The organism is Actinoplanes sp. NPDC089786 (assembly GCF_040684855.1).
GTDB lineage: Bacteria > Actinomycetota > Actinomycetes > Mycobacteriales > Micromonosporaceae > Actinoplanes.
Genome location: NZ_JBFBGU010000002.1, coordinates 167,367 through 225,037, shown reverse-complemented (window position 1 = coordinate 225,037; position 57,671 = coordinate 167,367). Strand labels below are relative to the sequence as shown.

General features: G+C 71.5%; 46 protein-coding genes (2 of these 46 cut by a window edge). 27 read left to right on the top strand and 19 right to left on the bottom strand.

The genetic code is table 11. The features are described 5' to 3' along the window. Nucleotides 1-275: the end of an SDR family NAD(P)-dependent oxidoreductase gene (locus AB0O15_RS11900; protein ID WP_364317518.1), read on the top strand. Its footprint begins 724 nt before the window's first position; the window shows 275 of its 999 coding nt (coding positions 725-999); the start codon falls outside the window, past its left edge; its stop codon occupies nt 273-275. 162 nt (nt 276-437) lie between these two features. Continuing rightward, a complete protein-coding gene (locus AB0O15_RS11895) occupies nt 438-1,028 on the top strand; it encodes a GrpB family protein (protein WP_364317517.1) in 591 nt (196 codons plus the stop codon). Between the two features lie 37 nt (nt 1,029-1,065). On the opposite strand, the gene AB0O15_RS11890 is transcribed toward AB0O15_RS11895, so the two are convergent. Beyond that, nucleotides 1,066-1,473: a MarR family transcriptional regulator gene (locus AB0O15_RS11890; protein WP_364317515.1), complete on the bottom strand. Its 408-nt coding sequence runs from the start codon at nt 1,471-1,473 to the stop codon at nt 1,066-1,068. Nucleotides 1,474-1,565: 92 nt separating this feature from the next. Here AB0O15_RS11890 and AB0O15_RS11885 point away from each other — a divergent pair, with 92 nt between their 5' ends. After that, nucleotides 1,566-2,519: a zinc-binding alcohol dehydrogenase family protein gene (locus AB0O15_RS11885; protein ID WP_364317513.1), complete on the top strand. Its 954-nt coding sequence runs from the start codon at nt 1,566-1,568 to the stop codon at nt 2,517-2,519. 272 nt (nt 2,520-2,791) lie between these two features. Here AB0O15_RS11885 and AB0O15_RS11880 read toward each other — a convergent pair whose 3' ends face one another. From AB0O15_RS11880 to AB0O15_RS11870, 3 genes are all read right to left on the bottom strand, one after another. Next, nucleotides 2,792-4,099: a glycoside hydrolase family 27 protein gene (locus AB0O15_RS11880; protein WP_364317511.1), complete on the bottom strand. Its 1,308-nt coding sequence runs from the start codon at nt 4,097-4,099 to the stop codon at nt 2,792-2,794. Between the two features lie 257 nt (nt 4,100-4,356). Then, nucleotides 4,357-5,040, bottom strand: coding sequence for a response regulator transcription factor (locus tag AB0O15_RS11875; protein WP_364317509.1), 684 nt, complete (start codon nt 5,038-5,040; stop codon nt 4,357-4,359). Between the two features lie 187 nt (nt 5,041-5,227). Then, on the bottom strand, nt 5,228-6,388 hold the full coding sequence (locus AB0O15_RS11870; protein WP_364317508.1) for a histidine kinase: 1,161 nt from the start codon (nt 6,386-6,388) through the stop codon (nt 5,228-5,230). 106 nt (nt 6,389-6,494) lie between these two features. Here AB0O15_RS11870 and AB0O15_RS11865 point away from each other — a divergent pair, with 106 nt between their 5' ends. Then, the gene (locus tag AB0O15_RS11865; protein ID WP_364317507.1) at nt 6,495-7,094 is read left to right on the top strand and encodes an SAM-dependent methyltransferase; all 600 of its coding nucleotides are present in this window, start codon (nt 6,495-6,497) and stop codon (nt 7,092-7,094) included. A 52-nt stretch (nt 7,095-7,146) separates the two neighbouring features. On the opposite strand, the gene AB0O15_RS11860 is transcribed toward AB0O15_RS11865, so the two are convergent. Then, entirely contained in the window at nt 7,147-8,142 is a 996-nt protein-coding gene (locus tag AB0O15_RS11860; RefSeq protein ID WP_364317506.1) for a WYL domain-containing protein, read from the bottom strand. 62 nt (nt 8,143-8,204) lie between these two features. Here AB0O15_RS11860 and AB0O15_RS11855 point away from each other — a divergent pair, with 62 nt between their 5' ends. Continuing rightward, nucleotides 8,205-8,594 (top strand): VOC family protein, encoded by a 390-nt coding sequence (locus tag AB0O15_RS11855; protein ID WP_364317504.1) that lies wholly within the window; start codon nt 8,205-8,207, stop codon nt 8,592-8,594. On the opposite strand, the gene AB0O15_RS11850 is transcribed toward AB0O15_RS11855, so the two are convergent. After that, complete coding sequence (locus AB0O15_RS11850; RefSeq protein WP_364317502.1) at nt 8,591-9,226, bottom strand: DNA mismatch repair protein MutL; 636 nt, start codon at nt 9,224-9,226, stop codon at nt 8,591-8,593. The genes AB0O15_RS11855 and AB0O15_RS11850 overlap by 4 nt on opposite strands. 61 nt (nt 9,227-9,287) lie before the next feature. Here AB0O15_RS11850 and AB0O15_RS11845 point away from each other — a divergent pair, with 61 nt between their 5' ends. The 4 genes from AB0O15_RS11845 (at nt 9,288) to AB0O15_RS11830 (ending at nt 12,761) form a co-directional block, all read left to right on the top strand. Beyond that, complete coding sequence (locus AB0O15_RS11845) at nt 9,288-9,974, top strand: response regulator transcription factor (protein WP_364317500.1); 687 nt, start codon at nt 9,288-9,290, stop codon at nt 9,972-9,974. A gap of 70 nt (nt 9,975-10,044) precedes the next feature. Next, on the top strand, nt 10,045-11,319 hold the full coding sequence (locus AB0O15_RS11840) for a HAMP domain-containing sensor histidine kinase (RefSeq protein ID WP_364317499.1): 1,275 nt from the start codon (nt 10,045-10,047) through the stop codon (nt 11,317-11,319). A gap of 78 nt (nt 11,320-11,397) precedes the next feature. Then, a complete protein-coding gene (locus AB0O15_RS11835) occupies nt 11,398-12,189 on the top strand; it encodes a lytic polysaccharide monooxygenase (protein ID WP_364317497.1) in 792 nt (263 codons plus the stop codon). A gap of 80 nt (nt 12,190-12,269) precedes the next feature. Continuing rightward, complete coding sequence (locus AB0O15_RS11830) at nt 12,270-12,761, top strand: DUF305 domain-containing protein (RefSeq protein ID WP_364318122.1); 492 nt, start codon at nt 12,270-12,272, stop codon at nt 12,759-12,761. Between the two features lie 96 nt (nt 12,762-12,857). On the opposite strand, the gene AB0O15_RS11825 is transcribed toward AB0O15_RS11830, so the two are convergent. The 4 genes from AB0O15_RS11825 to asnB form a co-directional block, all read right to left on the bottom strand. Further along, nucleotides 12,858-14,366: a GGDEF domain-containing protein gene (locus AB0O15_RS11825; RefSeq protein WP_364317495.1), complete on the bottom strand. Its 1,509-nt coding sequence runs from the start codon at nt 14,364-14,366 to the stop codon at nt 12,858-12,860. A gap of 123 nt (nt 14,367-14,489) precedes the next feature. After that, nucleotides 14,490-14,720 carry a hypothetical protein gene (locus AB0O15_RS11820; RefSeq protein WP_364317494.1) on the bottom strand — a complete coding sequence of 77 codons (231 nt, stop codon included), beginning with the start codon at nt 14,718-14,720 and terminating at the stop codon, nt 14,490-14,492. A 27-nt stretch (nt 14,721-14,747) separates the two neighbouring features. Beyond that, a complete protein-coding gene (locus AB0O15_RS11815) occupies nt 14,748-24,167 on the bottom strand; it encodes a LamG-like jellyroll fold domain-containing protein (RefSeq protein WP_364317492.1) in 9,420 nt (3,139 codons plus the stop codon). Nucleotides 24,168-24,290: 123 nt separating this feature from the next. Further along, on the bottom strand, nt 24,291-26,186 hold the full coding sequence (gene asnB / locus AB0O15_RS11810) for an asparagine synthase (glutamine-hydrolyzing) (protein WP_364317490.1): 1,896 nt from the start codon (nt 26,184-26,186) through the stop codon (nt 24,291-24,293). A gap of 186 nt (nt 26,187-26,372) precedes the next feature. Here asnB and AB0O15_RS11805 point away from each other — a divergent pair, with 186 nt between their 5' ends. The 4 genes from AB0O15_RS11805 to AB0O15_RS11790 are packed head-to-tail and all read left to right on the top strand — an operon-like array spanning nt 26,373 to nt 30,642. Next, nucleotides 26,373-27,065, top strand: a complete 693-nt coding sequence (locus AB0O15_RS11805) for a response regulator transcription factor (protein ID WP_364318120.1) — start codon at nt 26,373-26,375, stop codon at nt 27,063-27,065. Beyond that, nucleotides 27,062-28,786 (top strand): ATP-binding protein, encoded by a 1,725-nt coding sequence (locus tag AB0O15_RS11800; RefSeq protein WP_364317489.1) that lies wholly within the window; start codon nt 27,062-27,064, stop codon nt 28,784-28,786. Before AB0O15_RS11805 ends, AB0O15_RS11800 begins: the two co-directional genes overlap by 4 nt. A gap of 46 nt (nt 28,787-28,832) precedes the next feature. Next, nucleotides 28,833-29,666, top strand: a complete 834-nt coding sequence (locus AB0O15_RS11795) for a patatin-like phospholipase family protein (protein ID WP_364317487.1) — start codon at nt 28,833-28,835, stop codon at nt 29,664-29,666. Continuing rightward, the gene (locus tag AB0O15_RS11790; RefSeq protein ID WP_364317485.1) at nt 29,659-30,642 is read left to right on the top strand and encodes an alcohol dehydrogenase catalytic domain-containing protein; all 984 of its coding nucleotides are present in this window, start codon (nt 29,659-29,661) and stop codon (nt 30,640-30,642) included. Before AB0O15_RS11795 ends, AB0O15_RS11790 begins: the two co-directional genes overlap by 8 nt. On the opposite strand, the gene AB0O15_RS11785 is transcribed toward AB0O15_RS11790, so the two are convergent. Next, entirely contained in the window at nt 30,623-31,774 is a 1,152-nt protein-coding gene (locus AB0O15_RS11785) for a ring-hydroxylating oxygenase subunit alpha (protein WP_364317483.1), read from the bottom strand. The two genes, AB0O15_RS11790 and AB0O15_RS11785, sit on opposite strands and share 20 nt — an antisense overlap. A 114-nt stretch (nt 31,775-31,888) precedes the next feature. Here AB0O15_RS11785 and AB0O15_RS11780 point away from each other — a divergent pair, with 114 nt between their 5' ends. Beyond that, the gene (locus tag AB0O15_RS11780) at nt 31,889-35,062 is read left to right on the top strand and encodes a penicillin acylase family protein (protein ID WP_364317482.1); all 3,174 of its coding nucleotides are present in this window, start codon (nt 31,889-31,891) and stop codon (nt 35,060-35,062) included. Between the two features lie 122 nt (nt 35,063-35,184). On the opposite strand, the gene AB0O15_RS11775 is transcribed toward AB0O15_RS11780, so the two are convergent. Next, a complete protein-coding gene (locus tag AB0O15_RS11775) occupies nt 35,185-36,966 on the bottom strand; it encodes a phospholipid carrier-dependent glycosyltransferase (protein ID WP_364317480.1) in 1,782 nt (593 codons plus the stop codon). A 376-nt stretch (nt 36,967-37,342) separates the two neighbouring features. Then, a complete protein-coding gene (locus AB0O15_RS11770) occupies nt 37,343-38,662 on the bottom strand; it encodes a GH1 family beta-glucosidase (protein ID WP_364317479.1) in 1,320 nt (439 codons plus the stop codon). 104 nt (nt 38,663-38,766) lie between these two features. Between AB0O15_RS11770 and trpB the strand changes: the two genes are divergently transcribed. The 4 genes from trpB to AB0O15_RS11750 are packed head-to-tail and all read left to right on the top strand — an operon-like array spanning nt 38,767 to nt 42,353. Beyond that, nucleotides 38,767-39,918, top strand: coding sequence for a tryptophan synthase subunit beta (gene trpB / locus AB0O15_RS11765; protein WP_364317477.1), 1,152 nt, complete (start codon nt 38,767-38,769; stop codon nt 39,916-39,918). Continuing rightward, nucleotides 39,915-40,691, top strand: coding sequence for a tryptophan synthase subunit alpha (gene trpA / locus AB0O15_RS11760; protein WP_364317475.1), 777 nt, complete (start codon nt 39,915-39,917; stop codon nt 40,689-40,691). Before trpB ends, trpA begins: the two co-directional genes overlap by 4 nt. Before the next feature lie 11 nt (nt 40,692-40,702). After that, entirely contained in the window at nt 40,703-41,623 is a 921-nt protein-coding gene (locus AB0O15_RS11755; protein WP_364317473.1) for a GntR family transcriptional regulator, read from the top strand. A 34-nt stretch (nt 41,624-41,657) separates the two neighbouring features. Next, a complete protein-coding gene (locus tag AB0O15_RS11750) occupies nt 41,658-42,353 on the top strand; it encodes a GNAT family N-acetyltransferase (protein WP_364317471.1) in 696 nt (231 codons plus the stop codon). Between the two features lie 138 nt (nt 42,354-42,491). Here the strand turns inward: AB0O15_RS11750 and AB0O15_RS11745 are convergent, their stop codons facing one another. Further along, the gene (locus AB0O15_RS11745) at nt 42,492-43,541 is read right to left on the bottom strand and encodes a S66 peptidase family protein (RefSeq protein ID WP_364317469.1); all 1,050 of its coding nucleotides are present in this window, start codon (nt 43,539-43,541) and stop codon (nt 42,492-42,494) included. Nucleotides 43,542-43,562: 21 nt separating this feature from the next. Continuing rightward, entirely contained in the window at nt 43,563-44,480 is a 918-nt protein-coding gene (locus AB0O15_RS11740; RefSeq protein WP_364317468.1) for a LysR family transcriptional regulator, read from the bottom strand. A 70-nt stretch (nt 44,481-44,550) separates the two neighbouring features. Between AB0O15_RS11740 and AB0O15_RS11735 the strand changes: the two genes are divergently transcribed. After that, nucleotides 44,551-45,450, top strand: a complete 900-nt coding sequence (locus tag AB0O15_RS11735; RefSeq protein ID WP_364317466.1) for a DMT family transporter — start codon at nt 44,551-44,553, stop codon at nt 45,448-45,450. Here AB0O15_RS11735 and AB0O15_RS11730 read toward each other — a convergent pair. Continuing rightward, nucleotides 45,447-46,979, bottom strand: coding sequence for a heparinase II/III family protein (locus AB0O15_RS11730; RefSeq protein WP_364317464.1), 1,533 nt, complete (start codon nt 46,977-46,979; stop codon nt 45,447-45,449). The two genes, AB0O15_RS11735 and AB0O15_RS11730, sit on opposite strands and share 4 nt — an antisense overlap. Before the next feature lie 215 nt (nt 46,980-47,194). Between AB0O15_RS11730 and AB0O15_RS11725 the strand changes: the two genes are divergently transcribed. After that, the gene (locus AB0O15_RS11725; protein WP_364317463.1) at nt 47,195-48,034 is read left to right on the top strand and encodes a class I SAM-dependent methyltransferase; all 840 of its coding nucleotides are present in this window, start codon (nt 47,195-47,197) and stop codon (nt 48,032-48,034) included. On the opposite strand, the gene AB0O15_RS11720 is transcribed toward AB0O15_RS11725, so the two are convergent. Together AB0O15_RS11720 and AB0O15_RS11715 are read right to left on the bottom strand one after the other, a co-directional pair. Continuing rightward, nucleotides 48,006-49,118, bottom strand: a complete 1,113-nt coding sequence (locus AB0O15_RS11720) for a hypothetical protein (RefSeq protein ID WP_364317461.1) — start codon at nt 49,116-49,118, stop codon at nt 48,006-48,008. The two genes, AB0O15_RS11725 and AB0O15_RS11720, sit on opposite strands and share 29 nt — an antisense overlap. A 136-nt stretch (nt 49,119-49,254) precedes the next feature. After that, complete coding sequence (locus AB0O15_RS11715) at nt 49,255-49,905, bottom strand: helix-turn-helix domain-containing protein (RefSeq protein ID WP_364317459.1); 651 nt, start codon at nt 49,903-49,905, stop codon at nt 49,255-49,257. Nucleotides 49,906-50,014: 109 nt separating this feature from the next. On the opposite strand from AB0O15_RS11715, the gene AB0O15_RS11710 reads away from it, so the two are divergent. The 5 genes from AB0O15_RS11710 to AB0O15_RS11690 all read left to right on the top strand — a co-directional run bounded on the left by AB0O15_RS11710 (nt 50,015) and on the right by AB0O15_RS11690 (nt 54,838). Further along, nucleotides 50,015-51,217: a cytochrome P450 gene (locus AB0O15_RS11710; protein WP_364317457.1), complete on the top strand. Its 1,203-nt coding sequence runs from the start codon at nt 50,015-50,017 to the stop codon at nt 51,215-51,217. 5 nt (nt 51,218-51,222) lie between these two features. After that, a complete protein-coding gene (locus AB0O15_RS11705) occupies nt 51,223-51,420 on the top strand; it encodes a ferredoxin (RefSeq protein ID WP_364317455.1) in 198 nt (65 codons plus the stop codon). Between the two features lie 12 nt (nt 51,421-51,432). Then, nucleotides 51,433-52,305 (top strand): class I SAM-dependent methyltransferase, encoded by an 873-nt coding sequence (locus AB0O15_RS11700; RefSeq protein WP_364317454.1) that lies wholly within the window; start codon nt 51,433-51,435, stop codon nt 52,303-52,305. A gap of 25 nt (nt 52,306-52,330) precedes the next feature. Further along, a complete protein-coding gene (gene dacB / locus AB0O15_RS11695) occupies nt 52,331-53,866 on the top strand; it encodes a D-alanyl-D-alanine carboxypeptidase/D-alanyl-D-alanine-endopeptidase (RefSeq protein WP_364317452.1) in 1,536 nt (511 codons plus the stop codon). Nucleotides 53,867-53,956: 90 nt separating this feature from the next. Then, the gene (locus AB0O15_RS11690; protein WP_364317450.1) at nt 53,957-54,838 is read left to right on the top strand and encodes a hypothetical protein; all 882 of its coding nucleotides are present in this window, start codon (nt 53,957-53,959) and stop codon (nt 54,836-54,838) included. Nucleotides 54,839-54,890: 52 nt separating this feature from the next. Here the strand turns inward: AB0O15_RS11690 and AB0O15_RS11685 are convergent, their stop codons facing one another. Continuing rightward, on the bottom strand, nt 54,891-55,241 hold the full coding sequence (locus AB0O15_RS11685; protein ID WP_364317449.1) for an STAS domain-containing protein: 351 nt from the start codon (nt 55,239-55,241) through the stop codon (nt 54,891-54,893). A gap of 106 nt (nt 55,242-55,347) precedes the next feature. Here AB0O15_RS11685 and AB0O15_RS11680 point away from each other — a divergent pair, with 106 nt between their 5' ends. Beyond that, complete coding sequence (locus tag AB0O15_RS11680; RefSeq protein WP_364317448.1) at nt 55,348-56,412, top strand: chemotaxis protein CheB; 1,065 nt, start codon at nt 55,348-55,350, stop codon at nt 56,410-56,412. Between the two features lie 33 nt (nt 56,413-56,445). Next, nucleotides 56,446-57,671 carry the 5' portion of a CheR family methyltransferase gene (locus tag AB0O15_RS11675; RefSeq protein WP_364317446.1) on the top strand. 619 nt of this gene lie beyond the right edge of the window, so only the first 1,226 of its 1,845 coding nucleotides appear in the window; its start codon is at nt 56,446-56,448; its stop codon lies beyond the right edge, outside the window.

Below are 57,671 nucleotides of genomic sequence, written 5' to 3'. Positions count from 1 at the left end.
ACCTGGCCGCGCCCCCGGCGTCGTTCGACCCGTCCGGCACGACCGGCGTGTCGGTCAAGGACATCGAGCAGGGCGCTGCCACATCCGTCCTGCTGGCGGCGTCCCCGCTGGTCGAGGGGGTGACCGGGCGCTACTTCGAGGACTGCCAGGAGGCTGTGCCCTACGTGCCCGGCGTCCGTCGCGGAGTGGCCGCATACGCCCTCGACCCGGAGCGGGCAGCCCGCCTCTGGCAGGTCTCCACCGACCTGGTGACCGCGGCGTCCCGGCTGGGCTGAGCTGCTCACCCCGACGTCCCGCGCCGCCGCCGTGGCCTCGGTTGCCGCCCGCCCGGCCGGAGCTGCCTCTCCTTCGGCCCGGCGGGCGTCCGGAAAAATCGGATGTCGGTCGATGGCTGCTCTCGTACGCTGGAAGACTTTGCTTCTTCTAGGAGGTTGACCTTGGCCGAGTATCCGCGTGAGGTGCTGGAACGTTCGCACGCCACGCCCGAACAGATGGCCGCCGGGCTGGTGGGGGAGTGGCCCCGCGGCGACCGGCCGATCGTCGTCCAGGAGTACGACCCGGCGTGGCCCGGCCGATACGAGGACTTCCGCGCCCGGATCGCGGGGGCGCTGGGGTCGCGGATCGTCGGGATCGAGCACGTCGGCTCCACCTCGGTGCCCGGCCTGCCGGCCAAGCCGATCATCGACATCGACGTGCTCCTCGACGACACCGAGGACGAGTCGCGTTACCTGCCGCCGCTCGAGGCGCTGGGCTATCGCCTGATCCTGCGCGAGCCCTGGTGGCATGGACACCGCATGCTCATCGACGACGTCGAGGAGCTGCACCTGCACGTCTGGTCCCGCAACGCCCCGGAGCCGATCCGGCACCGCCTGTTCCGCGACTGGCTGCGCACCCATCCGGACGACCGGGCGCTCTACGCCCGTACCAAACTCGACCTGGCCCGATCGACCCGCGACAACCCCGGCGACTACAACCTCGCCAAGAACACCGTCATCGACCAGATCTTCGAGCGCGTCTTCGCGGCATAGGCCGCGCCCCGCACCTGGCTCATCCACGAGGGGCCACCTAATCCTCCCCGACGATCGTGCCGGCGAGCATGGTGAGCTCGGCCCGCTGCCGGCTTGTCAGGTGTTCGGTCAGGGCCAGGACGCGGTCGCGGATCGCCACCTCGCCGGCCGCGGTCAGCTCGCGGCCGGCGGGCGTGAGCGACACCAGCACCACGCGGCCGTCGTGTGGCGAGGCCGAGCGCCGCACCAGCCCGCGCCTCTCGGCCCGGCTCACCAGCCCCGTGATCGACGACTTGTCGAGGCCCAGGTAGGCCCCGAGCTCCAGCATGCCCGGCTCGCGGTCGCGCAGGATGCCGAGCATGCGGATCTGGACGACCGACAGATCATGCTCGGCGCCCACGGTGGCCAGCGCACGCTGCACGACGAACGACAGCTGAACCAAGGCATCCACGGTGTTCAGGGGCATGCGGCCAGTTTAGTACGTGACGCAAACCATCTTGCAGTGGTACGTGCCACAAACTAAATTAGTACGTGTCACCAACCAACCGAGGAGGATCCATGCGAGTCGACGCGGCCGTGGTTCATTCGTTCAGCGAGGCGCCCCGCTACGAGGCGTTCGACATCCCCGATCCGGCCGGCGACGACCAGGTCGCGGCCGAGGTGCTGGTGGCCGGCCTCCATCCGCGAGTGCGCAGCGCCGCCGCCGGAAACCACTACACGAGCACGGGTGTCCTGCCCATGATCCCCGGCATCGACGGCGTCGCGCGCCTGGCCGACGGTCACATTGTCTACTTCGTGGCCGACGACCACCTGCCCGGCTCGCTGGCCAGCCACACGGTCCTCGACCCCCGCCGCACGGTCCCGATCCCGCCCGACGTCGATCTCGCCAAGATCGCCGCCGGCCTGAACCCCGCCATGTCCTCCTGGGTCGCGCTGCGCCGCCGCGTGCCCCTCGAGCCCGGCCAGTCCGTGCTGGTCCTGGGTGCGACGGGCAACGCCGGCCAGTTGGCCATCCAGGTCGCCAAGCGGCTGGGTGCGGCCCGGGTGGTCGCCGCCGGCCGCAACAGCGCCCGCCTGGCCACCTTGCCCGCCCTGGGCGCCGACACCACCGTGCCGCTGGACGGGTCTCCCTACGCCTTGGCCGAGGCCGCCGCCGAGGTCGACATCGTCCTCGACTACCTCTGGGGCCAGCCGGCGACCGACGCGATCATGGCCGTCCTGCGAGCCCGCCCCGACCGCAGCCGAGCCATGAACTGGATCCAGATCGGCTCCGTGGCCGGTCCCACCATCACCCTGCCCTCCGTGGCCCTGCGCTCAGCCAACTTCCGCCTCCAGGGCAACGGCCAGGGCGCCGTCTCAACCCGCGCCTACCTTGAGGAACTCCCCGCCCTGATCCAAGAGATCAACACCGGCGCCATCGAGGTCACCGCAGCCGAGAGCCGGCTGGCCGACATCGAGAAGCTCTGGTCAACTCCCGAAAAGCCCGGCACCCGAACCGTCCTCGTCCCATAGCCCCAGATCGACCCGGTTTGAAGCCGCCCCCACGCTCGCTAGGCCATGGAGCGCGGATATCGGGAACCGCAGCGCCGCTTCGCGATTCATGCTGACGCGCGACGGCGAGCTGCGGCGTGCGAGGTGCGGCGTGCGAGGTGCGGCGTGCGACCTGCGACGCCCGGCGTGCGACGTGCGACGTGCGACGTGCGACGTGCGCGAACACTGCGACGGGCCTCGGCGGTGGTGATGGTGGCGGCGGTCTCCGAGCGGCGGTGTTTGGCTGCTGGAGGCTAGGTCGCCGGTTGGTTGATGCGGAGGAGGCGGCAGCCGTGGGCGGGGATGTCGGTGGTGAGGTCGGGTGGGGTGAGGGGCAGTGACTCGTTGGTCCAGAGGTCGGTGATCGACTCGGCCTGGCGGAAGCCGAGGTCGGCGGTTCGTACCCGGACGGTCGTGGGGTGGGAGGCGAGGTTGAAGAGGCCGGCGTAGCGGGCGTCGCGGTCGGTGGCCTCGGCGGTCCAGGCGATCAGGGCGCCGTCGCGGATCACCTGGCGGTTGTGGTGGCTGTTGCTGAGAAGGGTCAGGACGGAGTCGTTGGTGAGAAGGGAGATCGTGTCGGCGGGTGAGGTCGGCAGGTCGCCGCCCATCATCAGCGGGGAGCGCGCCAGGCACCACAGGGACATCAGGGTGCGTTGCTCATCCGGGGTGAGGAGGGACATGCGGTCGGTGCCACGTTCGGCCCGGATGCCGATGTGGCCCAGGGGCAGCATGTCGGCGTCCGGCCACCCGCCGGGGCGGGCGTGCGGCGCCCAGGTGGCGAGCCGGGCGAATTGCGCCTCGACGTCCTCCCAGCGATCCCAGAGATCGTCGGAGATGCGCCACATGGAGGCGTTGGCACGCAAGTGATCCAGACGTTCCAGCGACATGGCCTTGCCGGGCGAGAGGCTGAGCGCGATGTCCCGGCCTGAGCGGCGCAACGCCGTCGCGAACGACTCGATCTCACGCTCGTGGTACGGCCACAGCATGTCGTCCGCCTTGACGAAGTCGACACCCCAGCCGGCGAACAGCGTGCCCAGCGAGTCGTAGTACTCCTGCGCCCCGGCACGGTCATGGTCCAGGCCGTAGTTGTCCGTGTTCCACGGGCACACCGCGTCCCGATCCGCAATGTCACCAAGCCCGGCCAAGCCGCCGCCCGATCGCCGCCCCCCGGTGGTCGTGGTCGTGGTCGTGGTCGTGGTGGGAGCGTCTGCTGCCAGCCGAGGAACGCCGCGCATGATGTGCAGGCCGAATTTCAGGTCCAGGGCGTGGATGCGGTCGGCCAAGGGGCGGAAACCCTCCCCGTTGGCGGCGGACGGGAAGCGGTTCACCGCGGGGTAGGGGCGGCCGCAGTCGTCGAGGTGTAGAGGGGCGGCGGGGTTGTAGCCGCCGGCGCGGGCCGTGGGGTCGTGCCACTGGATGTCGACGACGATGGTGTTCCAGCCGTGCGGCAGCAGGTGGCGGGCCATGAAGTCGGCGTTGGCCAGCACCTCGGCCTCGGTGACCGAGGTGCCGTAGCTGTCCCAGCTGTTCCAGCCCATCGGCGGTGTCGGTGCCAGGTTCATCGGTCCATCCTGATGCGTGCGGCCACGGGCAGCGCGGGGAACGGGAAGATCTCCTCACGGCAGGCCGACAATGCGGGCGATCAGGAGAAGCGACCTCGTGCGCCCTACACCGGGGTGAACTGAGCACGGGCCCGAAGAGCGACCACCCACGCAAAATGAAGGGCGCGCGGCTCCATCCTGGCCGCCCCCGGCCTTGGAGCCTTGATTGCGTTCACGGTCTGCCTCGTCACGCCTGAGTGGTCGGCCAGGTCGCCTGGTCAAGGATTCCCTGCACCGGGCGTCGGCCGGAAGTCGTCGTCGACCAGTCCGAGCCGATGGGCGACCACCGCCGCCTGAACCCGGTTGCGGAGATTCAGCTTGTCCATGACCGCCGAGACGTGGGTCTTCACGGTGGTGATGCCGAGATGCAGGCGTTCCGCGATCTCGGCGTTGGGGAGGCCCGCGCCCAGCAGGCTCAGCACCTCGCGCTCGCGGGCGGTCAGCTCGGGCGCCGGCGGATCCGCCGGCTCGACGGCCGAGGTGCGTGCCTCGACCGCGTCCGCGACCACCCGGCTCAGGATCCGCGGGTCGAGCATCGGCTCGCCCCGGGCGGCCCGCCGCACGGCGTCGATCAGCGCCGCCGGCTCGCTGTCCTTCACCAGGTATCCCACCGCGCCGGCCTGCAGAGCGCCGTAGACCTCGGCGTCGTCCGCGAACGTGGTCAGCATGACGATCCGGGTCGCCGGCACGTCACGCAGGATCCGCCGCGTCGCCTCGATGCCGTCCATCCGGGGCATCCGGATGTCCATCAGCACCACATCCGGTCGCACCTCCAGGGCCAGCCGCGTCGCGTCCCGGCCGTCCGCGGCCTCACCCACGACCTCGTGACCGGCGGTCCGCAACAACTGCGCGACCCCGGCCCGGACCAGAACCTGGTCATCAACCACCAGCACCCTGATCACGCCACGCTCCCGACCGAACCAGCGCCAGCCACGCCGGGACACCCATCGGAACGGTTGTCGGCGAACCCAAGGCTCGGAGGGGGAGAGGGGTGGTTCGCGCGGGCACCGGTACGGGGATGGGCCGGGCCGGGATCCGCGCGGGGAGAGGGGCGGGTGACGAGGGAGTTCGCCGGTAGAGGGAAGCGGGTCACGTGGGAACTCCCAAAGGGAGGGAGACGGCCAGGCGCCAGCCGCCGTACGGGGTCGGGCCCGCGGCCAGGGTGCCGCCCAATTCGTCCACGCGCTCGCGCATGCCGGCCAGGCCGTGCCCGGAGGACGGCAACGACGGCCGGTTGCCGACCGCGCCCGAGTCGGTGACGTCCACCCGAACGCAGGCGTCGTCGACCCGGACCACCGCGAGCACGTCGGCGCCGGGACCCGCGTGTTTCAGGGCGTTCGTCAGCGCCTCCTGCACCGCCCGCGCGGCGGCCATGCGGACCACCGGCGTCGTTCCGGCCGTACCCTCGTCGATCTTGGCCTCGACATGGAGGCCCGCCGAGCGGGTGCGGCGGACGGCCTCGACGATCATGGTCTCGGGGTCGGCGGCATCATTGTCGAGCGGGTCGCGAAGGACCCGCAGCAGCGCACGAAGCTCGCTCAGTGTCTGTATCGCATCGTCGCGGATCGTGCTCAGCGCCAGCACCGCCTCGTCGAGCCGCTGATCGCGATCGGCCGCCTGGGTGGCCGCGTAATGTCCGCTGCCCGCCTGCAACGCGATGGCCGAGACGTGGTGGGCGACGATGTCGTGCAGGTCGCCGGCGATGCGGGCGCGTTCGGCCAGGCGGGCGTGGCCCGCCTCGGCGCGGCGGCGGTGTTCGGCGTCGTCGGCGCGTTCGGTGGCCAGGCGCGCCGCCTCCCGGAGCCCGCGCAGGTAGCAGCCGAGGATCACCGGCGTGGCCGCGGTCATCGCCAGGACGATCGTGCGCAGCCCGCCGCCGGGGCCGTCGAGCAGCGCGTTGCTGGAGTGGGACAACACGACCAGCTGCAGCGCGAGGACCGCCGCCGCCGCCCCGGCCGCCACCTGCCATCGGTGCCGATACGCGACCAGGGTCAGCGCGACCAGGCCGAACAGCGCCGGCGACGCGGTCGCGGTCGGCACCCAGACGTAGCTGATCGTGAACATCGTGGCCTCGACGACCAGCGCCGGCAACGGAACGTGGCGGACGACGCCCACCGTCAGGACGGCGGCGACGAGGAGGATCCAGGACCAGGCCGGTCGGGGCAGGTCGATGCCGAGGACGGTGTCGGCGAACGCGAACAGGCCGGCCGCCACCACCGCGGCCGCGTCCCAGAGATGTCTGCGCGGCATTTCCACACCGTAGTGCGAGGTCGCGCGGGGCGGCTCCTTCTTGTGGCCGCCCGACGCGGCCCATGGCAGGATCCCGGCGCTGTTCCGCGTCCCTAGCGTCGACGGCATGATCAACGACAGCACCCGGTTCCTCGTCGAGTTCGCCCGTCACCCGCAGACGGTCGGGGCGGTCGCGCCCAGCGGGAACGCGCTCAGCCGCAGCATCATCGCGCCGGTTCCGCGTACCGGTGAACCCACGATCCTCGAACTCGGTCCGGGCACCGGCGCGTTCACCGCGCACATCCAGCACCGGCTGAACGGCCGCGGCCGACATCTTGCGGTCGAACTCAACGACCGGTTCGCACGGCAGATCGCGCAGCGCCACCACGCCGTCGACGTGGTCATCGGCGATGCCTCGGGCATTCGTGAGATCCTCCGCGAACGTGACCTGACCGCGGCCGACGTGATCATCAGCGGGCTGCCGTGGGCACTGTTCACACCGGATCGTCAGGGTCGCATCCTCGACGCGGTCGCCGCCGGGCTCACCACGAACGGCGTGTTCACGACGTTCGCCTACCTGCACGCGCTGTGGAGCCCGCCGGCCCGCCGCCTCCGTGCCGCGCTGCACGCCCGCTTCGACGAGGTGGTGCGCGAGCGCGCGATCTGGGCGAACCTGCCGCCGGCCACGGTCTATCACTGCCGACGGCCGCATCCCCTTGGATCATGACGGCAGCCGACCCATCGCCGGATCAGCATCGTCGATAACCGCCGGGTCGCGGTCAGCCGAGGCGAAGAGCGGGGTCGGCGGCCGAGGTGGAGAACGGGTCGGCGGCCGAGGTGGTGAGGCGGTCGGCCGAGGTGGTGAGGCGGTCGGCCAGGGCGCGAACCAGGTCGCGGAGCTCTGCGGGACGCTCGATGGTGAACGGCAGGTCGAGCGAGGCGAGCACCCGCGGGATCCAGTCGAGGCTCTCGGCCCGGATGTCGACGCGGTGCCACGGGTCTCCCTCCGCGATGATGGCCACGCTGGCCGGGAGGCGGGTTCGGATCTCCGGGACGCTGCCCCGGATGTGCAGGGTCACCTCGTGGCGGTACGGCGCCGACGCCAGGGAGTCGAGCACGCGCTGGGCCGGATCCAGGTCGGGCGGGGGCTCGAAGGTGCCGGGCAGCGTGCGGGCGTCGGCCATGCGGTCGAGGCGGAACGCACGCTCCTCGCCGATGCCGGTGTCGAGGGCGGTCACGTACCACTTGCCGGCGTGTGCGACCAGGCCGTACGGGTGCACGGTGCGGTGGCGGCCCTGGTAGCGGATCGTCACCGGACGGTGGTGGCGGACGGCGTCGGAGATGGTGAGCAGAACCCCGGACGACGGCGCCGGGGTCTCGGCGGGGGCGGCGGTGAAGGCGAGGGATTCGAGCAGGGCGTCGAGCCGCGAGGCGAGCCGCTGCGGCAGGACGCGCCGGATCTTCGCGGTGGCCGTCTCGGCGGCGGCGCCCGCGGCGAACAGACCGCGCCCGGCGATCAGGCCGAGCAGCACGGCGACCGCCTCGTCGTCGCCGAGCATGAGCGGCGGCAGCCGGTAACCGCCGGCCAGCCGGTAGCCCCCGTGCCGGCCGCGCACCGACTCGACCGGCACGTCGAGGTCGATCAGGTGGTCGATGTAGCGCCGCACGGTACGCGGGTCGACGCCGAGGCGGTCGGCCAGCTCGGTCATCGTCCGGAGGCCACCGGACTGGAGGAGTTCCAGCAGCGTGAGCACCTGTGCGGTCGGTCGCGACATGCTTCCGAACCTACCCGGAATACTGGACCGTAACTGTCCGGTATTGCTTCTAGCCTGCGGGTATGAATCTTGTTTCGATCCGCGTCATCACCGACGACATCGCCCGGCTGGTCGGCTTCTACGAGAAGGTCACCGGGGTGGCAGCCGTTTGGTTCACCGACGACTTCGCCGAGCTGGGTACGCCGAACGGCACCCTGGCCATCGGCAGCACCCGGACGCTCGGGCTGTTCCAGGATTCCGGCATCGAGCCGGCGTCGAACCGCAGCGTGATCATCGAGTTCCTGGTCGACGACGTCGACGCCGTCCACCGCGACCTGGGGCTGGCCGAGGAGCCCGTCACGATGCCGTGGGGCAACCGCTCGCTGCTGTTCCGCGACCCGGACGGCAACCTGGTCAACTTCTTCACCCCCGTCACCGAGGCGGCGAGGGCGAAGTTCGGGCTGAAGTCTTAGCCGCCGATCTCGTCGATCTGCACGTTCGGCCGGTCGACGTTCCAGACCGCGTGAATGATGAAGCTGTGGTTGGTCTCGTTGAAGTAGACCGCCAGATCCTCCGGCCGGTTCTGGACGACCGCCACCTCGAAGCCGTTGTTCGGGGTGGCGCTGACCAGCTGGACCCTGCCGCCGCGGATGCGGACCACGGCCTGCCCGCCGTCGACCCGGAACGCCTGCACGTAGGTGTCGACGCCACCGCTGTCGGTGGTCACCGTCCAGCCGTCCACTACCCGCGAGGGAGTGGTGGGCTTGGTGGCCGGCGGCTTCGAGGACGGTTTCGAGGCCGGCGGGGTGGTCGTCGGCGGCGACTCCGGCTCCTCCTCGTCGTCGGCCGGGTCGTCCGGCGTCGCGCGCGGCGAGGGCGTGGTCGCGGCGGGTGCGGGAGAAGACGGCGAGGCTGAGGGTACGGAGGGGAGCGGCAGCGGGGCGCGGTCGCCCGAGCGGCGCAACTGGTCGGCCGAGATCAGGCCGCCGTCGTCGCCGGTCGCGGTCCGCAGCACCGGCAGCATGGCCACCGACGCCAGCACGATGCTGCTCAGCGTCGCGGCCAGCCAGCCGAGCAGCGGGAACCAGCTCCGGGGACTACGCACCGCGCAATGATCGCACGACGGCCGGCGACTCCCGCCGGGCGTCGATCTAGGGTGTGTAGCCATGGCGCTGATCCTGTTGGTCGAGGACGACCGGTACATCACGGCCGCGCTCGTCCGGGCGCTGCGCGACGCCGGCCATGTCGTGCGCCCGGTCGCCCAGGCCGGCGCGGCGTTGAAGATCCTCACCGAGGACCAGCCCGATCTGGTCATCCTCGACCTGGGGCTGCCGGACATCGACGGCGCCGACGCGCTGCGGATGATGCGGCAGGTGTCCTCCGTACCCGTCATCATCGCCACCGCGCGGCGCTCCGAGCAGAACATCATCACCCTGCTGGAGGCCGGCGCCGACGACTACGTGACCAAGCCGTTCTCGGCCGGCCACATCCTGGCCCGCATCTCCGCGGTCCTCCGCCGAGCACGCACCGCGCCCGAGTCGACACCGAACGTGATCTCGGTCGGCGGTCTGGAGATCAGCCCGCGGCAGCGTCAGGTCGTCCTCGACGGCAACCCGCTCCAGCTCACCCGGCGCGAGTTCGACGTGCTCACCTATCTGGCCGAGCGGGTCGGCGTGGTGGTCAGCCGCCGGGAACTGCTGGCCGAGGTGTGGGACCAGGCCCGGGTCGGCGAGGAGCAGACGATCGACGTCCACATCTCCTGGCTGAGGCGCAAGCTGGGCGAGACGGCGGCGGCGCCGCGCTACCTGCACACGGTGCGCGGGGTCGGCGTGATGATGCAGGCCCCGAAGTGAGGCGTACGGGCCACGAGGCCGGCCAGGACGGCCAGGCGGAGGACAACCAAGCGGTGAGGGCGGCACCGAGGTGAGGCGCACGCTGAACTGGCTGGCCCTGGCCATCACGGCGATGGTGGCGCTGGCCTTCCTGGTGCCGCTGACCGTGGTGACCCGGCAGATCGCCCACGACCGGGCCATCGGCGAGGCCCGCCAGCAGGCCTCGGCCATGGTCGCCGCGCTGGCCGTGCAGTCCGACCCGGGTCTGCTCACGGTGGCCGTCGCCAGCACCCCCGCGGGCAGCGCCGGCCGGCTGGCCGTACACCTGCCTGGTCTGTCACCCATCGGGACCACCCACGTGGCCGCGGCCGACGTCTCGCTGGCCGACCGCGCGCGCCGGCCGATCACCGCCACGGCCGTGGGCGGCGTCGCCTACCTGCAGCCCAGCGTGCTCAGCGACGGCAGCGCGGTGGTGATCGAGGTGTACGTGCCGGACGGCGAGATGACCCGCGGCGTGTGGCCGGCCTGGCTGGCGCTGACCGGGCTCGCCCTCGTGCTGGTGGCCGGGTCGCTGCTGCTGTTCGACCGGATGGGCGGGCGGCTGGTGCGCGCCACCCGTGAGCTGTCCGAGTCGAGCCGCAAGCTGGGCGCCGGTGACCTGTCGGTGCGCGTGGAGCCGTCCGGGCCGCCGGAGTTCCAGGACGCGGCGCTGGCCTTCAACTCGATGGCCGGCGACCTGAAGCGCCTGCTCGACAACGAGCGCGAGCTGGCCGCCGACCTGTCACACCGGTTGCGTACGCCGCTGACCGCACTGCGCCTGGACGCCGACTCGATGCCGCCGGGGCCGGTGGCCGACCGGATGCGTCAGGCCTGCGACATGCTCGACGACGAGCTGGAGCAGATCATCTCGACGGCCCGGGCGGGCACCGCGGCACGGACCACCAGGGCCGAGCACACCGACCTGGTCGAGGTGCTGGCCGACCGGCTGGCGTTCTGGTCGGCGCTGGCCGAGGACCAGGGCCGGCGGTACGACGTGCGCGGCGGCGAGCGTCCGGTGTGGGTGCCGGTGGCCCGCAGCGAGCTCATCCTGGCCGTGGACGCCATGCTGGGCAACGTGTTCGCGCACACGCCGGAGGGCACCGCGTTCCGGCTCAGCGTGTCACCGGGCGGCGTCTACCTCGACGACGCCGGGCCGGGCATCGCCGACCCGGGCCGGTCCGCGCAACGTGGGGTCAGCGGCGCCGGGTCGAGCGGCCTGGGCCTGGACATCGTGCGGCGGGTGGCCGAGCAGACCGGCGGCCGGCTGGCGATCGGCCGCAGCCCCCTGGGCGGCGCCCGCGTCGCGATGCTGTTGGGTAGTTCATGAGCCTTTAAGGCTGCGTTATGGGAAGGCCCCCTACGTTCTGTTCCGTCAGCACGGGACGAACGTCAGGAGAACCCAGCAATGCGCAGAGCGATCACCTATCCGTTGGTGGCACTCGGGGCCGCCGCCGCCTCGACCATCGTGGTCGCGTCGCCCGCTCTCGCGCACGGCTACGTGTCGTCCCCGCCCAGCCGGCAGTCCCTGTGCGCCACCGGCCAGGTCAAGGACTGTGGACCGATCCAGTTCGAACCGCAGAGCGTCGAGGGCGCCAAGGGCCAGAAGAGCTGCAACGGCGGGCTCGGCCAGTTCTCGGTGCTGAACGACGACAGCCGCACCTGGCCCGCCAAGTCGGTGGCCGGCCAGGTCACCTTCACCTGGGTGATGACCGCGCGGCACCGCACCAGCAACTGGGAATACTTCATCGGGGGCAAGAAGATCGCCACTGTGGACGGCGGGAATGCGCAGCCGGACGCGGTGGTCAACCACACGGTCGACGTCAGCGCCTTCCCCGGGCGCCAGAAGTTGCTGGCCGTGTGGAACATCGGCGACACACCTATGGCGTTCTACAGCTGTGTCGACCTGAACGTCGGAGGCGGCGGGGGGACGGTTCCTTCCACCCCGTCCTCCCCGCCGCCTGCGACGGACACCCCGACCAAGCCGCCCGCGACGCCGCCCGCCCAGGAGCCGACGAAGCCGGCCGAGCCCGCCGAGCCGCCGAAGCCGGCCAAGGGTGACTGGGCCGCCGACGTCACCTACAAGACCGGTGACAAGGTCAAGTTCAAGGGGAAGACGTACGAGTGCCGGCAGGGCCACACCTCGCTGAGCAGCTGGGAGCCGTCGATCTTCACCCTCGCGCTGTGGCTGCCGCTGTGAAGTTCCGGGTTCTGATCGTGGTGGCGGCGCTCGCCCTCGGCGGCTGCGGCACCGACGCCGGTGCGGACGACGACACCAAGGTGACCGCCGCCGTCCAGGCCGGGGCGACGTTCAACGACACGGATGTCATGTACCTGCAGATGATGGTCGCCCATCACGAGCAGGGCCTGGAGATGGTCCGCATCGCCGAGGGCCAGGCCACCAAGCCCGAGCTGGTCACCCTGGTCAAGGCGGTCGACGTCACCCAGGCCGACGAGGTCACCCTGATGAAGGGCTGGCTCGACGGCTGGGCCAAGCCGGTCACCGTCGACCACGCGCCCAGCGCGCACGCCGACCACGGCGGCCTGCCGGCGACCGGTCCCGAGGAGATGAAGGCGCTGCGCGAGGCCAAGGGCAGCGCGTTCGAAAGCACGTTCATCAACCTGTTCGTCGCCCACCAGCACAACGCGGTCGAGATGGCGAACATGGAACGCGCCGGCGGCGCCAACGACGAGACCAAGGCGTTCGCCGAACGGGTCCGGGAGTCGCGCACCGATCAGGTCAAGCAGCTCCTGACGATGCTGAACGGCTGAACGGCTTCAGCTCAGCCTTCAGTCGGATATGGGCGGGGGCGGGGGCTGAGTACGGCGGGTTCGTCCTTTCCATCCCCAAGGACGAACCTGCTCTTTCTACGCGCAGACCCGGTTGCGGCCGCCGTGCTTGGCGCAGTAGAGGTTGCGGTCGGCCAGGGTGAGCAGCGCGGGTACGTCGGGCACGTCGCCGGCGTGAGCGACCCCGACGCTGATCGTGATCGCGAGCCCGTCGGCGACCGTACCCCAGTCGTAGGTCTCCACCGCCGAGCGCAACCGCTCGGCCGTGTCCCGGGCCGCCTCCCGGTCCATCTGCTCCAGCACCACCGCAAACTCTTCGCCGCCGAACCGCGCCGGGGTGTCCGACGCCCGGCAGGCGATGCCCAGCAGCATCCCGAGGCGGCGCAGCACCTCGTCGCCCACCATGTGCGAGAACGTGTCGTTGACCTGCTTGAACCGGTCGACGTCGACCAGCAGCACGGCCCGCTCGGTGGTCCACGCGGCGAGGACCTCGTCCAGCGAGCGGCGGTTGGCCAGCCCGGTCAGCGAGTCGTGCCGGCTCTCCCGGCGCAGCTGGGCGGTCTCGAAGCGGACGGCGGCCACGTTCGCGTTGCGCTGGGCGGCGTCCGAGGCGATCCGCTCGAACAGCGCCCGCCACTCCCTGAAGTGGTCCAGGGCCTTACGCAGGTCACCCGCCTTCTCGTACGCCTGGGCGAGGTGGTCGTGCGAGATCATGGCGGCCGTGTCGCCTTCGGCCAGGGCAACCGCCTCGGCGAACAGGGCGATGGCCTCGTCGTAGCGGCCCAGCGTCAGGTAGATCCAGCCCCGGCTGTCCAGGTGGTGGGTCACCACGGCGCGGGCGTCCTGCCCGGGGTCGAGGAAGAACCCCTCCAGCAGCTCCAGCGCTTCCTCCGGCCGCCCGGCCAGGGCCACGCCTTCGGCCAGGTTGGCGACCGCGACGGCCTCGTGGCGCCGATGCCCGTTCTTCCGGGCCATCCGCATCGCCTCGGACGACAGCTCACCGGCCCGCCGCAGCTCGGCCTGGGCCGTCCCCTCGTCCTTGGCCGCCCGAGCGTGCTCGGCCAGCCCGATGTGCCCGCAGGCCATGGTGTCCAGCAGCGCCCCGACGGCGATGTCGTCGGAGAAGCCGCGGGCCAGGTCGAGCCCGCGCAGGCAGTGTTCGACGCTCAGCTCGAACTGCTGGATCCCGACACACACCGCGCCCAGGGTGGTCCGCGCCCGGATCCGGGCGGCCCGGTCGCCGGCCTGGTCGGCGGTCACCAGGGCCCGGTCGGCCTCCGCGATCGCCTCATCACCCTGGCCCACCGCCACCAGCACCCGCGCCGCGACACACCGCACGAACGCCTCGCCGGCCAGGTCACCGATCCGCTGCCAGATCTCCAGCGCCTCCAGGGCGGCCTTCATACTCTCCGGGTATTCGTCCTGCCCCCGGCGCGCGCCGGCCACCACGGTGAGCGCGCGAGCCAGCACCGCCTCGGGATGCCGTCCCGTCCGCGCCTCGGCCACGATCCGCTCGGCCACAGCCAGGGCGGCCGTGGTGTCGAACCAGTCCAGCCGCTCCTGGGCGTAGTCCAGCGCATCACTCACGCCAACCTCGACCACAGCCACCACGGTCCAGGTAATCGGCCGCCGAGGCCCCGACCTTAGCCAGGCTCGACCAGGGAAGACCCTTTACCGGTCCAGCACGTTCAGGTACTCGCCTCGAGGAACCTAGGCTTCGAATTCGCTGTTGGATATCAGTCGGGCCGCCTCCTCGGCGACTTCCCGCCACACCTCGATACCTTCGGCCGCCGCTTCCGCCTCAAGAGCGCTCAGCACTTCACTCTGGGGCCTGCCGCGATGAGTTGTCCGGACGCGGCCAAGGACAGTCTTGAATTTCGCCACGTGGTCTCGGACCTGTGGCATGGCGTCGCCGTAGCCATCACCTTCAGCAGTACCCATGCTTTGCCAACTCACTTCGAGCGAGACTTATGGGAAGTCCATGCGGTGAGCCAGGGTCAATTCTTTCATCGCCTCCGGGCCGAAGATGTGCTCGACTCTTCCGCTGTCCTCGTCGGTGACCCGAGTGGTGATGTGGCCGGCCGCTTTCAGCTCATCATATTTGCAACGGCACATCTGGAAGATCAGCAGGGACGAGCCCTCGCCGGGACGACTCCGGGTAGTGCCCCATGATGCTGCGGCATTCTGCGTTTCGATGTCATCCGATGTCACCTTGTAGGTGAAGAGCTTGCCTGGTTGCCCCAGCGTGCCCTTGTGGTGATTCGCTGCGGCCGCATCACTGCTCAACCCGTTCGTTTCGATGTTGTCGGCATGCGTCGACGTGGTGCCGTGGGCGAAGTCGATGACATCGTCGCAGTTGTGGACGAGGACCGCGGCGTGGCCGGCGCGCACGTAGTAGGTGTGGAACTCGTCGATCGTGAGGTCGTGCATGTCCCGGATGCCGGTGGAGTTCGTGGCCGCCACGATCGTGGCGGCGGACTCGCCGGTGTGCAGTCGGCCGCGCGGCCCGAGTTTTCCGGCTTCGGTCCAGGAGCCGGTGGCGGTATTCCAGAACTGATGGTTCTGGGTGGTGCGGATGACCGCCTTGCCGGTCTTCGTCGCCACCGTCAGGTCGGTGAAAAGCTGGTCGCGGTTCAGGTGGAGCGCGGTGACCTTCCGGGAGCCGGTGAGCCCGGTCGCCGGGTCGGTGGCGCGGACGCGGTCGCCGACCCTGACGTCCTTGATCGGTTTGCTGGTGCCGTCGGCCATCACCACCCGCGTGTCCGGGGTGAAGCTGTGGCACTTCTTGTCCGGTCCGTCTGACGCAGGTGCCAGCTTCCGGCCGGCCGGGGCGCGGGGTGCGGGGTCGCCCTTGCCGACCGATGGCTTGCTCACCTTGGCGGGGGCCGTCCGGGGCGCCGAGGCGTCGGCGGCCCTGGGTGGGGCCGGTGTGCTGGGGCCCGTGGCCGAGGTCTTGTCGGGGGTCGGGCCCTTGCTCGACTTGCCGCCCTTGCCGATGCGGGTGGGCATCGGGATCAGGCTGTCGGTGGCCGCGGAGACCAAGGTCTGGGTCCAGTTGACCTCGCCGGTGGTCAGGTACTGGTTGACCGCGTCCTCGACGCCGGAGGAGACGGCGTCGCCGGCCTTGTCGAATACGGTGCGGGTGAAGGCCGAGCTGGTCCGGCTGACCAGGGGCGCGGTCAGCTTGCCGACGATCTTGCCGGCCACCGGACCGCCGAGCAGGCCGGTCAGCGCGCCCGAGCCGAGGGATTGGGCCGCGTCGCCGAAGTTCTTGATGTCGCCCTGGGCCGCGTCCTTGGCCAGGTTGATGATCGCCGCCGTGCCGACCAGGCAGGCCACCGCGGCCGCCCCGAGGGTCGCCGCCGTGCAGGCCAGGCCGGCCAGGATCGCGCCGCCGAAGGCCGCGATCTCGATCAGGGTGTCCTTGTGTTTCTTGATGAACGCCTTGGCGTCGCGGATCGCCCCGGCCGGATTGGTCACCGCCTTCGTGGCGGCCTTGGCGACGGCCTTGCCCTTCTGTTTGACGTAGTTGACGCCCTGGTCGTACGCCTTCTTGGACTGGGCCGCCTTCTCGCCGACCCATTTCTTGCCGTCCTCGTAGCTCTTCTTGAGGTTGTTCTTCGCGTCCTGGTAGGTCTTGGCCAGGTCGATCTTCTTGGTGCGCTCGACGAGCGGCTTGCTCGCCTGGATGGTGAGCTTCACGACCGGGATCTGCTTGACCGCGTTGACCGTGCTCCGGAAGGCGCCCGAGGCCTTCTTCCGGATGCCGTCCAGGAAGTGCCCGGTGGTGTCGGTGCCGCTCAGCGGCGAGTTGTCGGCGTAGGCGAAGCGGTTGGCGCTGACCGGGTCGGGGACCGGGTTGTTGGACACCGAGTCGCGCGAGTCGAACTGGCCGGTGTCCGGGTTGTACCAGCGGGCGTGCATGTTGACCCGGCCGGTGGCGGTGTCCGTCCACTCCTGCTGGAAGCCCAGCGAACCGGCCATCCCGGCGGAGCGCAGCGGCTTGCCCAGCGGGTCGAAGGTGTTCGAGCCGGTCAGTGTGGTCCCGGCGCCGGTGAACTGCCCGACGTGGTCGCTGTGCTCGTCGGCCCACGAGTAGAGGCCGGTGCTGCCGTTCAGGGTGCCGAACAGGTCGTCGGCGATGTCGCGGACGTACCCGGTGGTGCCGTCCGAGGCCAGGTTGTTGCCGAGCCCGGTGTAGCTGAAGCCGGCGCGCAGGACACGGCCGAGACCGTCGTACGCGTACGTCTGCGTCGCCCCGCCGTTGGGCGCCTGCTGGCTGATCGTCTGCCCGAACGCGTCGCTGCGGGTCAGCGTGGTGGTGCCGTTGACCACCGCCTGGGCCAGGGTGCCACGGGCGGTGTACGCGTACTGGGTCCCGTCGCTCGCCGACATCAGCTGGTCACGGGCGTCGTAGGTGAGGGTCTTGGCGCCGATCTTCGTCCGGTTGCCGGCCGGGTCGTACTCGTAGCCGACCGTGGTGACCCCGTTGTTCCAGGAGGTGAGCTGGTCGGCGAGGTCGTACGTGTAGGTGTTCTCGGTCGTGCCGCCGAAGCCGGTGGTGGTCTTGTCGGTCAGGTTGCCCTTGACGTCGTACTGGTAGTCGATCGCGGCCACCTCGGCGCCGGTGCGCGTGTGCAGCTGGTCGCGTGACGGCCGCCGGAACTCGTCGTACTCGAAGGTCCGGGTGTTGCCGCCGGCGTAGGCGATCGACGTCGGCTGGGACAGCTCGTTGTAGCCGTAGGTGGCGGACAGGCCGGCCGCCTGGTTGTTCAGCGTGCGCAGGCGCCCGGCGTTGTCGTAGGTGTAGGCGGTCGTGCCCGCGGCGTCGGACCGGGAGGCGACCCGGCTGTCCGCGGTGTAGGTGAAGGTGGACGCGCCGGACGGGCCGGTGGTGCCGCGGAGCATGTCCCGGTCGTCGTAGCTGAACGTGTCGGTGCCGCCGGGCGCGGACACCGAGGTCATCCGACCGGCGGCGTCGTAGCCGAAGACCCGGTCGGTGGTGGCCACCTCGGCCCCGGCGCCGGTCTGGCGGGCCAGGTTGCCGCGGGCGTCGTACTCGTAGCCGACCACGACCCCGCCGGGGGAGCGGTCCGCGACGATCTGCCCCGCGGCGTCGTACACCCGGGTGAAGGTGCGGTCGGCGGGCGCGGGGTGGCGCGCCGTCGCCGGCTCGATCACCGACTCGGGCAGATTCTGGCTGTTGTACGTGGTGAGAAACGCGTTGCCCCGGCCGTTGGTGTAGCGCGTCCGGTTGCCCAGCGCGTCGTACCCGAAACTGGTCTGGATCGAGCGGGTCGCCGAGACCGGCTGGTTCTCCGAGGTCAGCAGCCCGGTGGCGTCGTAGGTGAACGTCGTCCGGCTGCCCCGCTCGTCGATCGAGGCGGTGGTCTTGCCCTCCAGGTCGTACTCGCTGAACGTGCCGGCCAGGTAGTCGCCGCCGGGCGCGAGCTCCCAGGTCTCGACCGGCCGACCGGCCTTGTCGAAGGCGACGCCCTTCTCGGTGTCGTTGGGCAGGATCGTGACGTTCTGCCGGCCCAGCCCGTCGTAGAAGAGCTTGGTGGTGCTGCCGGCCTCGTCGGTGCTGGTGACCAGCTGGCCGGTCGCGTTGTGGGTCTGCGACCGGGTGACCCCGCCCGGCGAGGTGGTCGACCCGAGCCAGCCGCCGCTGTTGTAGCCGTACCGGGTGGTGTGGCCGGTGTTGTCCTGGCGGACCACGGCGGTGCTGGTGAGGACGCGGCCGAGGTAGTCGTAGGTCGCCGTGTCGACCGCGCCGGTCGGGTCGGTGGTGGAGAGCCGGTCGCCGATCAGGTCGTAGGTGTGCTTGGTGACCGTGCCGCCCGGGCCGGTCGTCGCCGCCACCCGGCCGAGTTGGTCGTAGGTGTAGGTGGTGGCCCGGCCCAGCGCGTCGGTGACGGTGGTCAGCTGGCCCAGCGCGTCGTAGGCGCGGGTGGACCGCGGCGTCACCGGGCTGCCGCCGGGCGGGGTGTACGGCGGCAGGATGGTCTCGACCGGCCGGTCGCCGGCGTCGTAGCGGGTCTCGGTGACGTGGCCGGCCGCGTTCCGGACCTCGACCGCGTTGCCGAAGGTGTTGAAGCCGGTCGTGGTCACCGCGCGGGTGAGCAGTGGCGCGCCGCCGGTGGACTCGATCGGCACGGCCGGCGCGGTCACCACGGACATCCGGGCGGCCTCGTCGTAGCCGTAGTCGGTGGTGTCGCCGTTCGGGTCGGTCGAGGCGAGCACCAGGCCGTCCTCGTCGACCCGGTACGACGTACGGATCACCCGCGCGTCGCCACCCGGACCACCACCGTCGCGGACCGCGGTGACCTCGGACGTGCTCAGCGCCTTCTGGTAGAGCTGGACGTCGTCGATCTGCCCCGACCAGAAGTCGGTCACCCCACCGTTCCACCGGCCGGCGCCGACCGTGATCCCGCCGGAGGACGGGAACGGGCGGGCGCCGGTGTCGGTGTCCTGCAGCGAGCCGTTCACGTAGAGCCGCATGGTCTGTGCGTCGGCGTCGTACACCCCGGCCAGGTGGGTCCAGGCGCCGGCCGAGGGCACCGACGTGGAGGTCGAGCCGACCGCGCCGGGCGTGCCGGAGTCGGACTGGTTGGTGATGAACTGCCACCGGTTGCTGGGCCCGTCGTAGCGGAGCTGGAACGGGCTCTGCTTGATGCCGTCGGCGCTCACCGCCTGGCGGGTCGCCCCGGTCGCGCCGAGCTTCACCCAGGTCGCCACGGTGAAGCTGCGGGTGGTGTCGACCGGGGTGGCCGAGCTGGTCAGGCGGCCGTCGGTGCCGTTGAGGACGGCCGCGCCGCCGCGTTCGGCCGAGAACGTGACGCCGGCCGAGGCCGGGGTCAGCTTGCCGTTGCCGACCTCGTCGGCCGCCGAGCCGCCGGTCAGGCCGTCCAGCTTCCACCGGGCGGTGCGGTCGGCGCCGGTCAGCCAGAGCCACTCGGAGGTCTGTTTGCCGCCCGCGTCGTACGCGTAGTTCATCCGCTCCAGGACCGAGCCGGACCCGGCCCGCCGGTTGGTCGCCACCAGCGCGTCGTCGGTGTTGTACTCGTACTCGGTCACCCGGTTGACCCCGTCCGGGTCCAGGGCGGACGAGCTGTTCCGGCCGGCCGCGTCCACCGCGTACGTGGTGGTGGTGATGCCGTTGTTGGTCTTGCGGCTGGTCAGGTTGCCGTCGCCGTCGTAGCCGTTCTGCTCGGTGACGAACGAGGCGCCGGTGGCCGGGTCGCGGCGGGTGATCGTCGCGGTCAGATCGTTGTCGGTGTACGTGTACGCGGTCACCCAGTTCATCGCGTCGGCCTCGGTGGCCACCCGCCCGGCCGGGTCGTACGTCTTGGCCGAGACGGTGAGGTCGCGGGCGGGCGACGGGTTGTTCGGGTCGCCCGTCCAGTCCTCCAGCACCGTGGCGGTCAGCTGCCCGTTGAGGTCGTAGGTGTTGTGGACGACGTCGCCGTCCGGCTCGGTCTCGGTGACCACGTTGCCGAGCACGTCGTAGGTGTAGGAGGTCTCGTGCCCGGTCGAGTCGGTGGCGACGGCCTGCTGCCCGTGGTCGTTGTAGTGGTAGAAGACGGTGCGGGCCGCGTCGCCGCCGGTGGTGTCCTGGACGTGCTGCTCGACCAGGAAACCGTCGTTGTCGTAGGCCATCGACGTGCTCGCCGTGTGCGTGGCGCCGGTGACCCGGTCGGTGACCCGCGGCTCGACCTTCCAGATCATCCGGCTGAGCTCGTCGTACCCGTAGGAGGTGGTGCGGCCGCCCGGGAAGGTCGAGGTCGTGATGGTCTCGTCGGTGACCCGGCCGGCCAGGTCGTACACGTAGGACGTGGTCCGGCCGGACAGCTCGGTCTTGGTGGCGACGTCGCCGTTGCGGTAGTAGCCGACGGTCTGCCGGGCGCCGGCCGGCGTGGTCATCTGGACGGGCAGCCCGGCCGGGACGAGCCCGCCGCCGGTCGCCGCGCCGGCGCCGTCGGAGTACACGGTGCGGGTGACCCGGCCGAGCGGGTCGGTGGCCGCGGTCCGGTTGCCCTTGGCGTCGTAGCTGAAGGTGGTCAGGTACCGGTTGTCGCCGGCCGACGACGAGCGCCCGTCGCGCATGGTGAGCAGGACGTCGTTGCGCGGGTCGGGGGTGAGCTGGGCCGAGGTCGCGTCCGGGTAGTAGGTGTAGTAGACCGTCGAGCAGCGTCCGGCGGACTGGTCCTGGCAGGTCGTGGACGACACCACGTTGCCGCGGACGTCGTGCTCCTCGGTGGTTGTGCTGCCGTTCGGGTCGGTGGTGGTGCGCAGGAAGCCGGCCGTGTCGTACCCGTACCTGGTGGTCTTGCCCAGCGCGTCGGTGGACGAGACCTTGCGGTCGCTGGGCAGCTCGTAGGTGTCGGTCAGCCACTTGCCGTTCGGGTCGACGGTGATGACCTGCTTGACCGGCTTTCCGGAGGTGCGGGCCCGCGCGTCGAACTGCGCCTTGACCTGGGCCGCGGACAGTTGCGAGCGGTAGTAGGCGAACTCGGCGAGGTGCCCGGGGAAGAAGCCGTTGGTGGTGTCGGTGGCCGCCGACGGCCAGTTCAGGGTGGTGCCCGCACCCACGTACGGGTTCCAGGCGCCGGACGGCTCGATCGCCCGGTTGACCGTGCCGGCCGAGGCGCCGTCCAGGTAGAGCGTCTGGCTTCCGGTGCCGGCGGCCAGCGCGACGTGGTGCCACTGGCCGTCGTTGACGGTGCCGGACGTGGTGGTCGGCGTGGCGCCGTCGCAGTAGCAGAACTGGCCGCGCAGCTTGCCGTCGCGCCCGACGTAGAGGGCCGGGATCCAGCTGTCGGCCGCCTCGTCCGGGTCGTTCCAGATCTCGTGGGACTGGAACGAGTAGAGCACGCCGCCGGTGGCCGACCCGGCGTCCATCTTGAACCAGAGGCTGACCGAGGCCGGCCCGGCCTGTGGCACGTTGGCGTCGCTGAGCCCGACGTGTGACGCCTCGCCGTCGAAGGAGGCGACCTTGTCGTCCTCGAACGGGCCGCCGGTGCGGCCCAGGCCGACGTCGCTGTACCAGGCGTCGTTGCCGATCACCTGGTTGACCGCGTGCCAGGTGCCGGACTCGCTGAACCGCCAGTAGTCCTGCGGCCGGGCGGCGAGCACCGCGGCCTGGTAGACCTTGCTCGAGCCGGAGACGGTCGGCTTGTTCAGCCGCCAGACCCCGCCGTTGATGTCGGTGACCGCGCTGACCGTGCCGTCGCCGCGGTCGTAGTCGATGGCCGCCGTGGTGCTGCCGGAGGGCCGGAGGATCTTGATCACCGGGTGCGAGTCGGTGGTGCCCGACCGGTGCAGGGTGGCGATCTCGTCGGCGGCGAGCGGCCGGTCGAAGTGGGCCGCCTCGGCCAGCGCGCCCTTGAAGAAGCTCGGCGCGACCGTGCCCGACGACTGGTCCGGCCAGCCGCCGCCGTTGAAGCCGGCCCCGAGGTAGCGGCGGTTCTTGGCGCTCAGGGCGGAGATGGCCACCGCGCCGGTCTTGCTCCCCGCCTCGGCCCCGTCCAGGTAGAGCCACTGCCGGCTGGCCCCGGCGACGAGCACCACGTGGTGCCACCGGTCGTCGTTGACCGCCGCGGCGGTGGCGATCGTGGTCCGCGAGCCGTCCCAGAGGCCGCCGTGCAGCTTCCCGCTGGCCCCGATGTAGAGCGCCGGGGTGAAGTGGGCGCTGGTCGTGCTCCTGGTGACCGGATCGGCGGAGTAGCCGTAGAGCACGCCGCGGTCGCCGGGGGCCGCCTTGAACCACAGGGAGAGGGACTGCACGCCGGCCGCGTCGGCCAGCTGCGCCGGCAGCTCGACCCGCGACGAGGTCCCGTTGAAGCCGGCCGCCGTGGCGCTGGCGCCGGTCAGCGGTCCCGGCTGCCCCAGCGCCACGTCGACGTAGCCGGCGGCGTCGACGCCCTGGTTGGTGACGACCGCGCTGGCCGCGGCGGCGCCGGTGGTCTCGGTGAGCCGCCAGTACCCGTCCGGCCCGGCGTTGCCGACGATCGACGGGTGCTGCGAGGCCGAGGTGTGCTGGTATCCGGTGCAGGTGCCGTCGTTGCCGGGCGGGCAGACCCGGGTCAGCTCGTCGTCCGGGCCGTAGCGGTACTCGTGGGTGTAGCTGGTCTCCGGGTCGTCCGGGTCGAGGCGCTCGGTGCTGACGTACCGCACGTGCCAGCGGCCGGAGCCGGTGGCCATCCAGTCGATCCACAGCCGCCGGCCGGACGCGGCGGTCACCGACTCGGTGCGCCCGTCGGCGTACGCGAAGGTCAGGGCCCGGTTCTGGACGTCGGTGATGGAGGTGACCCGGTAGCGGCCGGTGCCGGCGGCGACCGTGAACACGTACGCGGTGCCGTCCTTGTCGACCAGCCGGTACCCGCCGCTGACCGCGGTGAAGGTGGCGAACCGGCCGCTCGGCGGCACGTAGGACCCGTCGGCGTTGCGGCCGAAGCCGATCTCCTGCCCGTTCGGGTAGGTGACCACGACGCCCTGCAGCGTTCCGGCCCGATCGCGGGTCTCGGTGGCCCTGGCGTCCAGGATGCTCGACCAGCCGGCCCCGAACGCGGTGTCGCGCCGCACGTCGAGGGTGTTGTAGAAGCGTTCCATGGCCAGGGCCGGGCCGACCGTCGGCACGGTGACGTCGGTGACCGTGGTGGTGTAGTTGCGGGTGTTCGGGTCGAAGCCGCGGTCGCCGTTCTGCGACAGGCCGCTGCCGACCAGCGGCTGCGGGAACCGGGGGAGCAGGGCGTTGCTCTCCTGGGAGGTGCTGACGGCCGAACCGTCGCTCGCGGTCACCGTCCAGGCGTAGGTCTGACCCCAGCGGAGCACCCCGGACGGGACGGTCCAGCTGCGCGCGGACCGGGCGCCGGACTGGGCCACCGCGGTTCCGGCCGCGTTGGTGACGACGAACGAGTAGGTGAGCGAGCCGCCGTCCGGGTCGTGCCCCGCGGCCAGCAGTTCCGGGGTCAGCGTCGGCACCGGGGCGCCGGTGGCCGGATATTGCGCGTCGATCTGCGGCGGAACATTGGCGACCAGGGCGCGGCCGGCCACCGTGCGTGGGGTGGTCGATTCCTCGACCACCCGCCGCGGCGAGCTCTCCGGGGGCAACGCGCCCAGGCCCTTGCCCGGTTTGCGGCCGGCGCCGCCGTTGGCCCGGGTGTCCTGGGTGACCTTGGCCTTGCCGCCGTCGGCCTGTTTCGGCAGCTTGCGGAACGCGTCGTCTGATGGATCGCGCATCGCGAACCCGTACGCCGCCCGGACCGACGCGAGCACCTCGCCGATCGGGGCCGGATGTTCGAGCGTTCCGGCGAGTTGCAGCGGCACTGCCCCGCTGATCGCGAGGGACACCGCCGCCGCACTCGACACCGCGCGCATCAACGCCATGGCCCGTCCCCCCGTAACCGAGTCACCGTCCCCGGTTTATACACGGAAGCCATAGACGTACGACGATCAATAAAGACCTTTATGCACTACGCGTAATTCACCCTCCACTGTGGGTGATCGATTTCACCAGGCCGGGGCTGGCGCCGGGGCGTAGTTGGCCTGTAAGGGCTGCGGGTTGATGGTCTTCTCGATGAAGATGGCGTGCCACAGGCAGAACATCGCCACCGTCCACACCTTGCGGGAGTTGTCGGCCTCGCCGGCCCGGTGCGCGGTGAGCAGCTGCTGGGCATAGTTGAGGTCGAGCAGGTAGCCGGCCTGGGAGGTGGAGAACAGCCAGCTCACCCAGTCGCCGATCTTGCCCTTGAGCCACACCCGGGTCGGGGTCGGGAAGCCCAGCTTGCGGCGGTCCCGCACCGACTCGGGCACGATGCCGCGCATCGCCTCGCGCAGGGCGTGCTTGGTCTCCCGGCTGTGCGCGGGCAGCTTGAGCTCGGTCGGCAGGCCGGCCGCGGCGGCGTAGACGGCCTGGTCCAGGAACGGCACCCGCAGCTCCAGCGAGTGGGCCATCGACATCCGGTCGGCCTTGGCCAGGATGTTGCCGGGCAGCCAGGTGTGCAGGTCGACGTACTGCATCGAGGCCACGTCGTCGACGTCGGCGGTCTCCGCGTACAGGTGCTGGGTGACCGTGGTGTGCGGCGGCGCGGTGAAGCGCATCAGCGCCGGCTTCTCGGCCGGCGAGAAGATGCGCGCGTTGCCGTAGTAGCGCTCCTCGATCGGGGTGGTCCCGCGGTCCAGGAAGCTGCGGCCCCGCATGCCCTCGGGCATCGCGTGCGAAAGCGTACGCAGACCCTTCTTCATCCTGTCCGGCAGCTGATCGATGCGCGACAGCGAGGCCGGCTCGCGATAGATGGTGTAGCCGCCGAACAGCTCGTCCGCGCCCTCGCCGGAGAGCACCACGGTCACGTTCCGCGAGGCGGTCTGCGCGAGGAAATACAGGGGTACGAGCGACGGGTCGGCCACCGGGTCGTCGAGCAGGTGCACGATCCGGGGCAGCTCCCGCAGCACGTCGTCCTCGGTGACCACGGTCGGGGTCAGGCGCACGCCGAGCTGGGCCGCCGTGTCCGTGGCGATCTCGATCTCCGAGTAGGCCGCGTCGTCGAAGCCGGCGGTGAACACCTGCAGGTCGGGCTTGACCTCGCGGGCCAGCGCGACCACGGCCGACGAGTCGACCCCGCTGGACAGGAAGGCGCCGACCGGAACGTCGGCGTTCAGGTGCTTTCGCACGCTGTCGCGCAGCGCGTCCTGAATCGCGTGGTATGCCGCTTCCGGCTGCACGTTCAGCGGCCGCAGGGACGGCTGGAAGTAGCGCTCGATGCGCTGGCCACCGGCGGCGGTCCAGGTCACCCGGTGGCCGGGCGCGAGCCGCTTGATGTGCCGGTGCAGCGTCCCCGGCTCGGGCACGAACTGGAAGGTCAGGTAGTGGGCCAGCGACTCGGTGTCCAGCGCCGCCCCGGGGTCACCGGCGAACGGCTCGAGGGCCTTGCGCTCGCTGGCCAGGTACAGGCCGTTGGTGGTCTCCAGCACGTACAGCGGCTTGATGCCGAACTGGTCCCGGGCCGCGTGCACCGTCCCGGTATGGGTGTCGTAGGCGACGAACGCGAACATGCCGCGCAGCCGGGGGAGGGCGGCCACGCCCCAGTGGTGGAACGCCGCCGCCAGCACCTCGCTGTCACCCTCGGTGGCGAACTGGGCGCCGTGCGCCTGGGTCAGCTCGGCGCGCAGCTCCTTGTAGTTGTAGATCTCGCCGTTGAACACCACGGTCCAGCGGTCGCCGTAGTGCACCGGCTGGACGCTCTCGTCGCGGTCGACGATGGCCAGCCGCTTGAAGCCGAAGGCGAGCCCGTCCGCGAACTCGACGCGGGTGTCGTCCGGCCCCCGGTGGTGCATGGTCTCCAGCGCGCCGGCGAACGCCGCGGCGGTCGCCGGGTCGGGCGGGCCGGCGCCGGGGCGACTGCTCACAAAGACGCTGAGGCCACACATGGGGGTCACTCCTGTCGGGTAGCGGAGAGGTGCGAGCGGAACACTAAGGCCGTCGATGTGAAGAACCTGTGTGGAAACGTGGGAGATCTCGACCTTCATCGGAATCGGTCTGTTTCTTCACAGGAATCCAGCATTTCTTGGCCGGGTTTGCGTCCGTGAGCGAGAATCGCGGTCGTGACCGCACGTGTTCTGGTAGCTGACGACGATCCGAAGCATGCCCAGCTCATCCGCTTGTATCTGGAGCGGGAGGGACATCAGGTGATGACTGTCGGTGATGGCCGGGCGGCTCTGGAGGTGGCCCGGTCCCGGCGCCCCGACCTGATCGTGCTCGATGTCATGATGCCGCTGGTCGACGGGCTGGACGTGTGCCGGATCCTGCGCGCCGAGTCCAACGTCGCGATCCTGCTGGTCACCGCCCGGTCCTCGGAGAACGACATGCTGCTCGGGCTGGACATCGGCGCCGACGACTACCTGGCCAAGCCGGTGAGCCCGCGGGAGCTGACGGCCCGGGTCCGCGCCCTGCTCCGCCGGGTCCGGGCCGGTGAGGAGCCGTCGTCGATCGTCCTGGTCGGCGACCTGGAGGTGGACACCGGCCGCTTCGAGGTGCGGGTGGGCGGCGACCCGATCAACCTGACCGCCAAGGAGTTCGGCATCCTCGAACTGCTGGCCCGCGAGCCGGGCCGGGTCTTCACCCGCGGTCAGATCATCGACAAGACGTTCGGCTTCGAGCACGACGTCTCCGAGCGCACGGTCGACGCCCACGTGGTCAACCTGCGTCGCAAGATCGAGGCCAACCCGGCCGCGCCCAAGTACGTACAGACCGTGTACGGCCGGGGCTACCGCATGGCCGAGCAGTGAGCTTCCGCCTGCGCATCTTCGCGCTGGTGGTGCTCGTGGCGGTGAGCGCGATCGTGGCCACCGCCTGGCTCACGCTCAGCCTGACCACCCGCGAGGTGACCCGCTCGCAGGCGGCCGAAGCTCAGCACCAGGACCGGATCGTACAGGAGATCCGCGAGTACGGCCTGCGCCACGGCCGCTGGCCCGGCGTCGACCAGGTGGTCCGGGGCCTGGCCGAGTCGACCGGCCTGCACATCCAGCTGCGCACCCCGGACGGCACGGTGCTGACCGACTCGGACACGCTCGAGGGCAACACGTCCGGCCCGGTCCGCGGCGCTGCCCTCACCATCGACCCGCTGCCGGCGCTCGATCCGACCGTCCGGCCGGGCGAGCCGATCCCGGTCCGGGTCGGCCGGCCGTTCGCGCTTCCGGCCGACCTCTTCGGCTCCGGGCCCAGTCCCGGCGCCGGTCCCGCCGAGAGGGCGTTGCGGCAGGCCGCGCAGTATCGGGCCGCCCTGCTCGCGGTGCGGTGCATGTCCGACAACGGCACGGCCGAGCCGGTGCTGCAGACGAGCCGGGCGCCCTACCTGACCCGGCAGCAGATCCAGGACTCCCCGAAGTGTGTGACATTCGGGACGGACAAGGTCAACCGCGACAAGGTGTGGCTGACCGAGATGGTCGAGATGCTCTCGCCGTGCGTGCCCGGCCGCAACGACCGCGAGCGCATCGAGAGCTGCCTCCAGCAGTCCTTCAACCGGGGCCTCAGCGGGTTCGCGGCCACGCCCCTGCGGCTCTTCCTGGGCTTCCGCAACACCACCTCGATCATCGACCTCAGCCGGCCGGCCCTGATCGGGGTGGCCGGCCTGATCGTGGTGGCGCTGATCGGCACCGCGGTGATCGCGCGCCGGGTGAGCCGGCCGGTGTGGCTGCTCACCGAGGCGTCCCTGCGGCTGGCCGACGGCAAGCTCGACGTGCGGGTGCCGATCAGGGGCCGCGGGGAGCTGGCGTTGCTGTCCGCGTCGTTCAACGCCATGGCCGAGGCGGTGCAGAGCAGCGAGGAGCGCCAGCGCCGGCTGATCGCCGACATCGCCCATGAGATGCGTACGCCGCTGTCGAACCTCCGCGGCTATCTCGAAGGCCTCTCCGACGGGGTGGTCGACCCCAGCCGCGAGCTGTTCGTGTCGCTGCACGAGGAGACCCTGCTCCAGCGCCGCATCCTCGACGACCTCCAGGAGCTGGCGCTGGCCGAGGCGGGCGACCTGACCTACACCCGGACCTCGTTCGACCTGGCCGAGCTGGCCTCGACCAGCGGCACCGCGCACCGGGCGGTGGCCGCCGAGGCGGGCGTGGAGCTGGAGGTGGACGCCCCCGGCGGGACCTGGGTGCGCGCCGACCCCGACCGGATGCGCCAGGTCATCGGCAACCTGCTGACCAACGCGATCCGCTACACCGACGACGGCGGCCATGTGACGCTGACCGTGCGCCGGGACAAGTTCGAGGCGGTGCTGATCGTGCGCGACACCGGGGTGGGCATCGCGCTCGAGGATCAGCCGCGGGTCTTCGACCGGTTCTGGCGCGCCGACCCGGCCCGGCAGCGGGCGACCGGCGGCAGCGGCCTCGGCCTGACCATCGCCCACCGCATCGTCACCGACCACGGCGGCCGCATCGAGGTGACCAGCACGCCGGGCTCGGGCTCGACCTTCACCGTCCGCCTGCCGCTGGACCCGTGGGGCGGGTCGTGACCGCCTTCGCCTGGATCCCCGGGGCGGATCGTGACACCGTGGCCTGGTGACCACGTCGGAGGAGGAACCGATCCGCATCGGGCTCGCGCTGGGTGGCGGCGCGGTGCGTGGAACCGCACACATCGGCGTGCTCGAGGTGCTCGAGAAGGCCGGCCTGGAACCGGCGATCCTCACCGGCACCAGCGCCGGGGCCCTGGTCGGGGCGCTGTACGCGGCCGGGATGAGCGCCGCCGAGATCAGCGCCCAGGCGCATTCGCTGCGCTGGGCCCGGCTGGTCCGCCCGGCCCGCACCCGCAAGGCCCTGTTCGACACCCGGCACCTCGGGGCCTACCTCGACGAGCTGCTCGGCGGGCGTGCGTTCACCGAGCTCAGCCGCCCGTTCGCCGCGGTCGCCTGCGACCTGACCACGGGTGACCGGGTGGTCATGCGGGACGGCCCGGTGTCCACCGCGGTCCTGGCCAGCGCGGCCATCCCCGGGGTCTTCCCGCCGGTCGACCGGGACGGCCGGATGCTGGTCGACGGCGGCCTGGTCGACATGGTCCCGGCCCGGCTGGCCCGCGAGCTGGGCGCCGACATCGTGGTCGCGGTCGACGTCTCCGGCCCGCTGCCCCGCCGCCCGCCGACCACCCTGGTGCACGTCATGGTCGCGGTCGCCGCCCTGCAGCCGGGCGGCACCCACCGGCTGTCCGAGGACGCCGACCTGGTCCTCGCGCCCGAGGTCGACGGGTACGCCTTCTGGGAGCTGTCCCGGGTCACCGAGTTCGAGCAGGCCGGCCGCTCCGCCGCCGAGCAGGCGCTGCCCCTGCTGTCCGCCCTGACCACCACCGCCGCGGCCCGCCGGGAGTGGGAACGAGCCCAACCTGGAGGTCCGCATGTCTGACCAGCTCGCCGCGAGGCTGCACGGCGCCGGTGACGTCCGGGTCGGGCGCGAGGCGGCGCCGGCCCCGGGCCAGGGGGAGTCGCTGGTCGAGGTGACCTCGGTCGGGCTGTGCGGATCCGACCTGCACTGGTTCACCGAGGGTGGCATCGGCGACGCCACGGTGTCCCGGCCGCTGGTGCTGGGTCACGAGATGGCCGGGATCATCCGGGGCGGGCCCGACGACGGCCGGCGGGTGGCGATCGATCCGGCCGTACCCTGCGAAGCCTGCCCCGAATGCGCGAGGGGCGACGTCAACCTCTGCCGGAACATCGTCTTCGCCGGGCACGGCGCGACCGACGGCGGCCTCCGGCAGCTGATGGCCTGGCCCAGCCACCGGCTCGTGCCGCTGCCCGACGCGCTCTCCGACGACGACGGCGCGCTGCTCGAACCGCTCGGCGTGGCTGTGCACGCGCTCGACTTCGGTCACCTGCGCGTGGCCGGCACGGTCGGCGTGGTCGGCTGCGGGCCGATCGGGCTGTTCCTGGTGCAGCTGGCCCGGCTGGCCGGCGCGACCCGGGTGCTGGCCGTCGACCCGCTGCCACACCGTCTGGCGGCGGCCGTGACGTTCGGCGCGTCGCCGGCTTCACCTGACGATGACGGCACGGCCGACGTGGTGTTCGAGGTCGGTGGGAACGACAAATCGGTGGACGCCTCGTTGCGGCTGGCCCGGGCCGGCGCGCGGGTGGTGCTGGTCGGCATCCCCGACGGCGACCGCACCTCGTTCTCCGCCTCGATCGCCCGCCGCAAGGGCCTGACCCTGGTCATGTCCCGCCGGATGGGCGAGGTCTACCCGCGCGCCATCGCCCTGGCCACCAGCGGCCGCCTCGACCTGCCGTCGCTGGTCACCGGCGCGTACCCGCTCACCGAGATGGACGCCGCGCTCAAGACCGCGGTCGCCCGCACCGGCCTCAAGACGGTCATCCACCCCCAGGGCTGAGGGCGATCCACCGGTACGCCTCCAGCACCAGGCCGTGGAAGTGGTGCACGCCGTGCTCGGACAGGCCGGAGCCCGCCGGGTCGTAGACGATGCGGCCCTGGGTGAAGGCGGGCGTACGCATGCCGCGCTGCACGCTCTCGACGATGGTGATGTCCTGCGGCTGGAGGACCTCGTCGATGTACCGCACCGACTGCGCCTCGGCCTCCTGCAACTCGGGCGTCTCGAAGTAGAAGTCCCAGGTCTCCAGGGTGCGGTCGACGCCGGCGGGCAGGATCTGCAGCACCATGAAGTTGCCGCGGCCGGGGTAGCGCAACAGGCAGGTGTTGGGCCACAGCCACCAGACCGCGTGCTCCTTGACGGTCGCGTCCGACACGTCGTAGGCCGCATTGGGCTGGGTGCCCGCCGACGCGAAGTGGCTCGACCAGATGCCGTGCGTCCGCACCTCGTACGTGCTCATGTCCACGAGGTCGACGAACTCCGGGTGGGCGACGTGGCAGTGGTAGCACTCGAGGAAGTTGTCGACGACGTTCTTCCAGTTGCTCCGGATGTCGTAGGTCAGCCGCTTGGCATGGGTCAGCCTCTCGACGTCCGGCGCCCAGTGCCGGATCTCGCCGAGCAGGTCGCCCGCCTGATCGGCCATGGATGCCGCGCCCGGGTCGAGGTTGACGTAGACGAACCCGCCGAACTCCTCCACCTTGATCCGGTCGAGGCAGACCTGCGACTTGTCGAAGGTCTCCATCCGGTCGGCGCGGCGGGCGCCGGTGAGCCGGCCGGTCAGGTCGTACACCCAGGCGTGGTAGGGGCAGACGATGTTCGTGGCCGTCCCGGACCCGGAGAGCAGCTCGTGCGCCCGGTGCTTGCAGACGTTGTAGAAGGCGCGCAGCCCACCGGCCCGGTCGCGGACGACCACGATCGGCATCCCGGCCATCGTCGCCGAGACGTAGCTGCCGGGCGCGGCGAGCTTTTCGACATGACAGACCCATTGCCAGGTACGGGCGAAGATGCCGGTCAGGTCGGCCTGGTGCCAGCGGTCATCGGTGTAGGCGTCGGCGTTCAGGGACAGGGACCGGGCGGGGTCGGCGTGGTACCCCGCGGCAACGGCGCGGACCTCTGCGGCGGTGACGGGAGCCATGCCGGCACCGTAACCGGAGAGTTGGACGAGCGTTCAATATCACGGTCGTCTATGGCGTAACCGCCGTCATAGTCTTAACCTTCGTGAAACACCTTCGTGTTCTGCGAGGTCCCCATGGTCAGACGCGCGCTCCTCGTCCTCCTCCTCGTACCCTCCCTCCTCGTCCCGTTGCCCGCGGAACCGGCCGCCGCCGCGTTCTCCCCCGGCGACTACTGCCTCGGCGAGTGCTCGGACATCCTGCCGCCGGGCCAGAACGGTGACGCCGATCTCGCCCAGATCCTCGCCAACCAGGCGTTCGGCACCATGCCGCCGCACTCCGACGACCAGCTCACGCCGTACGCCGACCTGGGCTACCGATACACCGGCCTGACCGGCGACCAGATCAACTCGTTCTTCAACGACGGGTCCTTCGGTGTCGCGGCCGGGGACGTCGAACGGACCATCGCGCCACGCTCCGACGTCACGATCGTCCGCGACCGGAAGGCCGGCATCCCGCACATCACCGGCACCACCCGGGCCGGGACCATGTTCGGCGCCGGCTATGCGGGCGCCCAGGACCGGCTGTTCCTGATGGACCTGATGCGGCACGTCGGGCGGGGCACGCTCACCCCGTTCGCCGGTGGCGCCGACGGCAACCGCGAGCTCGAGCAGAGCGTCTGGCGTACCTCGCCCTACCTGGAGAGCGACCTGACCACCCAGATCAACACCCTTCGCAACACGGGTACGCGCGGCGCGCAGCTCTACGACGACGTGCAGAGCTACCTGGCCGGCATCAACGAGTACATCGCCGACTGCATGGCCGCCCGGGACTGCCCGGGGGAGTACGTGCTGACCGGGCACCTCGACGCGATCACCAACGAGGGCGGGCCGGAACCGTTCGTGCCCGAGGACCTGATCGCGATCGGCGGCGTCATCGGCGGGCTCTTCGGTGGCGGCGGCGGGCACGAGATGCAGTCGGCGCTGGTGCGGATCGCCGCGCGGGCCAAGTACGGCCCCACCGCCGGCGATCAGGTGTGGCAGCAGTTCCGGTCGCAGAACGACCCCGAGACCGTGCTCACCCTGCACAACGGGCAGTCCTTCCCGTACGGCGGGGGCGACCCGGACGCGGCCGGGGTGGCGATGCCGGACGCCGGGACCGCGACGCCCGCCCCGATCGTGTTCGACCGGACCGGGTCGGCGGCCACCGGCGCCTCCGGAGCCTCGGCGATCGCGGACTCCCTGCGTACCCTCAGCCTTGATTCTCATAAAGGCATGTCCAACGCGGCGATCGTCTCCGCCGCACACAGCGCGACCGGGCACCCGGTCGCGGTCTTCGGACCACAGACCGGCTACTTCGCGCCGCAACTGCTCATGCTCCAGGAGCTGAACGGGCCGGGCATCCGCACCCGGGGCATCGCGTTCAGCGGCCTCAACCTCTACACGCTGATCGGCCGCGGAACCGATTACGCGTGGAGCGCCACCTCGTCCATCCAGGACATCACGGACACGTTCGCGGTGACCCTGTGCGAGGCCAACGGCTCGGCGCCCACGGTCAACTCGACGAGCTACCTCTACCACGGCCAGTGCCTGCCGATGGAGAACCTGACCCGCACCAACTCCTGGAAGCCGACCACCGCCGACGGCACCGCGGCCGGCTCCTACCGGCTGACCGTGCAACGCACCCGGTACGGCCTCGTCTCGTGGCGCGGGCTGGTCGGCGGGGCGCCCACCGCGTTCACCCAGCTCCGGTCGACCTACCGGCACGAGGCCGACTCCGCGATCGGGTTCCAGATGTTCAACGAGACCGACCAGATGGGTACGCCCGCCGCGTTCCGGAACAGCGCCTCGGCCATCTCGTTCGCCTTCAACTGGTTCTACGTGAACTCGACCGACGCGGCGATGTTCACCTCCGGCGCCCAGCCGGTGCGGGCCGCCGGGGCCGATCCGAACCTGCCGACCCGGGCTGTTCCCTTGTTTGAATGGCAGGGCTGGGATCCGGCCCTCAACACCGCTTCCTATGTGCCGAACGCCGCGCATCCGCAGGCGGTGAACCAGGACTACTTCGTCAGCTGGAACAACAAGCAGGCTCTGGGGTACTCGGCGGCGGACGGCAACTTCAGCTTCGGCTCCGTGCACCGGGGCGACCTGCTGGACGCGCCGCTGGCGGCCGGGATCGCCGCCGGGCAGCGCTACGACCGGGCGGCGCTTCTTCGCCTCGTGCAATCCGCCGCGACCGTCGACCTGCGGGGGTCCTCCGTGCTGCCGGTGCTGCTGCGGGTGATCGACACGGCGCCGGTCACCGACCCGGCCCAGGCCGCCGCCCTCACCACACTGCGGGCCTGGCTGGCCGCCGGGGCCCATCGGCAGGAGACCGCGACCGGCTCTCGCGTCTATCGCGACGCGGAGGCGATCCGGCTCTTCGACGCCTGGTGGCCGCGGCTGGTGGTGGCCGCGTTCCAGGCGCCGCTCGGCTCCCCGCTGTTCACCTCGCTGGTGGACACGTTGCAGATCAACGAGTCGCCGTCGGGCGGGCAGACCGGGCCGGTGTCGACGCTGCCCACCTCGGCCAACGAGTCGCAGGGGCACAAGGGATCCTCGTTCCAGTACGGCTGGTGGAGCTGGGTCGACAAGGACCTGCGGTCGGTGCTGGGCGACGCGGTGCCCGGCTGGCCGACGTCCTTCTGCGGCGGCGGGGCCGTGCCGGCCTGCCGGGCGGCGCTGCTGTCGAGCCTGTCCGGGGCGCTCGCCGAGCCGGCCGCCACCACCTACCCGGCCGACTCGTTCTGCGCGGCCGGCGACCAGTGGTGCGCCGACGCGATCGTGCAGTCGCCGCTCGGCGGCATCAAGCACCGGATGATCGCCTGGCAGAACCGTCCCACCTACCAGCAGGTCATCTCGTTCCCGGCCGGACGCGGCGACGACATCACGAACCTGGCCGTCGGCCGCCCGGCGACCGCGTCGAGCACGCAGCTCGGCAATCCCGCGGCCAACGCGGTCGACGGCAACCCCGGCTCGCGGTGGGCCAGCTCGTGGTCGGACAACCAGTGGCTGCGCGTCGACCTGGGCGCGTCCCGCACGGTGGCCAGGACGTTGATCCGGTGGGAGTCGGCGTACGCGTCCACGTACCGCATCGAAACCTCAACCGACGGCACCACCTGGACCACCGCGGCCACGGTGACCGCCGGCGACGGCGGCCTGGACACCGTCACGTTCCCCGCCCGAACGGCCCGCTACCTGCGGGTGTTCGGCCAGACCCGCGCGACGTCCTACGGCTTCTCCATCTACGAACTGGAGGCCTACGGCCGGTAGGCCTGACCCCTGCCGCCTTCGCCCTTCCCCCTTCGCCTACCGCTTTCGCCCTCCCGCCTCCGCCTGCTGTCCTCGCCCTTTGCCCCCACCGCCGGCTCTACCCGTGGCCCTGCCGCCGGCCTCTATCGGCGGTAGATCAGGATCGAGTGGCCGACATCGCCGACCGGGGTGCTGGTGTCGATCAGGGCGCGGAGCTCAGGCTTCGCGTCCGGCAGGAATCGAGCCGGCACCACCAGCAGACCGCGGACCTCACCGGGCGGGACCTTCATCGGGTCCCGCGCGGTGATCCCGTAGTAGCCGGGATCCCCGCTACCCCGATAGACCAGCCACACCGGCTCCCCGGGATAGTCACGCCGCAGCCTCTCGCCGAGCCGCCCCAGATCCTGCCCCCAATCGACGTTGGAGTCGGTCAGCCGCAGATAGGTCTTCGCCGGCCCGCCGAACGCCTCATTCGAGTACGGCAGGTAATACGGAAACGCCCGGACCGTGCTGACCACGACCGACAACACGATCACCGAAATCAGCACCGCCCTCACCTTGACCAGGGCTCCTCTCCTGGCCTGGACCAGCGCCTCCTTCCCGGCCGGGGTGTCCAGCTCCGCCGGTTCCGCGTTGGTCGGTGCTTCGTTTCTGGCCGGCCTCGCCGTGGTCGGCTTTTCCTTCCTGGTCGGCGCTTCGGGGGGCTTGCGCCGGAAGAGGCCGGCCGCGGCGACGGCGAACAGGATGGGCACGACGATCGCGTAGCGGACGCCCCAGTCCCGCGTGCCCGTCATCGCCGCGCCGAGCAGGACCACCGCCGGAACCAGCACGACCCATCCCCGCCGGCTGAACACCGCCGCCAGACCCAGGCCCAGCAACCCCAGCGGTTCCTTGATCAGCAGCGCGGCCGGAAGGTAGTACCACCGATGACCGCTGTACCACTCGCCCAGCAGGAATCCGCTGAAGTCCCGGCTCTCCAGGCTCAGCTGATAGTTCATGCCGTCCAGGAACGGCCGCGGGAACGGCAACATCGCCACCAGCGGATCGCTCAGCCCCTTGACGAAGATCGGGTTCCACCGCAGCGCCGGATCGACGGCGTAGTAACACAGCCAGACGACCCCGACCGCGACGGCCACCACGCCGATCGCTCCGGCCATGCCGCCGAGAATCGCGGTCCACCATCGTCCCCGGCGCCGTTCCACCAGCCACCCGGCCCACCAGATCACCACCAGCGGCACCGCCGCCAACGCGTTCATCTTGGTGGCGATGGCCGCGCCCAGCGCCACCCCGGCCAGCGGCAGATAGACGTACGGCCGGAGCCGCGCCCGCCACAGCAACCAGACCGTGGTCAGCAGAAACCCGGCCACCGGCAGGTCGAGTCCGACCAGCGACCCGTGGGCCAGCACGTCCGGCGTGAAGGCGTAGAGCGTCAGCGCCACCACCCCACCCCAGAACCCGCCGAGGTCGCGCCCGAAGTGGAACACCACCAGCCCGAACAGCATGGCCAGCACGATGATCGGCAGCCGCGCCAGGAACAGCACCCGCTCGGCGCCGTATCCCTGGCCATAGATGACCGAGCGCCCGAGCACCCATTGGTTCCCGTCCGGGTTCGCCGGCGCGTGGATGTCGTTGTCGGCCAGGACGAGCCCGACGATCAGCTTGGCCAGCGGTGGATGCTCGAAGTTGTAGGCCAGGCTGTGCCGCTCGACCTGGACGACCGCCGCCCCGACATAGACCGGCTCGTCCGAGGACGGCGACTGCTCCCGCGCGGCCGTGACCATCGCGAAGGCCATCCAGCCGAACACGGCGACCAGGAAGGCGACGACGGCGAAGAGCGACACGATCCGCCGGTCCCAGCCCGGCCGCTGCTCGGCCCACGACTCGGTCGCCGAGGGCATCGTCCCCGCCGGGATCGTGCTGACCATGAAGGACCGTCCTGAGGCGACAGAGGAGGTGCGCCCGCGCGCATCTCGGTTACATCGCCACGGAACAGTACACAGTGCACACTCGTTTGATCGGCATCGCCCGAACGGCGCTCATAGTCGGCCGGGCCGCTCGTTCCCGGCCTCGTCCGTCCAGACCTCCGGCCGCCGCGCAACGCGCGGTCGGCCCACCGCGTTGCGCCGGCTCGACGCCCGGCCGACAAGGCGGGCGGCTCAGGCCATGATGCCGGCGTGGCTCCGGCCGGCGCGCGGGGCGGCTCAGGCCCGCTACGCCGGCGTGACTCCGAACCACGCGCCGGGCGGCTGAGGCCGTTACGCCGGTCCTGACTCCGGCGTAACGCGCAGCCGACTCCGCGCGTTACGCCGGCTTTCGCGCGGCCAGGGCGGTGCGCAGCCAGCGGAAGGAGTCCTTCGGAGTGCGCTCCTGGGTCTCGAAGTCGACGCGGACCAGGCCGAACCGCTGGCTGTAGCCCTCGGACCACTCGAAGTTGTCCATCAGCGACCAGATGAAGTACCCGCGCACGTCCACGCCGGCGTCGATGGCGCTCTTCAGGGCGTCGAGGTGGCCGCGCAGGTAGTCGATGCGGAAGGCGTCGTCGGTGCCGTCGGCGGTCGAGCAGCCGTTCTCGGTGATGTAGATCGGCGGTAGCGCCTCGCCGTAGGTGTCTTTCAGGCCGACGAGCAGGTCGCGCAGGCCGCCCGGCACCACGGGCCAGCCGAAGGCGGTGATCGGCACGCCCTCGATCGGCCGCGGGTCGAACGGCAGGTCGGCGTCGGGCGCCGCGGCCGCGATGCGGGTCGGGTTGTAGTAGTTGATCCCGAGCGCGTCCAGCGGTGCGTGGATGATCTCCAGGTCACCGTCCTGCACCAGGTCGCCGAGGAAGGAGGCGAGCATCTCGGGGTAGGCGCCGAGCAGGATCGGGTCGTTGAAGAGCCGGTTGTGGAAGCTGTCGTACATGGCCGCCGCCATCACGTCGGCCTCGTCGTCGCTGGCCGGCAGCACCGGAGTGCAGTTGTTCGTGATCATCACCTGGGTCGCGCCGCGCTCGCGCAGCACCCGGGCCGCCAGGCCGTGCCCGAGCAACTGGTGGTGGGCCACCGGCAACGCGCCGAACATCAGGCTGTGCCCCGGGGCGCCGCCACCCCACGCGTGTCCCTCGGCCATGTGCACGACCGGCTCGTTCAGCGTGATCCACCGGCGCACCCGGTCGCCGAGGCGGTCGGCGACGTGCCCGGCGTACTCGGCGAACCGCTCGGCCGTCGCCCGGCTCAGCCACCCGCCCTCGTCCTCGAGCGCCTGCGGCAGGTCCCAGTGGAACAGCGTCGGCAGCGGGGCGATCCCACGCTGGAGCAACGCGTCGACCAGCCGGTCGTAGAAGTCGAGGCCGGGGATGTTGAGCGCGCCGCTGCCGGTGGGCTGCACGCGCGGCCAGGAGATCGAGAAGCGGTAGGCGTCCACGCCCAGGTCGGCCATCAGGGCGACGTCTTCGGGCCAGCGGTGGTAGTGGTCGCAGGCAACGTCGCCGGTGTCGCCGTTCTTCACCCGCCCCGGCGTGTGCGCGAACGTGTCCCACACCGAAGGCCCGCGCCCGTCCTCGGTGACCGCACCCTCGATCTGATAGGCCGCCGTCGACACTCCGACCTCGAACCTGTCCGGAAACCCTGCCAGTGCATCCACGCCGGTCACGTTACCGACCCGCGGACGGACCGGCATCTGAACGCTCAGCCTCACGATTTCCCCCGTTCTAGAACTCCGGCCTTCCATGTGCTACACATACTGCCATGAGTTCTAGAACAGTGGAAGCCCGGCCCGGCCGGTTCGGTGGGTACGGTGGGCGCTTCGTCCCGGAGTCGCTGGTGGGGGCCTGCGAAGAGCTGGAGCGGGCGTTCCACGAGGCGTGGGGCGACACCGAGTTCCGCGACCGGCTGTCCGGTTTCCTTGGCGACTATGCGGGCCGGCCCACGCCGTTGACGCCGGCTCTGCGGCTGTCGGCCGAGTTGGGCGTCACCGTCCTGCTGAAGCGCGAAGACCTGGCCCACACCGGGTCCCACAAGATCAACAATGTGCTCGGTCAGGCGCTGCTCGCCGAGCGGATGGGCAAGCGAAGGCTCATCGCCGAGACCGGCGCCGGCTCACACGGCGTCGCCACCGCCACCGCCGGTGCGTTGCTCGGCCTGCCGACGACCGTCTTCATGGGTGAGCGTGACATCGAGCGGCAAGCGCTCAACGTCTTTCGCATGCGGACGCTCGGGGCCGAGGTCGTCCCGGTGACCACGGGCAGCCGCACGCTCAAGGACGCCTGCACCGAGGCGCTACGACATTGGGTGGGTGCGGTGGACGACAGCCACTACTGCCTCGGCTCGGTGATGGGCCCACACCCCTACCCGGTGATGGTGCGTGAGTTCCAGCGGGTCATCGGCGACGAGGCCCGCCGCCAGGTCCCGGCCGTGCCCGACTTCGTGGTGGCCTGTGTCGGTGGCGGGTCCAACGCGGCGGGCACGTTCGCCGGCTTCCTCGACACCGACGCCGCCCTGATCGGCGTCGAGGCCGAGGGCGGCGCGGCCGTGACCAGAGGTTCGGACGGCATCCTGCACGGGTTCCGCACCCGCCTCCTGCAGGACGCGGAGGGCCAGATCGCCGAGGCCCACTCGATCGCGCCAGGACTCGACTACCCCGGCGTCGGCCCGGAACACGCCTGGTTCGCGAGCACCGGGCAGGCGCGTTACGTCACGGTCGGCGACACCGACGTGGTCGCGGCCGTCCACCGGCTCGCCCGCGCCGAGGGAATCATCTGCGCCCTCGAGTCCGCCCACGCCGTCGCCTGGCTGATCAACGCGGTGGCCGCCGGCGAGATCCCGGCCGGGGCGAGCGTGCTGGTGACGGTGTCCGGCCGAGGCGACAAAGACATGGCGACCCTGATGGAGCTGGCATGAACACGTTGGAGAAGCACACTCGCGGGGTCCGCGACTCGGGGCGGAAGCTGCTCGTCCCCTATGTGACCGGTGGGCTGACCGCGAACTGGACCGACTATCTGCACGCCGCGGCCGATGCCGGGGCCGATGTGGTGGAGATCGGGCTGCCGTTCTCCGACGCGATGCTCGACGGCCCGGCCATCCAGCGCGCCTCGGACACCGCGCTCGCCCGAGGGACCACGGTCGACGGCATCCTCCGCGACGTGGCGCGGCTCGACCTGCGGGTGCCGCTGGTCGCGATGACCTACGCGAACCTGGTCTTCCGCCGGGGCGCCGAGTGGTTCTGCTCGGCCCTGCGGGACGCCGGCGTCGCCGGGCTCATCGTGCCGGACGTGCCGATCGACGAGGTGGACGAGTTGTCGGCGGCGGCCACCGGGCTCGACCTGGTGCTGCTCGTGTCGCCGGCCACCCCGCCCGGGCGCCGGCGCGAGATCGCCGGGCGGAGCCGGGGCTTCGTGTACGCCGTCAGCGTGATGGGAACCACCGGCGCGCGGGAGGCGCTGCCGGCCACGGCGGGGAAGCTGGCGCAGGACGTCAAGGCGGTGACCGATCTGCCGGTGCTGCTCGGGTTCGGCGTGTCCTCGCCGGCCGGCGCGCGTGCCGCGGCTGCCCGGGCCGACGGTGTTATCGTGGCGTCGACCTTGATGCAGCAGGTGCTCGAGGGCGCCTCGCCGGCCGATGTCGGGGTCCGTGTCGCCGAGATGCGCGCGGCGCTGGACGGGCCCGATGATTGACGGAGCAGCCCGTGGCGGTGCGAGACGGCGAGCGGCGAGAGCCGAAGTACGCCACGATCGCCGCCGATCTTCAGAGCCGCATCGCGATCGGCGAGTTCCGCCCCGGCCAGGCCCTGCCGCCCCAGCGCGAGCTGAGCGCCTCCTACGGCGTCACGCTGATGACCCTGCGGCAGGCGTTGGGGCTGCTCACCGACCAGGGGCTGGTGAGCCAGGAGCCGGGCCGCGGAACGTTCGTGTCGGGCCCGAAGGCGGCGCACACGATGGGCCCGCTGCGGAGCCTCTCCGACGACCTGCGGGCCCAGGGCCACACGGTCGACACCATCGTGCTGGCCCGGCAGGAGGGTCCCCTGCCTGAGTGGGTGGCCGAGCAACTCGGCCTGCCCACCGAGCGTGGCGAGATCGCCGGTCCGTCCGCCGGCCGTGGCGACATAGCCGGTCCGCCCACCGGCCGCGGCGACATCGCCGGCGTGCCCGCCGGGCGTGGCGATGGCGACCCGGTGCACGCTAGACGTGGCGACATTGCCGGGAGCGAGCCGGCCCAGGGCGGGGCGTCCGGGTTGCGCATCGAGCGCCTCCGCCGGCTCGGGGCCACCCCGGCGATCCACCAGACGTCGTGGCTTCCCGAGCGGGTCGCACGGCTGCTGGCCGGGGCCGACCTGACCGTGACGTCGCTCTACGACGCGCTGACCTCGGCCGGGATGGCGCCCGTCCGCGCCGAGGAGCGACTGGCGCCGGCTCTGCTGGAGGAGAGCCTCTCCGCGTTGCTGAACCGCCCGGCGGGCACTCCGGTGCTCCACAGCGACCGCATCACCTACGCCGGCGGCGACACGCCGATCGTCTTCGACCGGGCGACCATCCTCGGCGACCTGATCGAGGTCCGCGCGGTGCACACCGCCGGCGCGAGCAGTTCGTCCTACCCCAGCCTGCGATAGTGCGGGCCGGCCGGACGATCGACGGGAAGTGACGATGAGCATCGCCGAGACGGTCGGCCGGGACGTGCTGGACAACCCGGCGTGGGCCTCGCTGAACGGCCCACATGCCAAGTTGGCCGAGGTACGCGGGAGAGCCGCGCGCTATCAGCCCGATGTCGCGCCCTGGCACGGCCTCGCCGACTCGCGCGATCCCGTGGCGTGGGCCGACCTGGCCGCACTGATCGGGCCGGGCGCCGAGATCACCCTGGCCGGGGTGGGCGAGGCCGAGCATCCCGGTTGGGAACGCGGCCTCGCCTTCGAGGGCGTCCAACTGGTCGACGTGGCGCTGCGCACCGAACCCGACCCGGAGGCGCTGCTGCTCGGCCCGGCCGACGTGCCCGAGATGCTGGATCTGGTCCGGCGCACCGAGCCCGGCCCGTTCCTGCCCCGGACCATCGAGATGGGCACCTACCTGGGCCTGCGCCACGGCGGCCGGCTCGTGGCGATGGCCGGCGAGCGGCTGCACCCGCCGGGCTGGACCGAGATCAGCGCGGTGTGCACCGATCCCGCCTTCCGTGGGCGCGGCTACGCCACCCGGCTGGTCCGGGCCGTGGCCGACGGCATCCACGCCCGCGGCGAGACCCCGTTCCTGCACGCCTCGGCCCGGAACCTGTCGGCGATCCGCCTCTACGAGTCGATCGGCTTCGCCCTGCGCATGCGGGTGACCTTCACCGCCTACCGCACCACCTGAACCGAGCACGTCGGTCCTGTCAGGATTGCGTCGGTCCTGGCAGTGGGGGAGTCGGTCCTGGCGGTCGGTGGGTCGGTCCTGGGAGTGGGTGAGAAATGACGTGGCCGTGGGCGCAGAATCGCCGGATCGGGGCGATTCCTAGCGATAGTCGGCGAAGATCCTGCGCTCCGCGCCGTCAACGGTGACCTGACCACCGTGCGGCAGGATCCATTGCGGCCGGGTGTGGCCGAACGGCACCCCGACGCAGACGACCGCCTCGGGGTTGTAGCGAGTCACCACCTCGACAACCGCATCCCGCTGTTGTTCACGCAACCGCGCCCGATGCGCAGCGGCCGGTCGCCGGGTGGGATCCGAGACCGGCGGACGTGCGACCACGACCGCGTCGACCATGCCGAGGAGGCCACGCTCGCCGAGGGAACGGACGATCCAGCCGACCTCGCGGGCGGGCATCAGCTCCTCCGACGTCTCGATGATCAGCACCCCGCCTCGCAGAACCTCCGGGGGGAACGGGAACCGCCCGGCCGTCAGAATCCACTGGATGACTTCGAGGCAGCCTCCCCAGGTGGCGCCGGTGACGGACCGCCGCGGCCCGAACCAGCCCCACGGCTCGGTCGGCTCACGTTCCCCGAAGGACTCGAGGGCCCGCGGATCGGCCCAGTCGATTCCGTAGTCCTCGGATTCGCCCGGATCGGTGATCTCCAACCGCTCTCCGGTGAGCAGCGCCGCCCGCAGCGACCGCGCGTGGATGTCGTCCACGGCCGGGCCCGGACCGAGGTGAACCTGCGACGATCCGCCGTAGAAACTGGCGAGACCCAGGGCCCAGAGCCAGTGGTGCAGGTTGGTGTTGTCGCTCGTGCCGAGGAACGGTTTCGGATCGGCTCGGGCGAGGCCGGCGTCCAGGTGCGGGATGACCGTGATCTGATCCTCGCCTCCGATGACGGCGAGAACGCCGCGGACCTGCGGGTCGGCGAAGGCGGCGTTGATGTCCGCCGCTCGCGCCTCCGGTGCCGCGCCGACGACCCGGGTGGTCGGGTATTCGACCGGAACGAGGCCGGTCACGTCGGCGAGCCGTCGCATGGCCTGCTCGTGAAGCTGGGGAAAGGCGCCTGCCGCGGCGAAGGACGGCGAGATGACGGCGATCTGGTCCCCGGGACGGGCCTTCCGCGGACGTGCGAGCTCATGCCTCATGCCGACATTCAACAGCTACGGCTACACCGCGGCGGGAAGGGCGGCGACCGTGTCGCGCAGCGACTGCAGCAGCGCCTCGGTCAGCGGGTCGGGGCGGCGGCGCCGGGCCGTCACCACGCCGACGTAGCGGGTCGGGCCGGGCGGCGTGAGCGGCACCGGCACCAGCCCGCCCTGGTCGGCGACCAGCGCCACCTGCGGGATCATGCTGATGCCGACCTCGGCCCGCACCAGCGACTGGGCGAAGACGTAGTCGGTGCCACGGCAGGCCACGCGCGGCTCGTAGCCGGCCATCGCCGCGTAGCGGTCGAGCATGTCGCCCATCTCCAGGCAGCCGTGCACCCAGCGCTCGCCGGCCAGCTCGGCGATGGTCAGGGTGTCGCGACCGGCCAGCGGGTGGGCGGCGGGCAGCACCACGAACATCGGGTCGTCCATCAGCGGGGTCCAGATCAGGCCGGTGCGGTCGTCGGGGCCGACCGGTGGCGGGCCGTCGAAGTGGTAGACCAGGGCCAGGTCGGCGGCGCCCGAGCGGACCTGCGGAAGGCTGTCTTCCGGCTCCTGCTCGAGCACGGTGAACTCGACGCCGGGGCGCTCGGCGGCCAGGCGCCGGAGCGCGGCGGGCAGGAGTCGCTGGCCGCCGCTGGTGAACGTGGCGACGGTCATCCGGTCGGTGCGGGCGTGGGCGAGGCGGTCGAGCTCTTTCCGCGTACGCGAAAGCTCCGCGGTCACGGCCTCGGCCGACGCGACGAGCAGCCGCCCGGCCTCGGTCAGCTCGACACCGCGGGTGCTGCGCTCGACCACCGCCGAGCCGACCGCCCGCTCGAGCGCGCTGATCCGCTGGGACACGGCCGACGGGGTGAGCCGGAGTTCGGCCGCCGCCCGGTTGAAGCTGCCGTGCCGGGCGACCTCGGCCAGGATCTGGAGGCGGCGTACGTCGATCATTAGCGCTCCTTAACACGGCACAAGCAAGTCGCCACTACCGCTTAATACCGTACGCCGAGAGGCTGGACCTGTGAATCGCCGAGCTTGGTCCCTCTTCGTCCTGGTCTCCGTCCTGTGGGGCATCCCGTACCTGCTCATCAAGGTCGCCATCGAAGACCTGTCGCCGGGCCTCGTGGTCGCCGGCCGGGTCGCTATTGCCGCCCTGGTGCTGGTGCCGATCGCCGCGCGGCGGGGCTCGTTGCGGGCCCTGCGCGGCCGCTACGGCACCGTGGCCGCCATCGCGGTGATCCACGTGGTGATCCCGTTCCTGCTGATCACGTACGGCGAGACGCACATCTCCTCGTCCCTGACCGGCCTGCTCATCGCGATCGAGCCCGCGGCCATCGCCCTGCTGATGATCCGGCGCGAACCCCTGACCCCCGGCCGCGCGGCCGGTCTCGTGGTCGGCTTCGCCGGCGTGGCCGTGCTGGTCGGGCTGGACGTCTCCGGCGACCGGCTCGGCCTGCTCGGCGCCGGGATGGTGCTGCTCGCCGCGCTCAGCTACGCGGTGGCGACGATCATGGTGCAGCGCCGGGCGGCCGGCCTGCCGCCGGAGGCGCTCGCGGCCGGCACCACCTCGGTCGCCGCGGTGCTGCTGGCCCCGATCGGCCTGCTGACCCTGCCCACGGCCCCGGTGCACGCGCTGTCCTGGGCCGCGCTGGTCGCGCTCGGGCTGCTCTGCACGGCGCTGGCGATGCTGGCCTTCTACGAGCTGATCGCGATCGCCGGGCCCAGCCGGGCCGGCCTGGTCACGTACGCGAACCCGGTCGTCGCCGTGCTCCTCGGCGTGGTCCTGCTGAACGAGAGGTTCGGCGTACACACCCTGGTGGGTTTCGGGTTGGTCGCCGTGGGCTGCTGGCTGTCCACGCGGCGCCCGGCCCCGGCAGCTCCGCCGGCGGAACTGCCGAAGCAACCGTCGGCGATGGTCTAACGCACCTGGAAGCGGGTGGTGCACTCGCGGCCGTTGTTGGCGATGGTGATCTGGTAGGCGGGCTGCTTCACCCCCGCCGACGGGAAATGCCAGCCGGCCGTCTCGGTGCCGACCGCGCCCCGCTGCACCTTGGCGATCCGGCCGGTCGTGGTGACCGTGAGCGTGCGCCCGCCCGGGTGCTTGAACACCATCCAGTCACCGGAGCGGCTGGTCAGCTTCCACTTCGGATCGAGGTGCCACGACTGGCTCCACTTCTCGGCGTTCTCGAACGAGTCGGACACCGTCATGCCGCCCGGCTCGACCTCGATCGCGCGGGTGTGCGGCACCAGGAACAACTCGTCCCGCACGGTCACGATGTGCTTCTGCGGAGTGATCGACGCCTCGGTGAGCTTGGCCTTGCCCCCGGCGACAAAACCCGGTTCGGGTACGGCCACGTTCTCGCCCTGGGGCGTCAGCTGATACGTACGGAAGGGATCGTCGTGGTTGTAGCTGTGCCGCCCCGCCCCGACCAGCACCCGGACGCCGTCGGCCCAGAAGGTCACGCCGCCGGCCTGGTCGCGGTGCCCGTGCGCGCGGCGGTCCGGACCGTAGCGGACCGTGTAGTGCGTGGTTTCCGGGTCGGTCCAGCTCCACCGCCCGGCGAAGAACCCGGCCACGTCGTCGCGTACCGACGGGGTCGCGCCCAGATCAAGCGGCCGGCCCTTGCCCTCGTCCGAGTCGCCGAACTGCACCAGGTTCCCGTCCGGCTGGGTCATCCAGGCCAGCATCCGGTACGCGTCGTCGACCGTCCGGCGGATCTTCGAGGCCGTGTCCCGGCTGCCCGGCGAGGTCTCCAGCAGGTCGGCCGCCTCCGCCCACAGCACCGCGTTGACGTGCTGGTACTGCGCCGACTGCTCGAGTGACGTACCCATCGGCGAGAAGGCTCGCGGCGCCTCCCGGGCGATCCGGTCGAGCGCGTTCCGCTTCCAGCCGGCGCGGTGCAGCAGGTCGGCCGCCCGTACCAGCTGAAGGTTGGCCATCAGCCCGTGGTTGTGCACGGTGTGGTGTGGCGGGCCGTAGTAGCGGCCGCTGAACTGCACCGCCGCGTCGGCCTCCATGCCCGGCACCAGATCCGCCGACCGGGTCAGCGTGTACAGGCAGTTCTCGGCCTCCAGCCGGCGCATGGCCGTGCCCTCGTCCCAGCCCTCGGCCTGGCGGCCGGTGTCCGGGTTCTCCTGGTGGAACGCGACGGCCTGGGCGACCAGCGCGTCGAGCACCGCGGTCTGGCCGTCGGCGTGCGCGCGCCCGGCGATCGGCCGCATCCAGGACAGGCCCAGGAACTTCAGTTTCCAGCTCAGATCCCCGATCGGTGTACGGCGCCAGGTCTCGGCCGGGATGCGGCCGACGATGAACGGCTTGGCCGGCGGCAGGTTCACCGTGACCCGGCCGGTGTCCGCGACGCGGTCGGCGGCCGGTGGACCGCATCGCGCATCGGACGCCTGGATGGTCGGCCAGGCCGGTTCCGGCCCACCCGTCAGCTTTTCCCCCATGTCCGTCACGTGCGCCGCCGTGACGACGACGATCGCGACGAGAGAGGCCGCGGCTGCCGCGACTCTCCAATGTGTGATTCGCACGAACGGTCAGATGCCGTGTCCGGAGGAAACGTTGTGCGGACTTCGGGGATACGTCCATTCCTGTGACTTGTCGAACAAACGGACAATAGCCGCCAGACGCCGTCAAGTCCGGCGTGTGGTAGGCCATCGGGGTGACTTCCGAAACGGCGCCGGAGAACCTCCGGACCTTCTACGCCGACCCCGATCTCCTTCGTGATCGGCAGCAGACCTACGCCGGCGCCGGTTTCGCCGGCTGGGTCCTCGAGCGTCTCGATCTTCGTAAGGTCGGCGATGTGCTCGACGCGGGGGCGGGGGTCGGCCGCTTCACGCTGCCGGTCGCGCAGCGCCTCGCCGACCGGCCGGCCCGGGTGGTCGCGGCCGACCTGTTCGACGGCATGCTCCGCACGATCACCCGGGCGGCCGTCCAGCGGGGTGTGACGGTCGGGACGCTGGTGGCCGACATCCAGGCGCTGCCCTTCCCGGCCGGCCGCTTCGACCTGGTGCTGGCCAACCACGTGCTGTACCACCTGCCCGACCTCGATCGAGGCGTCCGGGAGCTGGCCCGGGTGACCCGCCCGGCCGGTGTTCTCGTGGCCACCACGAACGCCGACGACATCCCGGTGGCGGTGATCGACCTGCACCGGGCGGCCCTGGACCGGATCGGCGCCCCGGCCGAGCCGGCGGAACCGTCCACGTTCTCCCTGCGCAACGGCGAGGCGGTGCTGCGCCGGTCGTTCCACGACGTCACCCTGCACACCTTCCGCGACCAGCAGGTGTTCGCGGACGCCGCCGAGCTGGTCGCGGCCTACCGCACGACGGGGCGGTTCCGTGCCGCCGTGGAGAAGACGGGCGCCGACCTCGATGGCGCCGCGTCGCAGGTCGCGGCCGAGTGGGCCCACCGGCAGGGTGGCAGGCTGACCAGCCCGATCGTGATGGGCGCCTTCGTCTGCGCCGGCCCCCGGCCTACGGCGAGTAGCCCCAGACCATCATGAGGTAGACGCCGTAGCCGGCCGAGATCACGGTCAGCAGGGCCAGGACCGTGATGGTGACGTGGCGGCGGGCCTGGGCCAGGGCGAACGCTATCGGGATGAGCAGGGGGAAGGCCGGGATCAGGAGACGGGCCTTGGCGTTGTAGTAGCCGTCGCCGAACAGGGACATGGCCACGATGGCGGCCGCGTAGACGGTCAGCTGCCACGGGACGCGGTCGAACAGGAGGATGACCAGGAGGGCCACGGCCACCAGCAGGACCAGGACGACGGTGTAGAAGGCCAGCGGGTTGGCCTTGGTGAGCAGGCCGTGGGTGGTGCTCACGGTGTACGAGCCGGCGTCGTACGACATCTTCCAGGCGTCGTTCTGGACGTGGAAGTAGCCGTCGGGGCGGCCCAGGCGGTAGCCGACCCAGGCCATGTAGCCGAGCAGGCCCAGCGGCGCGAGCAGACCGCCCAGCCAGGGACGCCAGCCGTCGCGGCGGCCGATCACGGCCAGCAGGGCGCTGAGGCCGACGACCAGGACCACGGCGGCGGCGGTCGGCCTGGTCAGGCCGGCCAGCAGGCAGAGCAGGCCGGCGGTCAGCCACTTGCGACGGAGGGTGGCGTACAGGGCCCAGGCGGTCAGGCCGGTGAACAGGGTCTCGGTGTAGCCCATCGACTGGACGATCGCGTGCGGGATCACCGCCCACAGGCCGGCCAGGATGATGCCGGTGGCGCGGTCGCGCAGGTGGGCGCCGATCGCGTACAGGGCCCAGGCGGCGCCGAGGCCGGCCAGCCAGGACAGCAGGATGCCGGCACCGCGGGCGCCGCCGGGGAGGACCGGGTCGAGCAGCGCGGTCAGTCCGGGGTAGAGCGGGAAGAACGCCAGGTCGGTGAGCCCGAGGGACCCGTCCGGTTTAAGCGGGATGGCGGTGTCGTAGCCGTTCGAGGCGATGTCGGCGTACCAGATCGCGTCGTACCGGCCGAGCATCGTCCACAAGCTCTTGCCCTGGTCGGCGGCGAAGAGCGCGGCGAGCACCAGGCCGACCAGGCGGAGTCCGGCGTAGAGGGCGACCGCGGGCCAGGCGGCGCGGACGCCGATGCTCACAGTGGAGCGTGCCGGAGGCCGCCGCTGCGCCGGAATAGCGGCGGTGACCTCGGAGAACGTCTGTGAGTGCGACAAATCGACAATCCCCGTTGGGCAAGCGGCACGAACGATCGCGCAGCCTACGCGCCACTGTGGATCAGCGGGTGACCGGGGCTCGGAACAGACCCTCGATCGCGTCGACGAGACCGGCCGCCGTCGCCGACCAGACCTCGGCGGCGGCCGCGGGGTCGGCGGGCAGCGTGCGTTCGCGCTGGGCACACAGGTGGACCAGCAGCGTGTGGGCCATCTCGCCCCGGTCGGCCCGGACCGGCGGGGACAGGCCGGGCAGGCAGCGGTTCAGGCCGGCGACGACGGCGTGCAGCGTCGGGGCGTCGTGCATCTCGTTGCTGGCCAGCTCGCGCAGCTGGGGTTCGGTGAGCAGCTGGGCGGCGAAGCGGGCGTACCAGGTGGGTGGTCCCAGCGAGGCCAGGTGCGCGGTGAACGGCAGCACCACGCAGGTGACCCAGTCGCGCAGGGCCGTGCTCCGGGCGTACCGCCGAAGGAGCTCTTCCCGCTGTTTCTCCATCGGGCCGGAGTGGCGCTGGATGATGGCGCGGACCAGGTCGGCCTTGGTGCCGAAGTGGTAGCCGACGGCGGTGTTGTTGCCCTGGCCGGCGGCCTCGCTGATCTGCCGGTTGGAGACCGCGATGACACCGTGCTCGGCGAACAGGCGCTCGGCGGCGGCCAGGATCAGCCCGCGCGTGTGCGACACCTGTTCGGTACGGCTGACACGCGGCGGGGAACTCATGGTGATGGTCAGAATAGGCGCTCTGTGCCTAAGTCAGTCACTTGATTGAGGGCGGCGGGTGCGGTTGGCTGATTCGCGGTGATACGTCCCCGCTAGGGAAGGACGCTCCATGCCCGACACAGATGTCCGTGAATTTCCGATGCCTCGGGCCGCCGGGTGCCCGTTCGACCCGCCGCCGGCGCTCAAGGAACTACAGGAAGAGGCTCCGATCGCCCGGGTACGGCTGCCCGACGGCGCCACCGCCTGGGTGGTGACCCGGCACGCCGACCAGTGCGCCGTGCTCGCCGACCGCCGGGTCAGCTCGGACATGACGCACCCCGGCTACCCGCGTGGCGGCCCGGTCCGCGAGGGCCCGGGCAAGATCGGCTTCATCCTGATGGACGATCCGGAGCACGCCCGCCTGCGGAAGATGGTCACCGCGCCGTTCATGATCAAGCGGGTCGAGGCGATGCGCCCGGCCATCCAGCGGATCGTGGACGACCGCATCGACGCCATGCTCGCCGGGCCGAACCCGGTGGACCTGGTCGAGGCGTTCGCGCTGCCCGTACCCTCGCTGGTGATCTGTGAGCTGCTCGGGGTCCCGTACCGCGACCATGATCTCTTCCAGCACAACAGCAGACAGCTGATCAGCCGGTCGGCGCCGATCGAGCAGCGCGGGGCGGCGTTCCAGGCGCTGCACGACTATCTCGACGATCTGCTGGCCGAGAAGCTGGAGCGGCCCGGCGACGACCTGCTCTCGGGCCTGCTCGAGCGGGTCCGGGCCGGCGAGCTGACCCGCGGCGACGCGGCCGGCATCGGCGTGCTGCTGCTGATCGCCGGGCACGAGACCACCGCCAACATGATCGCGCTGGGCACGATGGCGCTGCTGGAGAACCCGTCGCAACTCGCCCTCCTGCGTGACACCGACGACCCCAAGGTGATCGCGGGCGCGGTCGAGGAGCTGCTGAGGTACCTCAACATCACCCACAACGGACGGCGCCGGGTCGCGCTGGAAGACCTCGAGGTGGCCGGTCGGCTGGTCCGCGCCGGCGAGGGCCTGATCATGGCCAACGACATCGGCAACCGCGACCCGTCGGTCTTCGACGACCCCGACCGCCTCGACGTCACCCGGGACGCCCGGCGGCACGTGGCCTTCGGGTTCGGCGTGCACCAGTGCCTCGGCCAGCCGCTCGCCCGGGTCGAGCTCCAGGTGGTCTACCGCACGCTCTACCGGCGCGTTCCCACGCTGGCGCTGGCCGTCGACCGCGACCGCATCCCGTTCAAGCACGACAGCGTCATCTACGGCGTCCACGAACTCCCGGTGAGGTGGTAGATCCGATGAACATCGACATCGATCAGGACAAGTGTGTTGCCTCCGGCCAGTGCGTGATGACCGCCCCCGAGGTCTTCGACCAGCGCGACGAGGACGGCGTGGCGTTCCTGCTCGTCGATGCCTCGGACGCCTCGTCGGCCGAGGACGTGCGCCAGGCCGCCGCCCTCTGCCCGGCGGTCGCCATCACCCTTCGGGAGCAGTGACATCCTGTACGGATGAGCGACCGCCGCTGGGACACCGTGCTGACCTACCTGGCCGCCGCCGCGGGACCGACCGGCGTGATCGCGGTGGACGGTCCGGCCGAGGCGGCCGGCCTGCTCGCCGCCCGGCTGCGCGCCCGCTCGATCGACGTCTCGCCGTCCGGTGACGTGGTCGTCCGGGCGCGTACCTCGCGCTCGGACGGCCGCCGGGCCGACGTCGCCGCCGTCGTCGACCTGTCCGACCCGTCGTGGCCGATCCTGAGCCACGCCGACCCGGCCCGGCTGCCGGCCGAGCGCTGGTACAGCACCGAGTCACGGGCGTTCTTCGCGGTGCGGGCGGCGCGCTGGGACGCCAAGTTCGGCGACGATCTCCCGGCGTACACGGCGGCGGTCTCGTCCTCGTCGGTCCGGCCCGGCGGCGTGGCCATCGACATCGGCTGCGGCACCGGCCGGGCGCTGCCGCCCCTGCGGGACGCGGTCGGGCCGGCCGGCACGGTCATCGGCGTCGACCACACGCCCGAGATGCTCCAGGTCGCGGCCGGGCGGGCGCGAGCCTCCGCCGCCACCCTGGTGCAGGGCGACGCCCGTCAACTGCCGTTCGCGACGGGTACGGCCGACGCGCTGTTCGCCGCGGGCCTGGTGACACATCTGCCCGACCAGGACGAGGCGCTGTCCGAACTGGCCCGGATCACCCGCCCCGGCGGCCGCCTGATCCTCTTCCACCCGACCGGCCGGGCCACCCTGGCCGCCCGCCACGGCCGCACCCTCGATCCGTCCGAACTGCTCGCCGCCGACGTCCTGCCCGCGGTGATGTCCCGCACCGGCTGGTCCCTGCTCAGCTACGACGACGCACCGGATCGTTTCCACGCCGTGGGTCAGCGGAACTGACCAGGCTGCCCCTATGCTGACCCCCATGGTCACCAAGGGTAGGCGAATCCTCATCGTGAGTGCGGTCGTGGCGCTGGTCGGCGCGGTCGGCCCGGCGTCCCAGGTGTCCGGCGCCCCCGGCGATCCGGCCCTCACCGCCGCCCTCGACCAGGTCTTCGCCGACGCCCGGCTGGCCGGCGCGACGACCGGTGTGGAGGTCCGCGACGCGGCGACCGGCGCCTCACTGTACGAACGGGCCGTCAACCAGCGGCTGATCCCCGCCTCCAACCAGAAGGTCCTCACCTCGATCGCCGCCCTCGAGCTCCTCGGCCCCGGCCACCGCTTCCACACCGACGTGCTCACCCACCACGGCGACCTCTACCTGCGCGGCACCGGCGACCCGACCGTGCTGGCGAGCGACCTCGACGCCCTGGCCACCCAGGTGGCACGCTCCGGGGTCCGGGTGGTCCGCGGCGACCTGGTGGCCGACGACACCTGGTTCGACGACGTCCCGCTGGGCACCGACTGGGCCTGGGACGACGAGCCGTACTCGTACGCCGCCCCGATCTCGGCCCTGACCCTGGCCCCCGACACCGACTATGACGGCGGCGCCGTCATCGTGGAGTCCCGCCCCGGCCCGGCGGCCGGCGCGCGGGCCGCGATCACCCTGGTCCCGCCGAACCATTACGTCCGGGTCGTCAACCGGGCGACCACCGGCGCGCCCGGCAGCGCCAACACTTTGTCGGCGGTCCGGTCGCACGGCACCAACACGATCCTGGTGACCGGCTCGGTCCCGGCCGGCGCGACCACGGCCGGCCAGGACTATCTGTCGGTCGAGGACCCCACGGCGTACGCGACCTCGGTCTTCCGCGACGCCCTGGCCCGCCACGGCGTCAAACTCCGCGGCCGCGTGACGACGGGCGCCACCCCGGCGGACGCCAAGATCGTGGCGACCGACCAGTCGATGCCCCTGAGCGAGATGCTGACCCCGTTCCTCAAGCTCTCCAACAACATCCACGCCGAGGTGCTGGTCAAGACCATGGGCCGGCTGGCCTCCGGCGAGGGCTCCTGGCCGGCCGGCATGCGCGCGATCGACGGCGCCGTGTCCGCGCTGGGCGTCAACACCGCGGTGATCCGTTCGGTGGAGGGCTCCGGCCTGAGCCGCCGCGACTGGCTGACCACCCGCCAGCTCACCACCGCCCTGCTGGCCGCACAGACCCGCCCGTGGTTCACCACCTGGTACGCCGCCCTGCCGATCGCCGGCCAGCCCGACCGCCTGGTCGGCGGAACCCTCCGCAGCCGCATGACCGGCACCCGCGCGGCCGGCAACGTGCACGCCAAGACCGGCAGCCTGACCGGCGTCAACGCCCTGTCCGGCTACGTCACCGACGCCTCGGGCCGCCGCCTGGTCTTCGCCATGCTGGTCAACACGTCCCTGGTGAGCGCCACACCCATCCTCGACGCCGCCGCCGTGACCCTGGCCAACGCCGGCGCCTCGACACCGGCCACGGCCCGCATCGCGCCGCCCGCGTCAGCCCCCGCCGATGACGACGTCGAGTGCGCCTGGGTCAAGGCCTGCTGACTCCCGCGACCACGGGGCTTGACGGCGTCTGGTTGCATTTCGGTCCGGAGTGGACCACGGGGGTCCGCGGGAGAAAGCGGAAGGCACAACATGACACGGGGGATTCGCCGCGGCGTGGTCGCGGCGTTGGTCGGTGCGTTCGTGGCGCTGAGTGGGGCAGGGGCCGCGGTCGCGGCGCCGGCCGACGGGCCGTTCACGATCTCGGCCACCGACCTGAAGTACGGGCAGCCCGACCTCAACGGGTGGCGGTCGGCTCAGAACACAGTCACCTTCACCAACACCACGTCGGAGGCGATCGAGTTCCCGGTGCTGACGTTCCCGGTGAACGGGCGGGACCACGCCATGCACGCCGACTGGAGCGGCTGCCCGGTGATGTTCGGGCATTCCAACGAGCTCGTCTGCATCACGGAGCCGATCGCGGCGGGGGAGACCACCACGCTCACGCTGCCGTGGGGCACCAACCAGCGGCCGCCGGGCGGAGTAGCTCACGTACGCATCGAAAAGGGTCTCGACCGGGACGGGAACGTCGAGGCCGGCACCGTCAGCCGGACCAGCTACCGGGTGTCGTTCGCCAAGCTGACCGGCGCCTTCGACATCACCGCCACCGACCTGCGGTACGGGCCGGTGGAGGAGGACGGGTTCCGGCGGGGCAGCACCACCGTCACGATCACCAACCTGACCAAGCGGGCCGTCCCGTACCCGCTGATCAGCTTCCCGAGCAGCGCCGGCACGCCGGAGCACACGCTGTGGAGCGACTGCCCGGTGGTGTTCGGGCAGCGGGACAAGACGGTGTGCCAGGCCGAGCCGCTGGCCGCGGGGGCGTCGGCCACGCTGACCTTCCCGTTCCTCACCGACTCGGCGTGGACCGAGTTCGAGGCCAACGTCCGGGTGGACGCCGGCGCCGACGACAAGGGCACGGTCATCGAGGGCACGGCGGCCGGCACGCAGTACACGGTGTTCGAGTCGGCGTGACACGAAGCGGCGCGGCCGGGGAGTCCCGGCCGCGCCGCGTGCGTGGTCGCGCTCAGGGGGTTTCGAGACGGCCCAGGATGTCGAGGATCTCGAGCACCCGGCGGACGGCGGGGCGCAGGTTGCGCACGGTGAGGATCATGCCGTGCCCGGCCGCGATGGACCGGCAGGCGATCAGGGAACGGGCGCCGGCGGCGTCGATGAATGTCAGGTCGGCGAGGTCGAGGGCGATCGTGCCGCCGGCGCCCGGCGCCCGGACCAGCGCATCGAGCAGCAGGCCGGCGGTGTCGCGGTCGAGCTCACCGGTCACGGCGAGGACGGAACCGTCGTGGCCGGCGTGACTCGGCTCGACAACCTGGAAGATCGGCTCGCCCACCGAGTCGGGGGAGAGCTGACGAGGTGTCATCCCGTACTCCCGGGTCGAGGAACTGCTCTCACCCTACCCGGGCCGGGTCGATGCGGCACGGGTCGACACGAGGCGTAATCTCGGGGTCTGGGGGTATGACTGACCGATGGCGGAACATCGAGATGTGGTCGCGGTCGGCGCCTCCGCGGGAGGCGTCGAGGCGTTGCGTGCGCTGGTCGGCGGTCTGCCGCCGAACTATCCGGGCGCTGTGCTGGTGGTGCTGCACGTGCCACGCGACGCTCCCAGCGCTCTCCCGGGCATCCTCAGCCGCAGTGGCCCGCTGCCCGCGGCGACCGCCGTCGACGGCGAGCACCTGCGCGGGGGCCGGATCTACGTGGCCCCCAACGACCACCACCTGCTGCTGCTGGACGGCCACATCCGGCTGACCCGCGGACCGGCCGAGAACGGTCATCGGCCCGCGGTCGACCCGCTGTTCCGGTCGGTGGCGCGGGCGGTCGGCCCCCGGGCGGTCGGTGTGGTGCTCTCCGGCTCCCGTGACGACGGGGCCGCCGGGCTGTCCAGCATCGTGGGGCGGGGCGGCACCGCGGTGGTCCAGGACCCGGACGACGCCCTCTACCCCTGGATGCCGCGCGCCGCTCTCGCCGAGGTGGACACCGAGCACGTCGAGTCCGCCGCCAAGCTCGGCGGCCTGATCGCTGGGATCACCGCCATGGACCTGCCCGAGAACACGCCGGCCCGGCCGTCCGACGCCATGCTGGACGCCGAGGTCAGCATGTCGGAGCTGGGCCCGCTCACCTCCGACGAGCTGGCTCTGCCGCCGTCCGGCTACGGCTGTCCGTCGTGCGGCGGGGCGTTGTTCCAGATCGATGTCGACCCGACGCCTCGGTACCGCTGCCGGGTGGGACACGCCTGGTCGCCGGAGAGCCTGCTGGACGAGCAGGCGATCGCCCTCGAGGGCGCGCTCTGGATGGCGCTGCGTGCCCTGGAGGAGAAGTCGGCGCTCAGCCGGCGGCTGGCCGGGCGGGATCAGCGGCGGCACGGGTCCAGCGGCGACCGGTTCCGCCGGATCGCGGCCGACGCCGAGGCGGCGGGCCGGACCATCCGTCAGCTGATCTCGCAGGTGGGCTCCTCGCTGCCCGCGACGGACGATCCCGCGCCGCCGACCGGCGGTCCAGGCGCGCTGACCGATCCGGCGCCCGGCGTGCGCTAACGTCATCGCGCCGCTGACGCACCGGAAGGCCTCATGGAACCCACCGATCCCGGCTTCGAATCGCTGCTGACCTATCTCAAAGAGGTGCGGGGCTTCGACTTCACCGGCTACAAGCGGTCCAGCCTGGTGCGCCGGGTCGATCGGCGGCTCAGCCAGGTCGACGTGGCCGGCTACCCGGACTACCTCGACCACCTCCAGGTTCACCCGGACGAGTTCACCGCGCTGTTCAACACGATCCTGATCAACGTGACCGGCTTCTTCCGCGACCTGGACGCGTGGGACTACCTGCGGGCCGAGGTGCTCGGCCCGCTGCTGGCGGCCAAGCCCCCGGAAGCGGTGATCCGGATCTGGTGTGCCGGCTGCGCGTCCGGCGAGGAGGCCTACACGCTGGCCATGGTGCTGGCCGAGACGATGGGGCCGGAGGCGTTCCGGGACCGCGTCAAGATCTATGCCACCGACGTCGACGAGGAGCAGCTCAACGACGCGCGGCAGGCCGTGTACACCGCGCGGGACATCGAGGCGGTGCCGGCCGAGCTGCGGAAACGCTATTTCGAGCCGGCCGGCGACCGCTTCATGTTCCGCAAGGACATCCGGCGCTGCGTGATCTTCGGTCGCAACGACCTGGTGCAGGACGCGCCGATCTCCCGGATCGACCTGCTGACCTGCCGCAACACGCTGATGTACTTCAACGCGGAGACGCAGGCCAAGATCCTCCGCCGGTTCCACTTCGCCCTGAACGACGGCGGGGCCCTGTTCCTGGGCAAGGCCGAGATGCTGCTCAGCCACGGCCGGTTGTTCACGCCGGTCGACCTCAAGCGCCGGGTGTTCCGCCGGACGCCGCGGGCGACGCCACCGGCCGGGTCCGATCCCGCCGACTACCCGCGACTGCCACCAGGCCCGATGACCCACCTCGATCAGCTGCGGGGCGAGGCGTTCGCGGCGAACCCGCTGGCCCAGATGGTGCTCACCGCCGACGGGCTGATCGCGATCACCAACCGCCAGCTGGAGAAGGTGTTCGGCGTCTCGACCCGGGACGTCGGTCGCCCGTTCCGCGATCTCGACCTGTCGTACCGCCCGGTCGAGCTGCGGCGCTCGATCGAGCAGGCCCAGGTCGAGCGCCGGACGGTGCGTGTCACCGGCGTCGAATGGAACCGGGGTGGCGACATCACCCACCTGGAGGTGCAGCTCAGTCCCCTCACCGATGCCGACGGCAGCCTGCTCGGCGTGCACGTGGTCTTCCAGGACGTCACCGTCGCGCG

Bases quoted from the DNA above. Each gene is read 5' to 3' on its own strand.
- AB0O15_RS11890 (WP_364317515.1), bottom strand. From the start codon at position 1,473: ATGCCCCTGAACACCGTGGATGCCTTGGTTCAGCTGTCGTTCGTCGTG.
- AB0O15_RS11885 (WP_364317513.1), top strand. From the start codon at position 1,566: ATGCGAGTCGACGCGGCCGTGGTTCATTCGTTCAGCGAGGCGCCCCGC.
- AB0O15_RS11880 (WP_364317511.1), bottom strand. From the start codon at position 4,099: ATGAACCTGGCACCGACACCGCCGATGGGCTGGAACAGCTGGGACAGC.
- AB0O15_RS11870 (WP_364317508.1), bottom strand. From the start codon at position 6,388: ATGCCGCGCAGACATCTCTGGGACGCGGCCGCGGTGGTGGCGGCCGGC.
- AB0O15_RS11865 (WP_364317507.1), top strand. From the start codon at position 6,495: ATGATCAACGACAGCACCCGGTTCCTCGTCGAGTTCGCCCGTCACCCG.
- AB0O15_RS11860 (WP_364317506.1), bottom strand. From the start codon at position 8,142: ATGTCGCGACCGACCGCACAGGTGCTCACGCTGCTGGAACTCCTCCAG.
- AB0O15_RS11855 (WP_364317504.1), top strand. From the start codon at position 8,205: ATGAATCTTGTTTCGATCCGCGTCATCACCGACGACATCGCCCGGCTG.
- AB0O15_RS11845 (WP_364317500.1), top strand. From the start codon at position 9,288: ATGGCGCTGATCCTGTTGGTCGAGGACGACCGGTACATCACGGCCGCG.
- AB0O15_RS11835 (WP_364317497.1), top strand. From the start codon at position 11,398: ATGCGCAGAGCGATCACCTATCCGTTGGTGGCACTCGGGGCCGCCGCC.
- AB0O15_RS11820 (WP_364317494.1), bottom strand. From the start codon at position 14,720: ATGGGTACTGCTGAAGGTGATGGCTACGGCGACGCCATGCCACAGGTC.
- AB0O15_RS11815 (WP_364317492.1), bottom strand. From the start codon at position 24,167: ATGGCGTTGATGCGCGCGGTGTCGAGTGCGGCGGCGGTGTCCCTCGCG.
- AB0O15_RS11790 (WP_364317485.1), top strand. From the start codon at position 29,659: ATGTCTGACCAGCTCGCCGCGAGGCTGCACGGCGCCGGTGACGTCCGG.
- AB0O15_RS11785 (WP_364317483.1), bottom strand. From the start codon at position 31,774: ATGGCTCCCGTCACCGCCGCAGAGGTCCGCGCCGTTGCCGCGGGGTAC.
- AB0O15_RS11780 (WP_364317482.1), top strand. From the start codon at position 31,889: ATGGTCAGACGCGCGCTCCTCGTCCTCCTCCTCGTACCCTCCCTCCTC.
- AB0O15_RS11775 (WP_364317480.1), bottom strand. From the start codon at position 36,966: ATGGTCAGCACGATCCCGGCGGGGACGATGCCCTCGGCGACCGAGTCG.
- trpB (WP_364317477.1), top strand. From the start codon at position 38,767: ATGAGTTCTAGAACAGTGGAAGCCCGGCCCGGCCGGTTCGGTGGGTAC.
- trpA (WP_364317475.1), top strand. From the start codon at position 39,915: ATGAACACGTTGGAGAAGCACACTCGCGGGGTCCGCGACTCGGGGCGG.
- AB0O15_RS11750 (WP_364317471.1), top strand. From the start codon at position 41,658: ATGAGCATCGCCGAGACGGTCGGCCGGGACGTGCTGGACAACCCGGCG.
- AB0O15_RS11745 (WP_364317469.1), bottom strand. From the start codon at position 43,541: ATGAGGCATGAGCTCGCACGTCCGCGGAAGGCCCGTCCCGGGGACCAG.
- AB0O15_RS11740 (WP_364317468.1), bottom strand. From the start codon at position 44,480: ATGATCGACGTACGCCGCCTCCAGATCCTGGCCGAGGTCGCCCGGCAC.
- AB0O15_RS11730 (WP_364317464.1), bottom strand. From the start codon at position 46,979: ATGGGGGAAAAGCTGACGGGTGGGCCGGAACCGGCCTGGCCGACCATC.
- AB0O15_RS11715 (WP_364317459.1), bottom strand. From the start codon at position 49,905: ATGAGTTCCCCGCCGCGTGTCAGCCGTACCGAACAGGTGTCGCACACG.
- AB0O15_RS11710 (WP_364317457.1), top strand. From the start codon at position 50,015: ATGCCCGACACAGATGTCCGTGAATTTCCGATGCCTCGGGCCGCCGGG.
- AB0O15_RS11705 (WP_364317455.1), top strand. From the start codon at position 51,223: ATGAACATCGACATCGATCAGGACAAGTGTGTTGCCTCCGGCCAGTGC.
- AB0O15_RS11700 (WP_364317454.1), top strand. From the start codon at position 51,433: ATGAGCGACCGCCGCTGGGACACCGTGCTGACCTACCTGGCCGCCGCC.
- dacB (WP_364317452.1), top strand. From the start codon at position 52,331: ATGGTCACCAAGGGTAGGCGAATCCTCATCGTGAGTGCGGTCGTGGCG.
- AB0O15_RS11690 (WP_364317450.1), top strand. From the start codon at position 53,957: ATGACACGGGGGATTCGCCGCGGCGTGGTCGCGGCGTTGGTCGGTGCG.
- AB0O15_RS11685 (WP_364317449.1), bottom strand. From the start codon at position 55,241: ATGACACCTCGTCAGCTCTCCCCCGACTCGGTGGGCGAGCCGATCTTC.
- AB0O15_RS11680 (WP_364317448.1), top strand. From the start codon at position 55,348: ATGGCGGAACATCGAGATGTGGTCGCGGTCGGCGCCTCCGCGGGAGGC.